Here is a 48,477-nt window from a genome sequence, read left to right on the forward strand (position 1 = left end):
GCCGAGCACTGGAACAGCTGACCACAGACCTTCCTCACAGGGGGAAATGAAAGCCGCTGGCCGGCACCCGAACCCGGGTGCCGGCCAGCGGCGTCCCCACCCACCCTTACGGGAGGTGGCAGCACAGTGGAGAGGCCCGCCCCTGCCGATCCGGCAGGGGCGGGCCTCTCGTTGTAGGTGGCTCAGCCTTGGATGCGCTTGAGCGCGTTCTGGAGGTTGGTCAGCTCGGTCTGCTGGGTGTTCTTCATGGTCTGGGCGGCCTGGACCACGTCCGGCTCGTCGCTGGCGTCGAGCAGGGCGTCGACCATGTGGATGCCGCCGATGTGGTGCTTGATCATCAGGTCCAGGAAGAGCACGTCCAGGTCCTTGCCCTGGGCGTCGCGCAGCTGCGCCATCTGCTCCGGGGTGGCCATGCCGGGCATCAGCCCGTCGCGGACCATCTCCGTGCCGCCGGGCATCCACGCCATCCGGGGCTGCGAGCCGGTCGGGTCGAGCTCCCAGGAACGCAGCCACGTCTGCATCGCGCCGATGTCACCCTGCTGAGCGAGGGCGATGTCGCCGCCGATGGTGCGGACCTCCTGGTCCGTGCCGCGCTGGAAGGCGATCAGCCCCATCTCCACGGCCTGGGCGTGGTGGGTGGTCATGTCCCGGGCGAAGCCCGCCTCGACCGACGCGTCTCCCGGCCGGGTGAGCTGGGGGGTGAGCAGGCCCCCCGCGTACCCGAGCAGGAGCCCGACCACGACGGCGAGCGCCATCGCGAGGGTGCCGAACCGGCGGGCGGTCCCGCGGTCGCCGTCGCCGGCCACCGGGGTCCCGTCCGTCGTGCCCTCGATCGTCGTGGCGGTCATGGCGGCTGCTCCTTACTGCTGCTGCTGCAACTGTCGCGGAGTGGTGCCGGTGGCGGTGACGCCCTGGTTGCAGAGGGCGGTCGGGCCCTCGACGGAGGCGTTCACCTTGAGCGTCTTGATGAACTCGTCGATCCGGCCGTCGTCGGCGTTGTCGACCTTGAGCTGGTAGCCCCAGGCCTGCAGCGAGATCGGCTTGTCCAGGCCCTCGAACGGGCTCAGGAACAGCTTCTCGTTGCCGCGGACCCGCTCGGCCAGCTTCTCGACCTGGTCGGCGGGCAGGTCGGGCCGGTACGTGACCCAGACCGCACCGTGCTCCAGGCTGTGCACCGCGTGCTCGCTGGCGATCGGGGCGTCGTAGACGTCGCCCATGCAGTTCTGCCAGGCGTCGTTGTGCGGGCCGGCGACCGGGGGCAGCACCGAGTACTGGATCGAGCCCTGCTGGTGGTTGCCGCCCTTGACCAGCTCCGGGTCCTTCTCGCGGAAGTTGACGATCCCGTCGATCGCGTTCGCCCGCTCGTCCCACGGCTTGGAGCCCTGGAAGGTCGCCCAGGCGCCGTACCCGATGATCGCCACGGCGAGCAGGCCGACGGCGGTGAACAGCGCGATCGGGCCCCAACTGCGGCCCTGGCTCACCTTCACTGGGGCGATCGGCTTGCGCGGGCCCTTGCCGCCGCCGCGCGGCGCGCTCGCCGGCTTGCCGGACCCGGGCTTGCCGGACCCCGCCTTGCCGGCGCCCGGCCGACCGGCGGCGGGCTTCTTGCCGGTGCTGACCACGGTCGGGCGGCGCTCCGGGCCGCCCGGGGTGCTGATGCTCATCGTGCCTCGTCAGGTCGGTCGGTCAGGGGATCTGGCGGGCCGGGTTCACATGCTGGGTCGCCGCCGCGGGGACCGAGTCTACCCCCGATAACATGGATCGGTGACTCCCGCAGAACTCGCCGAGGTCGTCCTCGCCGCAGCCCACGCCGTCTTCACCGAGCGGGGCCTGGACCGGTCCGCGCTACCGGTGCAAACGTCGGTGGAGCGGCCCCGTAATCCCGAGCACGGCGACTACGCCTCGACGCTGGCGCTCCAGCTCAGCAAGAAGGTGGGCGTCCCGCCGCGGGAGCTGGCCGCCGCGCTGGCCGAGCAGCTCGGCCGCGCTCCGGGGGTCAAGTCGGTGGAGATCGCCGGTCCCGGCTTCCTCAACATCCGCCTCGACGCCGCCGCCGCCGGCCAGCTCGCCCGCGCGATCGTCGAGGCCGGCGGGGAGTACGGCCGCAGCGACCGGCTGGCCGGGCAGTCGATCAACCTCGAGTTCGTCTCCGCCAACCCGACCGGTCCGGTGCACATCGGCGGGGTCCGCTGGGCGGCCGTCGGCGACGCGCTGAGCCGCCTGCTGCGCGCCACCGGCGCCGAGGTCGGCACGGAGTACTACTTCAACGACGCCGGCGCGCAGATCGACCGGTTCGCCCGCTCGCTGCTGGCCGCCGCGAAGGGGGAGCCCGCTCCCGAGGACGGGTACGCGGGCGCGTACATCTCGGAGATCGCCGAGCAGGTCCGGGCCCGCCGGCCGGACGTGCTGACGCTCGACGACGCCGCCGCCCAGGAGGTGTTCCGGGTCGAGGGCGTCGAGTTGATGTTCGCCGAGATCAAGTCGTCGCTGCGCGACTTCGGCGTGGAGTTCGACACGTACTTCAACGAGAAGGACCTGCACGACCGGGGTGAACTGGACCACGCGCTGGACCGGCTGCGGCAGCAGGGCCACACGTTCGAGGCCGAGGGCGCCACCTGGCTGCGCACCACCGACTTCGGCGACGACAAGGACCGGGTGCTGCGCAAGTCCAACGGCGAGTGGACGTACTTCGCCGCCGACTGCGCCTACTACCTGGACAAGCGGGAACGCGGCTTCGGGCGGGTCGTCATCATGCTCGGCGCCGACCACCACGGCTACGTCGGCCGGATGCGGGCGATGGCCGCCTGCTTCGGCGACGACCCGGACCGCAACCTGGAGATCCTCATCGGCCAGCTGGTCAACCTGGTCCGGGACGGCGCCCCGGTGCGGATGAGCAAGCGCGCCGGCACGGTGCTCACGCTGGAGGACCTGGTCGAGGCGATCGGTGTGGACGCCGCCCGGTACGCGCTGGCCCGCTACTCCACCGACTCGCCCATCGACATCGACGTGGAGCTGTGGACGCGGGCGACCCGCGACAACCCGGTCTACTACGTGCAGTACGTGGCGGCCCGGACGGCAAGCGTCGGCCGTAACGCCGCCGAGGTCGGCCTGACCCGGGGCGACGCCGAGGGCTTCCGCCCCGAGCTGCTCGACCACGACAAGGAGAACGAGCTGCTCAAGGCGCTCGCCGAGTTCCCCGCCGTGGTGGCCACCGCCGCCGAGCTGCGCGAGCCGCACCGCGTGGCGCGCTACCTGGAGGAGCTGGCCGGGGCGTACCACCGGTTCTTCGACAACTGCCGGGTCCTGCCGCGCGGCGACGAGGAGATCACCGACCTGAACCGGGCCCGGCTCTGGCTGAACGACGCCACCCGGGTGGTCGTCGCCAACGGCCTGCGCCTGCTCGGCGTCTCCGCCCCGGAGCGGATGTGAGCGCGGCGCGGCCGGCGCTCCGGCCGGGACACGGAGGTCACTGATGCGGGCGCACGAGGCCGGTGCCCTGCACGGGGACATCGGCAGCCGCGGGCCGGCCTGGCTGCGTACGCCGGTCGACGTCAACGCCCTGGTGCCGGAGCTGTGGCCACGCAACGTGGCCCGCGCGGCCGACGGCGCGCTCACCGTCGCGGGCCGCTCGGTCCGCGACCTGGCGGCGGAGTTCGGCACCCCGGTGTACGTGCTCGACGAGGACGACCTGCGGTCGCGCTGCCGGGACTTCCGCGCCGCGTTCCCCACCGAGGACGTCTACTACGCCGGCAAGGCGTTCCTCTGCCGGGCGGTGGTCCGCATGATCGCCGAGGAGGGCCTGCACCTGGACGTGTGCAGCGGCGGCGAGCTGGCCACGGCGCTGGCGGCCGGGATGCCCCCGGAGCGGATCGGCTTCCACGGCAACAACAAGTCGGTCGCGGAGCTGAGCCGGGCGCTGGACGCCGGGGTGGGCCGGATCATCGTCGACTCGTTCCAGGAGATCGACCGGCTCACCGCTCTGGCCCGGGAGCGGGGCGTGCGCCCGCGGGTGCTGGTCCGGGTCACCGTCGGCGTGGAGGCGCACACCCACGAGTTCATCGCCACCGCACACGAGGACCAGAAGTTCGGGTTCTCGCTGGCCGGTGGCGCGGCGATCGCGGCGGCGCTGCGCATCCTCGACGAGGACGTGCTGGAGCTGCGCGGCCTGCACTCGCACATCGGGTCGCAGATCTTCGACGCGAGCGGCTTCGAGGTGTCGGCCCGCCGGGTGCTGGCCCTGCAGGCGCAGATCCGCGACGCGCGGGGCGTGGAGCTGCCCGAGCTGGACCTGGGCGGCGGCTTCGGCATCGCGTACACGACGCAGGACGACCCGGCCACGCCGGCCGACCTGGCGAAGCGGCTGCGGAAGATCGTCGACGGGGAGTGCGCCGCGGAGCGGCTGGCCGTGCCGCACCTGTCCATCGAGCCGGGCCGGGCGATCGTCGGGCCGGCCGTGTTCACCCTGTACGAGGTGGGCACGGTCAAGGACGTCGATGGCATCCGCACGTACGTGAGCGTCGACGGCGGGATGAGCGACAACATCCGGACGGCGCTGTACGACGCGTCGTACTCGGCGACGGTGGCCTCCCGGGCGAGCGTCGCCGAGCCGATGCTCGCCCGCGTGGTGGGAAAGCATTGTGAGTCCGGGGACATCGTGGTGAAGGATGAATTCCTGCCCGCCGACGTGCAGCCCGGAGATCTTGTCGCGGTGCCCGGCACGGGTGCGTACTGCCGGAGCATGGCCAGCAACTACAACCACGTGCCGCGCCCCCCGGTGGTCGCGGTGCGGGACGGCCAGGCCCGCCTGATCGTCCGGCGGGAGACCGAAGAGGACCTGCTCGCTTTGGATGTGGGATGACGTCACCTGTGCGCTTGGCGCTGCTCGGCTGCGGCACGGTCGGCAGCGAGGTGGTCCGGCTGCTGCACGAGCAGTCCGCCGACCTCGCCGCCCGGATCGGCGCTCCGCTGGAGATCGCGGGCATCGCCGTCCGCCGGATCGGCCGGGACCGGGGCGACCTGCCGGTCGACCCGGCGCTGTTCACCACCGACGCGCTCGGCCTGATCAAACGCGACGACGTCGACGTGGTGGTCGAGGTCGTCGGCGGCATCGAGCCGGCCCGCGGCTGGCTGGTGGAGGCGTTGCGCGCCGGCAAGAGCGTGGTCACGGCGAACAAGGCGCTCCTCGCCGAGGACGGCGGCGCGCTGCACGACGCCGCGGCCGAGGGCGGCGGCGACCTCTACTACGAGGCGGCCGTGGCCGGCGCGATCCCGCTGCTGCGGCCACTGCGCGAGTCGCTGCACGGTGACCGGATCACCCGGGTGACCGGCATCGTCAACGGCACCACCAACTTCATCCTCTCCGCGATGGACGCCACCGGCGCCGGCTTCGCCGAGGCGCTCGAGGAGGCGACCGAGCTGGGGTACGCCGAGGCGGACCCGACCGCCGACGTGGAGGGCTTCGACGCGGCGGCCAAGGCGGCGATCCTCGCCTCGCTGGCGTTCCACAGCCGGGTCGGCGCGGCCGACGTGCACCGGGAGGGCATCACCGAGGTCACCGCGGCCGACGTGGCCAGCGCCAAGGCGATGGGCTGCACGATCAAGCTGCTCTGCATCGCCGCCCGGGGCGCCGACGCGGACGGCCGGGAGACGGTCAGCGTGCGGGTGCACCCCGCGATGATCCCGCGTACCCACCCGCTCGCGAGCGTCGGCGACGCGTTCAACGCGGTCTTCGTCGAGGCGGAGGCAGCCGGCCAGCTCATGTTCTACGGTCGGGGCGCGGGGGGCGCGCCGACCGCCAGCGCCGTGCTCGGCGACGTGGTCGCGGTTTCCCGCAACCGGCTCGCCGGGGTCCGCGCGGCCAGCGAGTCCGCGTACGCCGACCTGCCGGTGCGGCCGATGGGGGAGGCGCTGACCCGCTACCACATCAGCCTGGACGTGGCCGACCGTCCCGGTGTGCTGGCCGCGGTGGCCGGCGTGTTCGCCCGGCACGACGTGTCGATCGCGACCGTCCGGCAGGGGCCCGCCGGCGGCGCGACGGCCGGCCGGGGCGAGGACGCCGACCTGGTCATCGTCACCCACGTCGCGCCGGACGCCGCGCTCGCCGCGACCGTCCAGGAACTGCGCGGGCTGGACATCGTCCGCTCGGTGGCCAGCGTGCTGCGGGTCGAGGGCGGCACCTGACCGTGTCCCGCCTGATGGGTGCCGGCGGGTCCGAGGGTGGCGGTCCGGCCGGGCTGGTGCAGGCTTGACGTGGCCCCGGCGCGGCCGGGGCGTTCCGAGGCGAGGAGTGCGACATGTGGCGGGGTCTCATCGACGCGTACCGGGACCGGCTGCCGGTCACCGAGGCCACTCCCGTCGTCACCCTGCACGAGGGCAACACGCCGCTGCTGCCCGCGCCGGTGCTGTCGGCCCGGATCGGCTGCGACGTCTGGCTCAAGGTCGAGGGTGCCAACCCGACCGGCTCCTTCAAGGACCGGGGGATGACGGTCGCGGTCTCCAAGGCGGTCGAGGCCGGAAACAAGGCGATCATCTGCGCGTCGACCGGCAACACCAGCGCCTCCGCCGCCGCGTACGCGGCGCGGGCGGGCCTGACCTGCGCGGTGCTGGTGCCGCAGGGCAAGATCGCGCTGGGCAAGCTGGCCCAGGCGCTGGTGCACGGGGCGAAGCTGCTCCAGGTCAGCGGCAACTTCGACGACTGCCTGTCGCTGGCCGCGAAGCTCGCCCAGGACTACCCGGTCGCCCTTGTCAACTCGGTGAACGTGGACCGCCTGCACGGCCAGAAGACGGCCGCGTTCGAGATCGTCGAGGCGCTCGGCGACGCGCCGGACATCCACTGCATGCCGGTCGGCAACGCCGGCAACATTTCCGCCTACTGGCTGGGCTACTCCGAGGAGCAGGCGGCCGGCAACGTCACGAAGGCCCCGAAGCTGTACGGCTTCCAGGCCTCCGGAGCGGCGCCGATCGTCACCGGCCAGGTGGTCCGCGAGCCGTCGACGATCGCCACCGCCATCCGGATCGGCAACCCGGCGAGCTGGACGAAGGCGCTCGACGCCCGGGACGCCTCCGGCGGGCTGATCGCCGCGGTCACCGACCGGGAGATCCTGTCCGCGTACCGGCTGCTCGCCCGTGAGGTCGGGATCTTCGTCGAGCTGGGCAGCGCGGCCAGCGTCGCGGGTCTGCTCCAGCAGGCCGCCGCCGGCACCGTGCCGGCGGGCTCGACGGTCGTCTGCACGGTCACCGGGCACGGCCTGAAGGACCCGGAATGGGCGATCTCGACGGCACCCGCCCCGGTGACGATCGCGAACGACCCCCTCGCCGCCGCCCGCTCCCTCGACCTGGTCTGACACCCCGCCGTCGCCGGTCCCGTGGGTGAGACCGGCTCCGGAACCCCGTCGCAGCGACCGGGACCGGGTGCGGGACACTTCTTCCACCCCGCACCGCAGTCCACCCCAGGAGTGAGTTCAGCCGATGTCGCTGCTCGCCAGATTCAGTCTCGCCAACCGGGGGCTCGTCGCCCTCGTCGCGCTCGTCGCCACGGCGTTCGGAGCGTTCGCCGTACCGTCGCTGAAGCAGCAACTCCTCCCGTCGCTGGAGTTCCCGGCCGCGTTCATCGTGGCCGCGTACCCCGGCGCCGGCCCGGAGGTCGTCGAGGCGCAGGTCACCGAGCCGATCGAGAACAGCCTCCAGGGCATCCCCGGGCTGGAGAAGGTCAGCTCGACCTCGCGTGAGGGCTCGGCGACCGTCCAGGTGCAGTACGCGTTCGGCACCGACGTGGACGACGTCGTCAACAAGATGCAGACCGCGCTCAACCGGGCCCGGCTCCCCGAGGAGGTCGAGCCGCAGGTCATCGCCGGCAGCACGGACGACCTGCCGGCGGTGGTGCTCGCCGCGTCCGGCGGGGACGACCAGCGGGCGCTCGGTGACAAGCTCCGCGACACCGTCGTGCCCGAACTGGAGGCGATCGACGGGGTCCGCACGGTCGACCTGACAGGGGTCGAGGACGAGGTCGTCGTCATCACCCCGGACCCGGCGAAGCTCGGTGCGGCCGGGATCCGGCCGACCGCGATCGGCGACGCGCTGCGCGCCAACGGCGTCACGGTACCGGCGGGCGCGGTCGTCGACGGCGAGGAGAGCCTCCCGGTGCAGGTCGGCGCCCCGCTGGCCACCCTCGACGACCTGCGCGGCATCGTGCTCACGGTGGCGCCGGCCGCCCCGGTGCTGCTGGGCAACGTGGCGGCGGTCGAGGAGCGGCCCGTTCCCGCCACCGCGATCACCCGGACCAACGGCAAGGACAGCCTCGGCATCGCCGTGACCGCCGCCCCCGACGGCAACGCCGTGGAGATCTCCCACGAGATCCGCGACCGGCTCGCCGACCTGCGCGCCGCCTCCGGCACCGAGCTGACCGTCGTCTTCGACCAGGCGCCGTTCGTCGAGAAGTCGATCGAGAGCCTCACCACCGAGGGCCTGCTCGGCCTCGTGATGGCGGTCGTGGTGATCCTGGTCTTCCTGCTCTCCGTACGCTCCACCGTCGTCACCGCGGTCTCCATCCCGCTGTCGGTGGTGGTCGCGCTTATCGCCCTCTGGATCGGCGACTACTCGCTCAACCTGCTGACCCTCGGCGCGCTGACGATCGCGGTCGGCCGGGTGGTGGACGATTCGATCGTCGTCCTGGAGAACATCAAACGTCACCTCGAGTACGGCGAGGCCAAGCGGGACGCCATCATCACCGCGGTCCGCGAGGTGGCCGGCGCGGTGACCGCCTCCACGCTGACCACGGTCGCGGTGTTCGCGCCGATCGCGCTTGTCGGCGGGTTCGTCGGCCAGCTGTTCGCGCCGTTCGCGATCACCGTCACGGTGGCGCTGCTCGCGTCGCTGCTGGTGTCGCTGACCGTCATCCCGGTGCTGGCGTACTGGTTCCTGAAGCCGGCCGGCGGGCAGGTGGACGAGGCGGCGGTACGCCGGGTCGCGGAGGAGAAGGAGCTGCGCAACCCGCTGCAGCGCGCGTACCTGCCGGTGATCGGTTTCGCCACCCGGAAGCGGGCGACCCGATGGGTCACCCTCGGGCTCGGCGTGCTGGTCCTCTTCGGCACCTTCGGCCTGTCCCGCCAACTGGAGACGAACTTCCTCGACGACTCCGGCCAGGACACGCTCACCATCACCCAGGAGCTGCCGGCGGGCACCGGCCTGGCCGGCACCGACGCGGCCGCCCGGCGAGTGGAGGCGGTGCTGGCCGGCACCGAGGGCGTCGAGACGTACCAGGTGACCGCCGGCACCGGCGACACGCCGTGGGCCGGGGGCGGCGGCAACAACGTCGCCACCTGGAACCTCGCGCTCGGCGGGGAGACCGACGCCAAGGAGATGCGCGGCGTCCTGCGGGAGAAGTTCGACGCGCTCGGTGACGGCGCCGGCGAGTTCCGGTTCGGGGCGGGCCAGGGCGGCGCGTCGGCCAACCAGCTCGAGGTGGTCGTCCAGGCCGCCGACCCGGCGACGCTTGACCGGGCCGCGAACGAGGTGGCGGCGGCGATGCGTGGGCTCTCCGGTGTCGAGGACGTGACGACCAGCCTGGCCACCCAGGTCGAGCGGGTCGAGGTCAGGGTCGACCGGGCGAAGGCCGCCGCGGCGGGGCTCACCGAGGCGGCGGTGGGGCAGCTGGTGGCGCAGGCGTACCGGGGTGCCCCGCTGGGCCAGGTGACGCTCGACGGCGGGCAGCGGGACGTGGTGCTGCGCTCGGCGGCCGAGCCGCCGCTCACGATGGAGCAGCTGCGGGCCCTGCCGATCGGTGCGGTGACGCTGGGCGCCATCGCCGACATCGACCGGACCGACGGGCCGCAGCAGGTCACCCGGATCGACGGTGAGCGCAGCGTCTCCGTCACCGGCACGGCCACCGGCTCCAACCTGGGCGCGATCAGCCAGGAGCTGCAGCAGAAGTTGGACGCGATCGACGTACCCGGTGCCACGTTCGCCATCGGCGGCGTCAGCGCCGACCAGGAGGAGGCCTTCGCCGACCTGGGGCTGGCGGTGCTCGCCGCCATCGCGATCGTCTTCCTGATCATGGTGGCGACGTTCCGCAGCCTGACCCAGGCGCTGATCCTGCTGGTGTCGGTGCCGTTCGCGGCCACCGGGGCGATCGGGCTGCTGCTGGCCACCGGCACCCCGCTGGGCGTGCCGGCGCTGATCGGTGTGCTCATGCTGGTCGGCATCGTGGTGACCAACGCGATCGTGCTGCTCGACCTGGTCAACCAGTACCGGGCGCAGGGCATGGGGGTACGCGAGGCGGTCGTCGAGGGTGGCCGTCGCCGCCTGCGCCCGATCCTGATGACGGCGGTGGCGACCATCTTCGCGCTGCTGCCGATGGCGCTCGGGCTCACCGGCGAGGGTGGCTTCATCTCGAAGCCGCTGGCGATCGTGGTGATCGGCGGCCTGCTCAGCTCGACGCTGCTCACCCTGGTCCTGGTGCCGACCCTGTACGCCATGGTCGAGCACACCAAGGAGTCGGTCCGGGCTCGCCGTGCCGCCCGGCGCGGCGAGCCGCCGGCCGGAATCCCCGCCGACGACGCCCCGGCCGAGGCGGCCGTCGAGCCGGAGCCCGTACCGGTCGCGGCCGGCGGCGGTCCCGCCGAAGCGACCGGGCCGGCGACCGGAGCCGCCGCGCCGGCCGGTGGATCCGGCGCCCGGCCGGCACCGTCGGCGGCGCTGCTGGACCACACCGACCAGTTCGAGGTCCTGCGGCTGCCGAAGAGCCGCCGATCGCCGCTCCCGCCGACGGAGTAGCCGTCGTTCGCCCGGACGCCCCCGACCCACCGGTCGGGGGCGTCCGCTGTCTGACGATCTTTCTTCGCGTGCTGTCCGCCGAGCGACGGAAGGGGCGGCACCGGCCTGGATAGGGTTCGCTCGTGCCGTCCATCCTCTCGGTCCTGCGCCGCAACCGGAACTTCCGCAACCTCTTCCTGGCCGAGCTGGTGGTGTTCGGTGCCGACTGGTTCGTCATGGTGCCGCTGCTGGTGCTCCTGCCGTCGCTGACCGGTAGCGGCGTGTGGGGTGCGCTGGTCCTCGCCGTCGACACGGGCATCGTGGCGCTGCTGCTGCCGTACACCGGCACGGTGGCCGACCGGTTCGACCGCCGCAAGATCATGATCGGCGCCAACGTCGCCGCCCTGGCCGGTGTGCTGCTCCTGCTCGGTGTGCGCAGCGCCGGCACGGCGTGGCTGGCGATGGTCGGCATCGGCGTGGTGGCGGTGGCCAAGGCCTTCTACTCACCCGCCGCCCAGGCGGCCCTGCCGAACGTGCTCGACCCGGACGAACTGGCCGCCGGTAACGCGGTCGCCGGCTCGGCGTGGGGCACGATGACGATCGTCGGTGCGTCTCTCGGCGGCGTGCTGAGCAGCGCCGCCGGCCCGTACGTCTGCTTCTGGGTGGCCGGCGGCGGCCTGGTCCTGGCCGCGATCGTGGCGGGGCTGATCCGCCGGCCGTTGCAGGCCCCGCGCGACCGGGACCGGCCGGCGCAGCAGACCTGGGCGGCCGTCCGGGAGGCGCTCGGCTACATCGGGCACCGGCCCCGGGTGCTGGCGCTGGTGACGGTGAAGTCGGCGGTCGGGCTCGGCAACGGCGTGCTGACGGTGTTCCCGCTGCTCGCCGGGGTCTACGGTGCGGGCCCGGTCGGTGCCGGCCTGCTCTTCGCGGTGCGGGGGGCGGGAGCGCTGGTCGGCCCGATCCTGATGCGGCGGGTGCTGGGCAACCGGGCGTGGCTGCTGCCGGGCCTGGCGCTGTCCATGTCGCTGTACGGGTTGGCCTACCTCGGCACCTCGCTGGTCGCCTGGTTCCCGCTGGTCCTCGCGCTGGTCTTCGTGGCCCACTTCGCGGGCGGCAGCAACTGGGTGATGTCGAACTTCGCCCTTCAGGGCGAGGTCCCGGACCGGTTGCGGGGGCGCGTGTTCGCCACCGACATGATGCTGGCGACGCTCGCCATCTCGGTGAGCCAGCTGGTGGTGGCCTCCGTGGTGGACGTGGTCGACGAGCGGGTCGTGCTGGCCGGCTGCGGCCTGGTCACCCTCGTGTACGCGGTCGGCTGGCGGATCGCCACGCGCCGGCTCTCGCTGACCGACCCGGTCACCGAGCCCGAGCCGGTCGCGCACTGACCCGCCGACCGGTCCCAGGGTGCGGGCAGAGATCCGGAACGTCGGTGGGCGGCCCTAGCATGAGCGCGTGCCGACGAACTTCACGCCTGACCCGGCCCGGGTGCGGGTCCCCGCGACCAGCGCCAACCTGGGGCCGGGTTTCGACGCCCTGGGGCTCGCCCTGGGCCTGCACGACCACGTCGCCGCCGAGGTCACCGCGCGCGGCGTGACGGTGAGCGTCACCGGCGAGGGGGCGGGTGACCTGCCCGGCGACGAGCGGCACCTGGTGGTGAGCGCGATGCGGGCGGCCTTCGACGAGCTGGGCGCGCAGCCACCGGGTCTGGCGGTGGAGTGCGTCAACCGCATCCCGCAGGCGCGCGGTCTCGGCTCGTCGTCGGCGGCGATCGTCGCGGGCGTGCTGCTGGCCCGGGCCCTCGTCGTGGACGGGGAGCGGCGGCTGGACGACGCGGCCGTGCTCCGGCTCGCCGCCCGCATCGAGGGCCATCCGGACAACGTCGCGCCCTGCCTGCTGGGCGGCTTCACGATCGCCTGGACCGAGCCCGGTGGCGCCCGGGCGGTGTCCCTGCCGGTCGCCGACGGCGTCCGGCCGACCGTCTTCGTGCCGGCCGAGCGGGGCCTCACCGCGGCGGCGCGGGCCGCGCTGCCGGCCGCCGTGCCGCACGGGGACGCGGCGCTGAGCGCGGGTCGGGCGGCTCTGCTGGTCCACGCGCTCACCGCGGCGCCGGCGCTGCTGCTCCCCGCCACGGTCGACCGGCTGCACCAGGACTACCGCGCCGAGGGGATGCCAGCCACGACGGCCCTGGTCACCGCGCTGCGTGAGGCCGGTGTGGCCGCTGTGGTCTCCGGGGCGGGGCCGACCGTGCTGGCGCTCACGGAGCCCCCTGCTGAGCTGGATCCGGGAACAGACTGGCAGGTCTGGTCGTTGCCGGTAGAGGCACACGGTGCCCGGGTCGGGCGGGGTAGACTGGGACACGCGGAGCGGGACCCTGTTGCCGCAGGTCGGAAGAGTTGATTACGCTCTAGACTTAGCACAGCCGCGAAGCATGCGATCTTCCTGCGGGGCGGCGCACCCCCGAAGCTTTCGGCGGTAAGCCCGTCACCCCTGCCTAGGCCCACGCCGCACCGCAGTCTCCACAGGTCGCCGCAGACGGCGAGCCCCGTTCACCACGCCGGTGGGTCGGGATAGCGACCGGCTGCTGTGTTACAGACTCCCGCGGCGCGTCACGCGAGGCGGGTGCACCGAGGCCGCCCGGCCACCTGCAGTTCGACTCCGGGCAGTCCCGGCCTATCGAGGGAAGGAATCCATTGAGCGACACCACCGACGTGACGTCGGATGTTTCCAACGTCGCCAGCGATGCCACGACCGCTGCCCCGACCCGTCGCCGGCGCAGCGGCACCGGCCTGTCGGCGATGCTGCTGCCGGAGCTCCAGAGCCTGGCCGCGTCGCTCGGCATCTCGGGCACGGCTCGCATGCGCAAGGGTGAGCTGATCAGCGCGATCACCGAGCGCCAGGGCGGCGGCGCCGCCGCCGGGACCCCTCGACCGCGGGCCGAGGTCGCTGCTGCGGCCGCCCAGGCCCGGGAGGAGGTCCACGCGGAGGTCCGGGATTCGGGCGAGCGACCGGAGGCCGAGCGGCGTCCTGCCGAGCAGCCTGCTGAGCAGCCGGCTGGTGAGACGACCGGGCGGACCCGCGGCCGGCGGAGCCGGGGCGCCGGTGAGGCCCGTGGCGGCGAGGCCGGCGAGACGCGGGCCGAGACCCGGCCGGAGGAGTCCGAGGCCGGCGAGCGCGCCGAGGGCCGGGGCGGACGCGAGCGCGGCGACCGGGCTGAGCGCGGCGACCGCGCCGAGCGGGCTGAGCGTGGCGACCGCGCCGAGCGGGCTGAGCGTGGCGACCGCGCCGAGCGTGGCGACCGCGCCGAGCGCGGTGACCGCGGCGAGCGCGGTGACCGCAACGAGCGTGGCGAGCGTGGCGAGCGCGGTGACCGCAACGAGCGTGGCGAGCGGGCCGAGCGTGGCGAGCGGGCCGAGCGCGGTGACCGCAACGAGCGCGGCGACCGCAACGACCGCAACGACCGCAACGACCGCAACGATCGCGGTGACCGTAACGGGGACCGTGGCCAGCGCGCCGAGCGCGACAACGACGGCGACGAGGACGGCGAGGGCGGCGGCCGGCGCGGCCGGCGCAGCCGCTTCCGGGACCGCCGCCGCGGCCGCGGTGAGCGGGGCGACAGCGGCGACGGCGGCCGCGAGCCGCAGGTCGGCGAGGACGACGTGCTCGTCCCGGTGGCCGGCATCATCGACGTTCTCGACAACTACGCCTTCGTGCGGACCACCGGCTACCTGGCCGGCCCGAACGACGTCTACGTCTCGATGTCCCAGATCAAGAAGTACGGTCTGCGGCGCGGTGACGCGATCACCGGTGCGGTCCGTGCGGCCCGGGACGGCGAGCAGCGGCGGGACAAGTACAACCCGCTGGTCCGGCTGGACACCATCAACGGGATGGAGCCGGACGAGGCGAAGCGCCGTCCGGAGTTCTACAAGCTGACCCCGCTGTACCCGCAGGAGCGGCTGCGGCTGGAGACCGAGCCGCACATCCTCACCACCCGGGTGATCGACCTGGTCATGCCGATCGGCAAGGGCCAGCGGGCGCTCATCGTGTCACCGCCGAAGGCCGGTAAGACGATGGTGCTGCAGGCGATCGCGAACGCGATCACCCACAACAACCCGGAGTGCCACCTGATGGTGGTGCTGGTGGACGAGCGTCCCGAAGAGGTCACCGACATGCAGCGGTCGGTGAAGGGTGAGGTCATCGCGGCGACGTTCGACCGGCCGCCGCAGGACCACACCACGGTCGCGGAGCTGGCGATCGAGCGGGCCAAGCGCCTCGTCGAGCTGGGCCACGACGTGGTCGTGCTGCTCGACTCGGTGACCCGGCTCGGCCGGTCCTACAACCTCGCGGCGCCGGCCAGCGGCCGGATCATGTCGGGTGGTATCGACTCGACCGCGCTGTACCCGCCGAAGCGGTTCCTGGGTGCGGCCCGCAACATCGAGAACGGCGGCTCGCTGACCATCCTCGCCACCGCGCTGGTGGAGACCGGGTCGATGGCGGACACGGTCATCTTCGAGGAGTTCAAGGGCACCGGCAACGCGGAGCTGAAGCTGGACCGGAAGATCGCCGACAAGCGGACCTTCCCGGCCATCGACATCCACCCGTCCGGCACGCGCAAGGAGGAGATCCTGCTCGCGCCGGAGGAGTTGGCCATCGTCCACAAGCTCCGGAAGGTGCTGCACTCCCTGGACTCGCAGGCCGCGCTGGACCTCCTGCTGGACCGGCTCAAGCAGTCGCGTACCAACATCGAGTTCCTGATGCAGATCGCGAAGTCGACGCCGGGGGAGTGACCCGGTAGATCGGGACGAGGGGGCGCGGCCGTCGGGCCGCGCCCCCTCGTCGTTCCTCCTCCCAGTAGCCCAAGCGGACCAGGCGACAACCCTCGCCCCACGCCCTTTGCTCTGCGTCAACCGACGCAACAGATCTGGCGCGGGAATGCGGCGGCGATGGACCGCCGGTCACGAAGTTTTCCTTCGGTTCAGACGTCAGCTATTGAAACTTCTATTCGTGACCGGTTGACTGTCGTCCATGCGTACCCGCAGTCGACCCGCCCGTCTCGCCGGCGTCCTGCTGTTGACGCCGCTGCTCGCCGCCGGGGCCGTTCCGGTCACCGCCGGCGCCGCGCCGGCCGTACCCGCTCCCCTCACCGCCGCCGAGGACGCCCCGCGCGCGTCCTCGTACCCGGCCGCCTCCGTCACGCTGGCTGGCGACCCGGCCGCGGCGACGTCCGCGGCGCGTGCCGCGACCGGCGTCGAGCCGGCCGGTGGTTTGGAGACCACGAAGACGACCCGTCCCGTCGCGCCGGGCCTCCGGCTCACCTCCTTCGACCGGTACGACGCCGACGGCTGGCTGCGTGCCGACGCGCTCACCGCCGACCTCTCCGGCGGCGTGACCGTCGACTACGTCAACTCGGGGGCGGTCAGCCGGGCCGAACCGCTGCGCGTCGCCGCCGACCGCACCCGCGCCGTCGCCGCCGTCAACGGCGACTTCTTCGACATCAACAACTCCGGTGCCGCCCAGGGCGTCGGCATCCGGGACGGCGAACTCGTCCAGTCCCCGGTCAGCGGGCACCACAACGCGGTCGCCGTCACCACCGAGGGGATCGGCCGGGTCGTCGAGGTCCACTTCGACGGCACCGCCACCCTGCCCTCCGGTCCGGTGCCGCTGACCCAGTTCAACAACATGGTCCAGCCCGGCGGCATCGGCGTGTTCACCGCGCTCTGGGGGTCGTACACCCGGGAACGTCCGGTGACCGGCGCCACCCGCGTCACCGAGGTGGCGGTGGTCGACGGCCGCGTCGCCAGCGTCGAAGCCGCGGCCGGCAGCGGGCCGATCCCCGCCGGCACCACGATCCTGCTCGGCCGCGACGCCGGCGCCGACGCCCTCGCCGGGTTGCGCCCCGGCGACCCGGTGACGGTCGCCTACCGGCCGCGGGCCGCCGACGGCGGCAACCTCGAGGCGGCGGTCGGCGGCGGCAACGTGCTGGTCCGCGACGGTGTGGTGCAGAGCATCGCCGACGCCTCGCTGGCCCCGCGGACGGCGGTGGGCTTCACCGCCGACGGCCAGCGGATGATCATGCTCACCGTCGACGGCCGGCAGGTGGACAGCCGGGGCGTCACCCAGACCGAGATGGGCCGGATGATGGCCGAACTCGGCGCGCACAACGCGCTCAACCTCGACGGTGGCGGCTCGTCGACGCTGCTGGCCCGCGAACCCGGAGCGGCCGCGGTGCAGGTGGAGAACAGCCCGTCCGACGGCACGGAACGGGCCGTCCCCAACGGTCTGGCCCTGTACGCGCCGGAGGGCAGCGGCCGGCTCACCGGGTACTGGCTGGAGACCGCGAGCGACCCCACCCGCGCGCCCGGCGTCTCGCCGGTGCGGGGCGGCCGGCCCGACCGCGTCTTCCCCGGCCTGACCCGCCGGCTCACCGCCGCCGGGTACGACGAGACGTACGGGCCGGCCGCCGGGGACCCGAAGTGGCGGGCCAACCCGGCCGTGCGCGGTGTCGTGTCCGGCGCGGGCCTGTTCCGGGCCGGCCTGCCGGGCCAGGTCACCGTCACCGCCTCGCGGGGCGGTGCGCACGGCACGCTCGACCTCACCGTGCTCGGCCCGCTGCGCCGGATCGACTCCACGGTGGACCGGGTCGGCCTCGACGGCACCGGGGGCAGCGGCGTCTTCGGCGTGGTCGGCTACGACGCCGAGGGCAACACCGCACCGATCGAGCCCGCCGACCTCACGCTCGACTACGACCGGGACCTGCTGCGGATCACCCCGACCGACGACGGCAACCTGTCGGTGACCGCCCTGCGCGACACCGGGTCCGCACTCGTCACCGTCCGGGTCGGCGGAAGCAGCACGGTCCTCCCGGTGACCGTCGGGCTCACCGACGTACCGGTGGCCACCTTCGACGACGCGGCCGCCTGGCGGTTCAGCCAGGCCCGGGCCAGCGGCTCCGTCGCGGCGGCACCGGGCCGCACCGGCACCGGCCTGCGGATGTCGTACGACTTCAGCCAGTCAACCGGCACCCGGGCCGCGTACGCCGACCCGCCCGCCTGGATCGAGGTGCCCGGCCAGCCGCAGGCGTTCGGCATGTGGATCCACGGCAACGGCACCGGCGAATGGCCCAGCCTGCACCTGCACGACGCGCAGGACACCCAGCACGTGCTGCGCGGCCCGTACGTGACCTGGACCGGCTGGAAGTACGTCGAGTTCAACGTGCCCGCCGGCGTGCAGTACCCGGTGCGGATCCGCCGCTTCTACGTCGCGGAGACCAACGCCGCCGCGCAGTACCGCAGCGAGGTGGTCATCGACGATCTGGTGGCCAAGGTGCCGCCCGCCGTCGACGTACCGGCCGAACGGCCGCGCACCGACCGGGTGGTCCTGCGCGACGGCACGGTGGACGTTGAACCATGGCGGTTCGCGGTGCTCTCCGACGCGCAGTTCGTGGCGGCGAACCCGGACAGCGACCTGGTCGCCCAGGCCCGCCGTACGCTCCGCGAGGTCAAGGCCGCCCGGCCGGACTTCGTGGTGGTGAACGGGGACTTCGTGGACACCGCGTACCCGGCGGACTTCGCGCTCGCCAAGCGGCTGTTCGACGAGGAACTGGGCGGAGAGGTGCCCTTCTACTACGTGCCGGGCAACCACGAGATCATGGGCGCCCCGATCGACAACTTCCGGGCCGTCTTCGGTGACACGGAACGGGTCTTCGACCACCGGGGCACCCGCTTCGTCACCTTGAACTCGTCCACCGGGACGCTGCGCGGCGGCGGGTTCGACCAGGTCCGGATGCTCCGCGAGGCGCTCGACTCGGCGGCCGGCGACCCGGCGGTCGGCTCGGTGGTCGTCCTGCACCACCACCCGCCCCGCGACCCCAGCCCCGCCGAGGCCAGCCAGCTCGGCGACCGGAAGGAGGCGGCGCTGCTGGAGCAGTGGCTTGCCGACTTCCAGCACCGCACCGGCAAGGGCGCGCTGTTCGTCGGCGGGCACGTCGGCACGTTCCACGCCGACCGGGTCGACGGGGTGCCGTACGTGATCAACGGCAACGCCGGCAAAGGCCCGTCCAGCCCGGCCGACCAGGGCGGCTTCACCGGCTGGACGGAGTTCGGCGTGGATCCGGTCACGGCGGCCGAGGCCGACCGGGCGCGCCGCGACCCGCTCGCCGAGGGGCCCGGCTGGGTGTCCGCCGAGTTCCACGCGCACGTCGACGACCTGACACTGGACGTCCCCGACACGGTCACGGTCGGCGCACCGGCGACGGTCAGCGCGACGCTGACCCAGCCCGGCGGGCGGACGGTGCCGGTGGCGGCGCCGGTCAGCGCCGACTGGACCGGCTCGACCAACCTGCACGTCGGCCCGATCCTCGGGGTCCGGCCCTGGCACGCGGCCTGGTTCGACCCGGCCACCGGCCGGCTGACGGCGCTGCGGCCCGGCGCGACGGTCACCCTGACCGTCGACGTCAACACCGCCCGCACCAGCGAAACGATCACCCTGAGGTGAAAGGAAAGGCCCCCTCTTAACGCCTGGGGTAGGTGAAGGGCCCCCTGTTAACACCTCACGCGGAGACCCGCGCCGGACCGGTGCGGGTCTCCGCGTACCTCAGAAGTCGCCCTCGGCGACCTGGAACACCGTGAGACCCAGGTCCCGCCACATCCGTACGACCTGCATCCGGTCGTCGAAGACGCCGACCACCCGGTACCGGTCCTTGACCTCGCGCTCGTAGATCTCCCGCTTGACGATCGAGTCCTTGCGCGAGTCGCCCAGCGCCCGCAGGTGCAGCGCCAGATAGGGGACCTTGACGTGCCGGGCCAGCCACGCCTCCGTGGCGGCCCGGGCGGAGGCGTCCCGCCCGGAGCAGAAGATCACCCCGTACCCGGCGGCGTGCATCGCCCGGACCGCCGCGATCACCGCCGGGTTCGGTGCGTCCGCACCGACCCGGCTCATGTCGTACGGGCTGCGCGAGACGTTCAACGCCACCGTGCCGTCGATGTCCACCAGGACGATCTCCGGCGGCTCGGCCGACGGCGGGTGGACGGTGGCCGCCCGGCCGGTCCGGGCCTGCGGCACGGGAAGCGGCAGCGTGCGCCCCGCCAGGTACCGCTCGTGCAGCCGCCGGATCGCCGCCTCGCCCACCCGGTCGGACTCCGGGCGGGCGGCGTCGCGGCGCAGGCACTCCTCGAGCGGTACGTCGGTGAAGTCGTGCACCTCGAACTCGGCCCCGTGCCGGGCGGCCAGGTCGGCCCAGTCCCGCAGCGTCCGGGAACGCAGGTTGGTGTCGTCGACGCAGACGTCCGCCCGAGCCTTCAACAACGCCTCGACCTGGGCCCGCTGCACGGCGGTCACCTGCGCCTCCGCCCACTGGGTGAAGAGCCGCTCGCCGTGCAGCATCCGGCGCAGGTCGTCCCGGTTGACCCGGACCACGGACGGTTGCAGGGTCCGGGCGAACGTGGTCTTGCCGGAGGCGGGCAGTCCCCGGGTGGCGATCAGGCGGGCCATCAGTCACTCCGTGTCGTACGTCGGATCGGCCATGGGTGAATGCCCGGCGGCGGGCCGGGAATGCGGAAGCACGGGCGTACGTTGTCGATGCCGGACCCTCTGTGCGGCCCGACTGCCGGGTCGGCGTACGCCCATGGCACACTGGTCAATCGGCCACCGGTTCCGGTTCACGCCCGCATCGTCGCGCACGGTGACGAGGGCGACCCGGCGACCATCCACGAGAGGACCGAGGCGACATGAAGCCCAACATCCACCCGGAGTACGTGACCACCGACGTCACCTGCTCCTGCGGCAACACCTTCACCACCCGCAGCACCGCCAAGGGCGGTTCCATCCACGTCGAGACGTGCAGCGCCTGCCACCCGTTCTACACGGGCAAGCAGCGCGTCCTGGACACCGCCGGCCGGGTGGCGAAGTTCCAGCAGAAGTACGCCAAGGTTCAGGCCAAGAAGGGCAAGTAACGTCCCGTTCGGCGCCCGCGTCCGGTTCTCCACCGGGCGCGGGCGCCGTCCGTATTGCGACCCCGGGGAAGACCCGATCCAGCGCCGTCGTCGAAGGAGCACCGTCCATGAGCAGTGAGCGTCTGGCCGCCCTCCTCGACGAGTACGCCGAGCTGGAGAAGCGGCTGGCCGATCCGGCCATCCACGCCGACCAGAACACGGCCCGCCGGGTCGGCCGCCGGTACGCGGAGCTGGTGCCGCTGCACAAGGCCGCCGCCGAGCTGGAGCAGGCCCGGGCGGACCTGGCGGCGGCGAAGGAGCTGGCAGCCGAGGACCCGGCCTTCGCCGCCGAGGCGGAGGCGATCGCGGGCACCCTGCCGGCCCTGGAGGAGCGCCTCGCCGAGCTGCTCATCCCGCGCGACCCGCACGACGCCAAGGACGTCATCGTGGAGATCAAGGCGGGGGAGGGCGGCGAGGAGTCCGCGCTCTTCGCCGGTGACCTGCTGCGCATGTACACCCGGTACGCCGAGCGGCGCGGCTGGCTCGTCGAGGTCATCGACGCGCAGGACTCCGACCTGGGCGGGGTGAAGGACGTCTCGCTGGCGATCAAGACCAAGGGCGTGCCGGAGGGCGGCAACGGCGTGTGGTCCCGGCTCAAGTGGGAGGGCGGCGTGCACCGGGTGCAGCGCGTCCCGGTGACCGAGTCGCAGGGCCGCATCCACACCAGCGCGGCCGGCGTGCTGGTGCTGCCGGAGGCCGAGGAGGTCGACGTGACGATCGACCCGAACGACCTGCGCATCGACGTCTTTCGCTCGTCCGGACCGGGCGGCCAGTCGGTGAACACCACCGACTCGGCGGTCCGGATCACCCACCTGCCGACCGGCATCGTGGTCTCCTGCCAGAACGAGAAGTCCCAGTTGCAGAACCGCGAGCAGGCGATGCGCATCCTGCGGGCCCGGCTCCTGGCGGCGGCGCAGGAGCAGGCCGACGCGGCCGCCTCGGACGCCCGCAAGGCGCAGGTGCGGACGGTGGACCGCTCGGAGCGGATCCGCACGTACAACTTCCCGCAGAACCGGATCACCGACCACCGGATCGGCTACACGGCGTACAACCTCGACCTGGCGCTCGCCGGTGACCTGGACGGTGTGCTGGACGCGCTCGCCGAGGCCGACCGGGCCGCGCGCCTGGCGGGCGACCCGGAGCTGGCCCGGCGCTGACCGACCAAGCGTTGCACGGCGAGTGTTAACAAGGGGCCCTTCCTCTACCGGAGGCGTTAACAGGGGGCCCTTCCTTGCACCTCAGGAGGCGCGGGGGTGGCTCTTCGCGCGCAGCATCTCCCGGTCGGCGGCCTCGAAGGCGGCACTCAGCGCGTCCCGCACGCCCGGGCCGCCGGCGGGCACCTCGGCGAAGCCGATGCTGACCCCGACCGGGGTGCCGGGTACGAGGGACTCCCAGTCCTCGGTGCGGACGGCGGACTCGATCCGTCGGGCCACCTCGGCCGCCTCGGTCATCCCCGCGCCGGGCAGGACCACCACGAACTCGTCCCCGCCGTAGCGGGCCACGAAGTCGCCCCGCCGCATCACCCGGTTGACCACCCCGGCGACGCGTTGCAGGACCAGGTCGCCGGAGTGGTGGCCGTGGCGGGTGTTCACCGCCTTGAACCCGTCCAGGTCGCAGACGCCGATCACCACCCGCTCGCCCCGGGCCAGCACGGTGCCGATGTAGCGCTCCAGGCGGCGCCGGTTGGGCAGGCCGGTGAGCGGGTCGGTCAGCGCCTCGCCCTCGTAGCGGGCCGCCTCGCGGCGCATCTCCTCGTGGTCGATGCGGGCGGCGATGCCGTCGATGTAGACGTCGCGCAGCCGGTCGTTGCGCTGCGCGGCGAGCCGGAACGCCAGCCGGTCGGCGCGGTGCGCCGCGGCGTGGTCGCCGGCCCGGCTCAGGGCGACGCTGCGCAGCCGGGCCGGCTCGGCCCCGCCCAGCGTCTCGCTGGAGACCTGCACCGCGTCCAGCCGGGTGACCGCCTCGATGGGGCGGCCCTCCGCGATGGCCAGGCACACCTCGCCGAGCTGCCGCATGTCCCGGGCCCGGGAGCTGTCCCCGCCGTGGCCGAGCAACCGGGCCGGGGCGGCGTCCGTGCCGACCTCGAGCCGGTCGCCCAGCGCCGCCCGCCGGGCGGCGGCGTAGCCGTACGCCGCGAGGCTGCTCGGGCGCAGCCGCCCGGCCCGCCCGGTGCGCAGGAACCGTTCCAGGTCGCCGGCCACGTCGCGGAGCACCCGCAGGCAGCCGTCGCTGTCGCCGTTGTGGTCCAGCGCCACGGCGTTGCGCAGCCGGATGCCGGGGGCGGCGAACGTCTCCTCCGGGATACCGGCGGTCGTCGCGAGCTGCCGGGCCCGCTCGATGGCGCCCAGGGCGTACCCGTGGAAGCTGAGGTACGAGTAGGCCATCGCCAGGTCGTGCCAGCCCCAGGCGGTGTCCCGGTCGGGGTCCTCGACGGCTCCGAGCGCGCGGGCGGCCCGCACCAGGTGGGTGACGCAGCGGTCCAGGGCGCCCTGATGGTGGGCGGCTAGCGCGGCGAGCGCGTTGAGGTGCCCGTGCAGGTACGGCTCGGCGAGGTCGCGGACGGCGTTGGTGGCCTCCTCGATGGCCCGCGTGTACTCGGCCGTGCGGCCCAGGTTGAGCACGGCGGAGAGGCGCTGCACCAGCGCGTCGGCGCGGGCGTACCGGTCGGTGGTGGTGGCGAGCACCTGCTCGAGGATCGCCCACGCCTCGGCGGAGCGGCTCGACTCCTGCAGGGCCCGTGCCCGTGTCAGGGCGTCGACCTGGTCGCCGACCCGGTCGAGCCAACCCACCCGCGACCTCCCGTCGGTGTGCGCCTGGCCGCACCGGCTCGTGCCGGACCGCCGCGACGCTTCATGATTATGTCGTGAGCACCCTGCCGCGACACCCGTCCGAAGGGACGAACCGGGAGCGGTCCGCCCCGGCGATCGCCCGCGCGGCCCGGCTGCTTGCCGACGCCGGTGTCGAGGGTGCGCGGGGGGAGGCGGAGCTGCTGGCCGCGTACGTGCTGGGGGTGCCGCGGGGGCGGCTGGCGCTGGCGGACGGTTTCACGTCGGCGCAGCGCGACCGGTTCGACGCCCTGGTGACGCGGCGGGCCGACCGCGAGCCGTTGCAGCACATCACGGGGGTCGCGGCCTTCCGCCACCTGGAACTGGCGGTCGGTCCGGGCGTCTTCGTTCCCCGTCCGGAGACCGAGCTGCTCGCCGGCTGGGGCGTCGAGCAGGCGCGTCGCGGCACGGCGCCGCTGGTGGTCGACCTGTGCAGCGGCTCCGGGGCGATCGCGCTGGCGGTGGCCCAGGAGGTCCCGGCGGCCCGCGTGGTGGCGGTGGAGGGCGCCCCGGAGGCGCTGTCCTGGTTGCGGCGCAACGCCGCTGACCGGGCCGGCGCGGGGGACCGGCCGGTGGAGGTGGTGGCCGCCGACGTCACCGGGGCGGACCTGCTCGCCGACCTGGCGGGCCGGGTGGACGTGCTGCTGTGCAACCCGCCGTACGTTCCGGCGGAGGTGGTCGTCCCTCCGGAGGTCGGCCGGCACGATCCGGCCGGCGCCGTCTTCGGCGGCGCCGACGGGCTGGCCGTGATCCGGCCGGTGGTGGCCCGGGCGGCGGTGCTGCTGCGCCCGGGCGGCGTGCTGGGCGTGGAGCACGACGACACGCACGGCGAGGTGGTGCCCCGGCTGCTCACCGACGACGGCCGGTACGTCTCGATCGCCGACCACGCCGACCTCACCGGCCGGCCCCGGTTCGTCACCGCGACGCGGCGACCGGCGGACGGCTAGCCCGCGCGGGGCGGTCCGGCCGCCGGCGCGCCCGGCCCGGACGGGCGGCCCGCACGCCGGTCGTGCCCGGGCGTGGCAGACTGCTTCCTCGTGATGCTCTACGACTGCCGGTCGCCCGCCGACCGGGACCGCGGCATCGCGGCGGCCATCGAGGCGGTCCGCAACGGTGAGCTGGTCGTGCTGCCGACCGACACGGTCTACGGTGTCGGCGCGGACGCGTTCACCCCGTACGCGGTCAAGGCCCTGCTCGACGCGAAGGGCGGCCGGCCGGCGCCGCCGCCGGTGCTCATCGGTTCCCGGCACACCCTCGACGGCCTGGTCTTCTCGCTGCCCCGGGCGGCCCGCGACCTCGTGGAGGCGTTCTGGCCGGGCGCGCTGACCATCGTGGTCGAGCACTCGCCGAGCCTCCGCTGGGACCTGGGGGAGGCGTCGGGGACGGTGGCGGTGCGGATGCCGCTGCACCCGGTGGCGCTGGAGGTCCTTCGGGAGACCGGCCCGATGGCGGTGGCCTCGGCCAACAAGACCGGCCAGCCCGCCGCGACCACCGCGGAGGCGGCGCGCGACCAGCTCGCGTACTCGGTGCGCGCCTACCTGGAGGCCGGTCCCGCCGTGGATCCGGTGCCGAGCACCATCGTGGACCTGACGGGTGAGGTGCCCCAGCTGGTCCGCGCGGGTGCCATCGGGCTGGACCGGCTGCGTGAGGTGGTACCGGACATCGCCGAGAGCCGGGTGGCCTGAGTGCCTCCGTTCACCGTTCTGCACGTGTGCATGGGCAACATCTGCCGTTCCCCGATGGCGGAGCGGCTGCTGGTCCTGGCTGTCCGGGAGCGGCTCCAGCGGCGCGGGTCGGATCCGGCCGGCGCGGACGACCTCCTGCACAGCCACAGCGCCGGCACCGGCGGTTGGCACGCCGGCGAGGAGATGAACCCACCGGCGGCCCGGCAGGTCGCCGCGCGGGGCGGCAGCGCCGAGGGCTTCGCCGCCCGCAAGTTGCGCTCGGACCACATCGACGCCGCCGATCTCGTGCTCACCGCGACGGCCGACCAGCAGGAGTACGTGGTCGCGCTGCGTCCGGACGCGGCGTCCCGCACGTTCGTGCTGGGCGAGTTCGGCCGGCTGCTCGCCGCGGTGGACGCGGCCGACCTGCCGCCGGCCGAGCCGACACCCGAGGCCGTGTACGAGCGGGGCGTGGCCCTGGTGCGGGCGGCCCACGCCGCCCGGGCGGGTGCCGGCCCGCTGCCGACCGACGATCTCGACGACCCGTGGGGCCGGGGCGACCAGTGCTTCAGCCGGGTCGCGGACGAGATCGAGGAGACGGTCCACCCGTTGGCGGGGGCGTTGCTGCCGTAGGCGGGGCGTAACCCACCCGGGTTACCCGGCGGGCGAACGAGGCGGACAAGAGGCACATTCAGGTCATTCTTGGTGGGTCCTGACGGCTCCTGCGGGGAGAGCGCATGACCCGGGCACACCTTGACAAGATCATGACCGTCCTGCTCGCCGGCGTCCTGGCCGGCCTCGTGCTCGCCGCGGCGGCCCTGCCGGCCGCGCTGGTGTTCGGGGTCGGCTTCTCGGCGCTCGCCGCGCCCTACTCGGAGCTGCCGAACACGCTGAGGACGCCGCCGACCGCCCAGCGGTCCAACCTGTACGCCAGCGACGGCACCACGCTCATCACGTCCTTCTACCAGGAGGACCGGGTGGACGTGCCGCTGCACGAGGTGGCCCCGGTGATGCGCCAGGCGATCATCGCCGCCGAGGACGCCCGGTTCCACGAGCACAGCGGTGTGGACCTGCGTGGGGTGATCCGGGCGCTCACCGCCAACAGCAGCGGCGGAAGCCGCCAGGGCGCGTCCACCCTGACCATGCAGTACGTCCGCAACGTGCTGTCCAGCGACCCGCGGCTGACCGAGCGCCAGCGCCGCGCGGCCACCGAGATCAGCGCGACGCGCAAGGTCCAGGAGATGCGGTACGCCCTCGCGCTGGAACGCGAGCTGGGCAAGGACGAGATCCTCACCCGGTACCTCAACATCGCCTACTTCGGCGCCGGGGCGTACGGGGTGGCCGCCGCGAGCAAGCGCTACTTCTCCAAGTCGCCGGCCGACCTGACCCTGGCCGAGGCGGCGCTGCTCGCCGGCCTGGTCCGCTCGCCGGACACCGACGACCCGATCAACGGCGACGCCGACGCCGCCGTGCAGCGCCGGGCGTACGTGCTGGGCCAACTCGTCGAGACCGGCCAGATCCAGGCCGCCGAGGCGGCCGGGGCCAACGCGGAGCCGCTCGCGCTGCGGCCCAGCGAGACCCCGAACGACTGCACGGCGGTGCCGGCTGCGCACAACGACTGGGGTTTCTTCTGCGACTGGTTCACCCGCTGGTGGAACGCCCAGGACGCGTTCGGCAAGACCGTCGACGAGCGGCAGCTCGCGCTGCGCCGGGGCGGCTACTCGATCGTGGCGTCGCTGGACCCGGCGGTGCAGCGGGCCGCCACCGAGCAGGTCCGGCGGATCTATCCGGCGGAATCCCCGTACGCGCTGCCGACCGCGGTGGTCCAGCCCGGCACCGGCCGGGTGCTGGCCATGGCGGTGAACCGGAACTACAGCGTGGACGCCAACCCGAACGGGTCGAAGAACCGCCCGAACACGGTGAACCAGCTGGTGGCCGGCGGCGGTGCGATCCAGGGCTACCAGGCCGGCAGCACGTTCAAGCTGTTCACCGTGCTGGCCGCGCTGGAGTCGGGCCTGCCGCTGAGCACCGAATTCGACGCACCCGACCGGATCCTGACCGGCTACCCGGTGACCGGCCCGACGAGCTGCGACGGGTACTGGTGCCCGCGCAACGCCAACTCGTCGATGGACGGCGAGCACACGATGTGGAGCGCGTTCGGCCTGTCGGTCAACACGTACTTCGTCTGGTTGACCGAACGGGTCGGCGCGGACCGGGTGGTGGAGATGGCCGAGCGGCTGGGCATCGTGTTCCGGGCCCCGGACGACGAGCGGCTGGCCCGCCACGGCGCCCGCGAGTGGGGGCCGTTCACGCTGGGCGTGTCGGCGACCACCCCGCTCGACGTGGCGAACGCGTACGCCACGGTGGCGGCCGAGGGGACCTGGTGCGCGCCGCTGCCGGTCGTGAAGATCATCGACGCGGCGGGGCGGCCGGTCGCCGCCGGGCAGCCGGACTGTCGGCAGGTGGTGGACCGGGAGGTGGCCCGGGCGGCGGCGGACGCGGCGCGCTGCCCGGTCGGCGACCGGTCGATGTACCGGGGGTGCGACGGCGGCACCGCGGAGAGCCTGCGCCGGCAGCTCGGCCGTCCGGTGGCCGGCAAGACCGGTAGCTCCGAGGGGTACGGCACGGAGACCGTGGTCGCCTTCACGCCCCAGCTCGCGGTCGCGGCGATCGCCGCCAACCCGGACGACCCCCGGGACCCGGTCGGCCGGACGGTGCAGAGCCGGATGGTGGGTGCCGTGTCCGAGCTGATGTCGTTCGTCCTGCGCGATCAGCCGGTGCTGGACTTCGTGCCGCCCAGCGAGGTGACCGCCTTCGAGGTCACCGGTGGGCGGAGGGGCGACTAGCGACGGCGAGCTCCGCCGCCTCCGCGCTCCGGGCGATGTTGCGCGCCATCCCGCCGAAGACCACCGCGTGGAACGGCGCCACCGCGCCCCAGTAGGCGTGGCCGGACAAGCCGCGCGGCAGGAAGACGGCGCGCTGCTGGTACCGGCTGCCGCCGCCGTCGCCCGGCAGCACCCGCATCTCCAGCCAGGCCCGGCCGGGCAGGCGCATCTCGGCGCGCAGCCGCAGCATCTCGCCGGGGACGATCTCCTCCACCCGCCAGAAGTCCAGCGCCTCACCGACCTGGAGGCGGTGCGGGTCGCGCCGGCCCCGGCGCAGCCCCACCCCGCCGATCAGCCGGTCCAGCCAGCCGCGCACCGACCAGGCCAGCGGGAACGAGTACCACCCGTGCTCGCCGCCGACGCTCTCGATCACCCGCCAGAGCGCGTCCGGCGGGGCGGCCACGGCCCGCTCCCGCACGTCCGTGTAGGACGTGCCGCCCGACCACTGGGGATCACTGGGCAGCGGCTCGGCCGGCGCGCCCGAGCCGACCGCCGTGGACCAGCGGGTCTCCACCTGCCCGTCGCGGACCTTGGCCAGGGCCATCCCGACCGCCTGGTCGAAGCCGGTCAACCCGCCCGGCGGGTCGGGCACGTACGCGGCGATGTCGTGCTCGTGCGCCACCGCCTCGTGGACCAGGCTCTCCACCAGCGGCCGGGCGATCGCGTTCGGCACCGGCGTGATCAGCCCGACCCAGTAGGAGGAGAGCGCCGGGCTCAGCACGCGGACCGGCAGGATGACCCGCCGCCGCAGGCCGGCCACCCGCGCGTACCGCTGCATCATGTCGTGGAACGTGAGCACGTCCGGCCCGGCGACGTCGAAGCCGCGGTTGACCTCCGGCGGCAGGCCGGCGGCGCCGACCAGGTAGCGCAGCACGTCCCGGACCGCGATCGGCTGGATCCGGTTGCGGACCCAGCGCGGGGTCACCATGCCCGGCAACCGCTCGGTCAGGTAGCGCAGCATCTCGAAGGAGGCCGAGCCCGAGCCGATGATGACCGCCGCGCGCAGCACCGCCGTCGGCACGCCGCTCGCCAGCAGGATCCGCCCCACCTCCGCCCGGGAGCGCAGGTGCGGCGAGTGGACCTCGACGCCGGCCGGCGGCTCCGGCCCGCCCAGGTAGACGATCCGGCGTACGCCGGCGGCGCGCGCCGCCGCGGCGAAGTTGGTGGCCGCCTCCCGGTCGGCGGCCTCGAACCCCGCCTGGCCGAGCGAGTGCACCAGGTAGTACGCGACGTCGATCCCCGCCAGGGCGGGCCCCAGCGTCTCCGGCTTTCGCAGGTCGGCCTCGACGACCTCGGCCCGCGACGCCCACGGCACGTCCCGCAGCCGGCCGGCCCTGCGGACCAGGCAGCGTACGTCGTGCCCCTCGGTCAGCAGGCGGGGCGCGAGGCGCCCGCCGATGTAACCCGTCGCTCCGGTGACCAGGCATCGCACAACCTCCAGTGTGCCGCCCCATAGACTCTGGCGTCGTGGACATCGACACGGCGCCGACCTACTGGGGACCGGACTTCGACCAGTTACGGGCGACCGACCCGGAGATCGCCGACGTGGTCCTCGGCGAGCTGGCCCGGCTGCGTGGCGGTCTGCAGCTCATCGCCAGCGAGAACCTGACCTCGCCGGCCGTCCTCGCCGCGCTCGGCTCGACGCTCACGAACAAGTACGCCGAGGGCTACCCGGGCCGGCGCTACTACGGCGGTTGCGCCGAGGTGGACCGGGCCGAGGAGATCGCGATCGCCCGGGCGAGGGAGCTGTTCGACGCCGAGCACGCCAACGTGCAGCCGCACTCCGGCGCGAGCGCCAACCTGGCCGCGTACGCCGCCCTGGTCCAGCCCGGCGACACCGTGCTCGCCATGGACCTGCCGCACGGCGGGCACCTCACCCACGGCAGCCGGGTGAACTTCTCCGGCAAGTGGTTCGCCACCGTCGGCTACACCGTCCGGCGGGACACCGAGCTGATCGACTACGACGAGGTACGCGACCTGGCCCTCGCCCACCGGCCAAAGATGATCATCTGTGGCGCGACGGCCTACCCCCGGCTGATCGACTTCGCGCGCTTCCGTGAGATCGCCGACGAGGTCGACGCGTACCTCATGGTCGACGCCGCGCACTTCATCGGGCTGGTCGCCGGCGGGGCGATCCCGTCGCCGGTGCCGCACGCCGACGTCGTCTGCTTCACCACCCACAAGGTCCTGCGCGGCCCGCGCGGAGGCATGATCCTCTGCCGGGAGTCGCTGGCCCAGCGCGTCGACAAGGCGGTCTTCCCGTTCACCCAGGGCGGCCCGCTGATGCACGCCGTCGCGGCCAAGGCGGTCGCGCTGCGCGAGGCCGCGCAGCCCGCCTTCCGGGGGTACGCCGCCCAGGTGGTCCGCAACGCCCAGGCGCTCGCCGCCGGCCTCGCCGACGAGGGGATGCGCCCGGTCTCCGGGGGCACCGACACCCACCTCGCCCTGCTCGACCTGCGGGAACTCGGCGTGACCGGGGCCGAGGCCGAGGCGCGCTGCGACGCCGCCGGCATCACGCTGAACAAGAACGCCATCCCGTACGACCCGGAGAAGCCGATGACCGCCTCCGGCATCCGGGTCGGCACGCCGAGCGTCACCACCCAGGGCATGGGCGAGCCGGAGATGCGCCGGATCGCCGGCCTGATCGCCCGGGCGGTCCGCACCGACCCCGCCGCCGCGGGTGGGGCCGACGGGCTGGCCCGGGTGTCCACCGAGGTGGCCGAGCTGGTCGCCGACTTCCCGGCGTACCCCCGTGGCTGAGCCGGAGGTGCGCGGGCCGGCGGCGCCGACGGCCGACGACCGGCGGTGGCGGCTGCGGCACCTGCCGGTGCTGCTGGCCGCCAGCGGCCTGCTCGCGGCGGCGGCCGCGGTGGCCGGCGCGCTCGCCGGCGGCACCGACGCGGCCCTGGGCGCGGCGCTCGGCGTCGCCGTGACCGCCGCCAGCTACACCCTCACCACCGTCGTGCTGGCCTGGGCGGACAGCGTCAACCCGCAGCTCGTGCTCCCGTTCGGCCTCGGCCTGTACGCGGCGAAGTTCACCCTGCTCGGCGTGGTGATGGTCGGCGTGGCCTCGACCGGCTGGGCCGGGTTGATCCCGCTCTGCCTCGGCATCGCCGCCGGGGTGGTGGTGTGGACCGGCGTGCACATCTGGTGGCTGACCACCGTCCACGCACGCCGGTCGGTCTAGAGGTCCGTCCCACACCTCGGACGCCGGCAAAATGTGTCCGGCATGGGTCATTCTCTAGGTGGCCGAACGGGAGTAGCGTGCCTCCAGACGACGCTGGTTGCCAGACGCCCACACAACGACGGTTGTGCGGGGGGTGAGGCACAGCCTCGTCTTCCCGGCTGATATCGTTCGCCCCGTCATGGCTGGTGACCAAACCCCCCGACCCAGCGGCGGCCCGGACGATGTTCCGTCCGGTGCCGGCCAGGGTTGGACCGCGCTCTCCTACCTGATCGCGGGCATGCTCGTGTGGGGTTTCATCGGCTGGCTGGTCGACAGGTGGCTCGGCACCGGTGGCGTCGCCACCGGGATCGGCGTCGTGCTCGGCATGGCCGGGGGAATCATCCTGGTCGTCCGCAAGCTCGGCACGCCTACTTAGGAAGGGACGCGGTGTTCGGACAGGCGAACGTCCTGGCACAGGGCGAGGCAGCTTTCCCTCCCAGCGTGGAGGATTTCTACCTGCCCAGCATCGTGCCGTGGGGTGCGGAGAACTCCTACTGGTTCACCAAGATCACGGCGATGGTGTGGCTCGCCGTCGGCATCCTTATCATCTTCTTCCTGGCCAGCTACCGGAAGCCGCAGCTGGTGCCGACGAAGAAGCAGTGGCTCGCCGAGTCCGTCTACGGCTTCGTGCGGAACAACATCGCGGTCGACATGATCGGGCACGCGGGGGTGCGGTTCGCGCCGTACTTCACCACGCTCTTCTGCTTCATCCTGCTGACCAACTTCTTCGCGATCGTTCCGTTCCTGCAGATCTCGCCGAACTCGCATATCGCCTTCCCGGCGTTCCTCGCCGTGATCAGCTACGTGCTCTTCATCTACGCCGGCATCCGTCACCACGGCGCCGGCAAGTTCTTCAAGAACTCGCTGATCCCGCCGGCGCCCTGGTACATCCTGCCGCTGCTGATCCCGATCGAGTTCTTCTCGACCTTCCTCGTGCGGCCGTTCTCGCTGGCCGTCCGTCTCTTCGCGAACATGTTCGCCGGCCACATGCTCCTGCTGGTCTTCACGCTCGGCGGCTTCGCGATGCTGAACGCCAACGTCTGGCTGGCACCGGTGTCGGTGCTGTCCTGGGCGATGACCGTCGCGCTCACCTTCCTCGAGTTCCTGGTGATCGTCCTGCAGGCGTACGTCTTCACGGTCCTGACCGCGAGCTACGTGCAGGGCGCGCTCGCCGACGAACACTGATCCAACCCGCACCAACCGTTGTCGTCCCGCGTGACCGTCACGCGTGATAACCAGGAGGAACCACTAATGGACATCGTCGCCGCGGTAGAGGGCAGCACCGCCGCCATCGGCTACGGCCTCGCCGCCATCGGCCCGGGCATCGGCGTCGGCCTGGTCTTCGCCGCCTACATCCAGTCGACCGCCCGCCAGCCGGAGTCGTCCCGGATGACCCTGCCGTACGTCTGGATCGGCTTCGCCGTCATCGAGGCGCTCGCGCTGCTGGGTATCGCGTTCGGCTTCATCTGGCAGGGCAACCTCTAATTCGGCCCGAAGACCGGGAGGTCATCCATGTTCTTCCTCGCCGCAGAGGGTGGTGAGTCCGCCCACAACCCGATCGTGCCGATCTGGCAGGAGATCGTGGTCGGGCTCGTCGCCTTCGGTCTGCTCGCCTTCGTGCTGATGAAGTTCGTCTTCCCGCGGATGGAGCAGACGTTCCAGGCGCGGGTCGACGCCATCGAGGGGGGCATCAAGCGTGCCGAGGCCGCGCAGGCCGAGGCGAACCAGCTCCTCGAGCAGTACCGGGCGCAGCTCGCCGAGGCGCGTACCGACGCCGCCAAGATCCGGGACGACGCCCGGGCCGACGCCGAGGGCATCCGCCAGGACGTCCTCGCCAAGGCGCGGGAGGAGTCCGACCGGATCATCGCGGCCGGCCGGGAGCAGCTCGCCGCCGAGCGGGCCACCATCGTGCGCGAGCTGCGCACCGAGGTCGGCGCGCTGGCGGTCGACCTGGCCAGCAAGATCGTCGGTGAGTCGCTCGCCGACGAGGCGCGCCGCAAGGGCACCGTCGACCGGTTCCTGAGCGGTCTCGAGAGCGCGGGGGCCCGCTGATGCAGGCCGCCAGCCGGGAGTCGTACAAGGTCGCGGCCGACCGCCTCGACGCGTACGTCCGTGGCGCGGAGCCGTCGGCGGTGGCCGCCACCGCCGACGAGCTCCTGTCCGTCGCCACGCTGCTGCGGCGCGAGCCGCGGCTGCGCCGGGCGCTCTCCGACCCGGCCCGCTCGGGCGAGGACCGGGTCGGCCTGCTCACCGGAATCCTCGGCGGCAAGGTCGGCGCGGACACGCTCGACCTGCTGACCGCCCTGGTCTCCGGTCGCTGGTCGGCTCCGTCGGAGCTTCTCGACGGCGCCGAGCGGCTGGGCATCGAGGCGCTCCTGGCCAGCGCCGACAAGGCCGGCGAGCTGGGTGAGGTCGAGGACGAGCTGTTCCGCTTCGGGCAGGTCGTCGCCGGCTCTCCGGAGCTGTCCAACGCGCTTTCCGACCCGATGGCCCCCGTCGAGCAGCGGGCCATGCTTGTCGACGGGCTGCTCGCCGGCAAGGCCCGTCCGGTCACCGGACGCCTCGTCGGGATCGCGCTCGCCGGGTTCGGGGGACGCAACTTCCACGGCGCGCTCACCCGGCTGGTCGAGCTCGCCGCCGACCGGCGTGACCGGCAGGTGGCGTACGTGACCGTCGCGGCCCCGTTGAGCGAGGAGGAGGAGCGCCGGCTGGGCGCGAGCCTCTCCGCCATATACGGTCGGGAGGTCTCCGTCAAGCAGACGGTGGACCCCGAGGTGCTCGGTGGCGTGAGCGTCCAGGTCGGCTCCGACCTGTACGACGGCACCGTCCTGCGCCGCCTCAACGAGACCCGCAACGCGCTCGCGAAGCGCTGAGCCGGCGCCGCCGCGCCAGCGCCCTGACTAGACGCCATTCGGACCGGTCGGTACTAGGTATCCCGGGCCCCTGATACTTAAGGAAGCAGAGGATGGCCGAGCTGACCATCTCGACGGAGGAGATCCGCGGCGCCCTGGAGCGCTACGTCTCCTCCATCTCGTCCGACGTCTCCCGCGAGGAGGTCGGCACCGTCGCCGACGCCGGCGACGGCATCGCCCACGTCGAGGGCCTGCCCTCGACCATGACCAACGAGCTCCTGGAGTTCGAGGACGGCACGCTCGGCGTGGCGCTGAACCTCGACGTCCGGGAGATCGGTGTCGTCGTCCTCGGCGACTACGCCGGCATCGAGGAGGGGCAGCGCGTCAAGCGCACCAACCGGGTGCTCTCCGTGCCGGTCGGCGACGCCTTCCTCGGCCGCGTGGTCAACGCGCTCGGCCAGCCGATCGACGGCCTCGGCGAGATCCCGAACGAGGGCTACCGGGAGCTGGAGCTCCAGGCCCCGAACGTGATGTCCCGCCAGTCCGTCTCCGAGCCGATGCAGACCGGCATCAAGGCCGTCGACGCCATGACGCCGATCGGCCGGGGCCAGCGGCAGCTGATCATCGGTGACCGGAAGACCGGCAAGACCACGGTCGCCCTGGACACCATCCTCAACCAGCGCGACAACTGGCGCTCCGGCGACCCGAAGAAGCAGGTCCGCTGCATCTACGTCGCCGTCGGCCAGAAGGCCTCCACGATCGCCTCGATCAAGGGCATCCTGGAGGAGGCGGGCGCGATGGAGTACACGACCATCGTCGCCTCCCCGGCCTCCGACCCGGCCGGCTTCAAGTACCTGGCCCCGTACACCGGCTCGTCCATCGGCCAGCACTGGATGTACGGCGGTAAGCACGTCCTGATCGTCTTCGACGACCTGAGCAAGCAGGCCGAGGCGTACCGGGCCGTGTCGCTGCTGCTGCGCCGCCCGCCGGGCCGCGAGGCGTACCCGGGTGACGTCTTCTACCTGCACTCCCGCCTGCTGGAGCGCTGCGCGAAGCTCTCCGACGAGATGGGTGGCGGCTCGATGACCGGTCTGCCGATCATCGAGACCAAGGCGAACGACATCTCGGCGTTCATCCCGACCAACGTCATCTCCATCACCGACGGCCAGATCTTCCTGGAGACCGACCTGTTCAACCAGGGCGTCCGGCCGGCCATCAACGTCGGCACCTCGGTCTCCCGGGTCGGTGGCGCCGCGCAGGTGAAGCCGATGAAGAAGGTCGCCGGTTCGCTGCGGCTGAACCTGGCCCAGTACCGCGAGCTGGAGGCGTTCGCCGCCTTCGCCTCCGACCTGGACAAGGCCTCCCGGGCCCAGCTGGAGCGCGGCTCCCGCCTGGTCGAGCTGCTCAAGCAGCCGAACTACTCGCCGTACCCGGTGCAGGAGCAGGTCGTCTCGGTCTGGGCCGGCACCGAGGGCAAGCTCGACGACATCCCGGTCGGCGAGGTACGGCGCTTCGAGTCCGAGTTCCTCCAGTACCTGCGCCACAAGCATGAGGGCGTCCTGGCGGGGATCGCGGACAACAAGTGGGACGACGAGATCATCGGCTCGCTCGACTCGGCGATCACCGAGTTCAAGAAGCTCTTCCTCGGCAAGGACGAGGAGCGGCGGATCAACGAGCCCGCGGCGGCCCCGCTGGAGGGCGAGGAGAACCGCGAGACGGTGACCCGGTTCCGCGACGGCACCACCGACCGTCCGGCCGAGAGCTGACCGATGGCCGCCCAGGTACGCGTACTTCGCCAACGGATCCGCGCGGCGAAGTCGATGAAGAAGATCACCAAGGCGATGGAGCTCGTCGCGACGAGCCGCATCGCCAAGGCCCAGGCCCGGGTGGAGGCGTCCCTGCCGTACGCCCGGGCCATCACCGGGGTGCTCACGGCGCTGGCGTCCAACGCGCGGATCGACCACCCGCTGCTCACCCCGCGTGAGCGCGTGCGGCGGGCCGGTGTCCTCCTGGTCACCAGCGACCGGGGCCTGGCCGGTGGCTACAGCACCAACGCCATCAAGACCGCGGAGTCGCTGATCGCCCGGCTGCGCGCCGACGGCAAGGAGCCCGTGCTCTACGTCATCGGCCGCAAGGGCGTCCAGTACTACCGGTTCCGCAACCGGCCGATCGAGGCGAACTGGACGGGGTTCTCCGAGCAGCCGACCTTCGCCGACGCCCGCGAGGTGGGCCAGACGCTGATCAAGGCGTTCTCGGCCGGCGCGGACGACGCCGACGGTGGCCCCGGGCCCGACGGGATTCTCGGCATCGACGAGCTGCACATCGTCTTCACCGAGTTCAAGTCCCTGATGACCCAGACCCCGGTCGCGAAGATCATCGGGCCGATGGAGGTCGAGGACCGGCCGCGGTCCGAGGGCCTGCTCCCGGCGTACGAGTTCGAGCCGGAGGCGGAGGCGCTGCTCGACGCGCTGCTGCCGAAGTACATCAACACGCGGATCTACGCGGCGTTGATCGAGTCGGCGGCGAGCGAGTCGGCGGCCCGGCGGCGGGCGATGAAGAGCGCCACGGACAACGCCGAAGAGATGATCGAGAAGTACACGCGCGAGATGAACTCGGCCCGCCAGGCCGGGATCACCCAGGAGATCAGTGAGATCGTCGGCGGCGCGAACGCGCTGGCCGCGTCGGGAAGTGAAGTGTGATGACTGCCCCAGTAGAGACCAAGACGGCCACCGGTCGCGTGGTCCGGGTCATCGGCCCGGTCGTCGACGCCGAGTTCCCGCGTGACGCCATGCCGGAACTGTTCAACGCCCTGCACGTGGACGTGACCCTCTCCGGCGGTGAGAAGACGCTGACCCTCGAGGTCGCCCAGCACCTGGGTGACAACGTGGTCCGCGCCATCTCGATGCAGCCGACCGACGGTCTGGTCCGTGGCGCCGTGGTGCGCGACACCGGCTCGGGGATCAAGGTGCCGGTGGGCGACACGGTCAAGGGCCACGTGTTCAACGCGATCGGCGAGTGCCTCAACCTCACCGAGGGCGAGACGCTCAACCCGGACGACCACTGGCAGATCCACCGCAAGGCCCCGGCCTTCGCGGACCTAGAGCCGAAGACCGAGATGCTGGAGACCGGCATCAAGGTCATCGACCTGCTCGCCCCGTACGTCAAGGGCGGCAAGATCGGCCTGTTCGGCGGCGCCGGCGTGGGCAAGACGGTGCTCATCCAGGAGATGATCACCCGGGTCGCCCGCAACTTCGGTGGTACCTCGGTCTTCGCCGGCGTGGGTGAGCGCACCCGCGAGGGCAACGACCTCATCGCCGAGATGACCGAGTCCGGCGTCATCGACAAGACCGCGCTGGTCTACGGCCAGATGGACGAGCCGCCGGGCACCCGGCTGCGCGTCGCCCTCTCCGCGCTGACCATGGCGGAGTACTTCCGCGACGTGCAGAAGCAGGAGGTGCTGCTCTTCATCGACAACATCTTCCGCTTCACCCAGGCCGGTTCCGAGGTGTCCACGCTGCTCGGCCGGATGCCGAGCGCCGTGGGTTACCAGCCGACCCTGGCGGACGAGATGGGCGAGCTCCAGGAGCGGATCACCTCCGTCCGGGGCCAGGCCATCACCTCGATGCAGGCGATCTACGTGCCCGCCGACGACTACACCGACCCGGCGCCGGCCACCACGTTCGCCCACCTGGACGCGACCACCAACCTGGAGCGGTCGATCTCCGACAAGGGCATCTACCCGGCCGTGGACCCGCTGGCGTCCTCGTCCCGGATCCTCGCCCCGGAGTTCGTCGGCGAGGAGCACTTCGCGGTGGCCACCGAGGTCAAGCGGATCCTGCAGCGCTACAAGGACCTGCAGGACATCATCGCCATCCTCGGTATCGAGGAGCTCTCCGAGGAGGACAAGCTCACCGTCGGCCGGGCCCGCCGGATCGAGCGCTTCCTGTCGCAGAACACCTACGCCGCCGAGCAGTTCACCGGCGTGCCGGGCTCGACGGTCCCGATCCAGGAGACCATCGAGGCTTTCAAGAAGATCAGCGAGGGCGAGTACGACCACTTCCCCGAGCAGGCCTTCTTCATGTGCGGCGGTCTGGAGGACCTGGAGCGCAAGGCCAAGGAGCTGATGGCGCAGGGCTGAGCCCCGCCGCTGGCGACCGCCGCCGGGCACCACCCGCGGCGACCGGGAGGCCGTCCCCCTCGGGACGGCCTCCCGTTCATCTTCCGGTCCCACCACGATCACTGTCCGTTTCCGGCGGTCGGCGATCATGCCGGGTGCGAGGTACCGTTCATGCGCGCGCTTTCGTGACTGCGCGCGGAACCGTGCAACCAATCGGCTGCGTGCGCCCGTCTCCTGATCGTGGGCGTGACGAACGGAGATGATCGTGGGTAAGGCCGGCAACGGCGGCAGGGCGAAGAAGCCGTCCGTGTGGGCGGGCGTGCCGCGTTGGGCCCGGGTCTGCACCGTGTTCGGCGCCGTCCTGATGCTCCTGAGCGGTGTCGCGCTGGCGGGCACCGAGGTGCTGATGGCCCGCTACGAGGGCGCCGTGGGCAAGGCGGACCTCTTCGGCGACCAGGCGGCCGGCGCAAAGGAACGCAAGAGCGACATCAAGGGCCCGCTCAACATCCTGCTGGTCGGCATCGACCCCCGTAGGCCGGAGCAGCCGCCGCTGGCCGACTCGATCATGGTGCTGCACGTGCCGGAGGGGCTCGACCGGGGGTACCTGTTCTCCCTGCCGCGTGACCTCTACGTCGACATCCCGCGCTTCGAGAAGGCCGGCTACAACGGCGGCCAGGACAAGCTGAACGCCGCCATGTCCTACGGCAGCCGCAAGCAGGGTGAGAACCCGAGCGCGGCGCAGGGCTTCGAGCTGCTCGCGAAGACGGTCCAGCAGGTGACCGGGATCGAGCGGTTCGACGCCGGTGCGATCATCAACTTCAGCGGCTTCATCAAGATCGTCGACGCGATGGGCGGCGTCACCATGAACATCGAGCGCGAGGTGCGCTCGGAACACCGCCGCCCCGACGGCACGCACCGCGAGCTCCGGCCCGGCGGCGGGGGCTACCTGGGCCCGCAGGCCGTCTACGAGAAGGGCAAGCAGCACCTGGAGGGCTGGCAGGCGCTGGACTACGTCCGGCAGCGCTACCCGAAGAACGGCGTTCCGGACGGCGACTACGGCCGCCAGCGCCACCAGCAGCAGTTCGTCAAGGCGATGGCGAGCCAGGCCTTCAGCGCCGACGTGGTGACCAACCCGATCAAGCTGGACCGGGTGCTCCGGGCCGCCGGCCAGTCGCTTGTCTTCAACGGCCGGGGGCACAGCGTCGTCGACTTCGGTCTGGCGCTGAAGAACCTCCGCCCGAACAGCATCCAGATGATCAAGCTGCCGGGCGGCGGCATCATCGAGAACGGGAAGTACCGGGGCGAGCGCTTCGAACCAGCCGTGCAGGACTTCTTCGACGCCCTGGAGAACGAGCAGCTCGACGCGTTCCTACTGGAGCACCCGAAGTTCCAGAACAAGGCGAGCTGACCACCGTACGCGTTCCCGGCACGGGCCCGAGTGGCGTAGGTCTCGCCACCCGCGTTACGGGCCCGCAGGTGGCGAGACTAGACTTTCGGCAACCCGCCGCCGCAGCAAGGAGACAGCGTGGCACAGCAGCTTCACGTCGAGCTCGTAGCCGTCGAGGAGAAGGTCTGGTCCGGCGAGGCCGAGATGGTCGTCGCCCGGACGACCGAGGGTGAGCTGGGTGTGCTGCCGGGGCACGCGCCCCTGCTCGGCCAGCTCGCCGAGCCCGGTCAGGTGCGCATCAAGCTGGCCGGCGGCGAGCAGATCGCCTACGAGGTGGCCGGCGGTTTCCTGTCGGTGAGCGACGAGGGCGTGACCGTCCTGGCCGAGAGCGCCACCCCGGCCTCCGCCGCGCAGGGCCGCTGAGCATCCGCCGCAGATGGAGATCGTCGAAGGGATCGGAATCGGCGTCGCCGTCATCCTCGGTGCGCTTCTGATCCTCTTCGTCCGGCGGGCTCTGGTCGCCCGCAGCGGAGGCATCATCCGGCTCAGCGTCCGGACCTCCACCATGCTCGACGGCCGGGGCTGGGCGCCCGGCTTCGGCCGCTTCGTCGGTGACGAACTCCGCTGGTACCGCATGTTCAGCTTCGCCCTCCGTCCCAAGCGGGTCCTGTCCCGCAAGGGCCTGGCGGTGGAGCGCCGCCGGCTGCCCGAGGGGCAGGAGCGGTTCGCGATGCCCGCCGACTGGGTGATCCTGCGTTGTACCAGTCACCACGCCCCGGTCGAGATCGCCATGGCGCGCTCCACCGTAACCGGGTTCCTCTCCTGGCTCGAGGCCGCCCCTCCGGGGGCGGTCTCGCCGCGTCTGGCCGCTCAGGACTGGCCCGCCGCCTGACGTCGCCCGCGCCCGCCGCACCGGTCCGGTCCAGGCGGCCGGCTGCCTAGTTCGGTGGCGAGGCGACGAGTTCGACTTCGTACCCCTGGTCGTCGGCGAGGTAGGCGGCGTACGTTCCCGGGCCGCCGGCGCGCGGATGGCGGTCCGGGAAGAGCAGTGACCAGCCGTGCGCCGGCGCCGCCGCGACCAGGCGGTCGACGGCGGCCGGCGGGCCGGCGTGGAAGGCCAGGTGGTTGAGGCCGGGGGCGAGGCGGTCGTGGGCCGGTCCGGACAGCGCGGGGGAGCACTCCAGCACCAGGTACGTCGGGCCGAGCCGCCAGGAGCGGCCCGCGGGCCACTCCTGGAACGGCGTCCACCCCAACTCGCCGAGGAGCCAGCCCCAGCTACGGATGGCGGCCGGCAGGTCGGGTACCCAGACCTCGACGTGGTGCAGCGCGCCGGTGCGGGGAGCCGACGGCTGCGCGGTCAGCGCTCACCGCCCGGCACCCATAGCACATCTCCGGCCGGATTTGCCGTTCTTGACAGGATAAAGAGCAGATCGGAGAGCCGGTTGAGATACTTTGCCGGGAGAGAGCTGGTCCGATCGGGGTCGTGCGCCACCAGGGCCCACGCCGCACGCTCGGCGCGCCGGGCGATCGTCCGCGCCACGTGCAGCAGCGCCGCGCCCGCGGTGCCGCCGGGGAGGATGAAGGAGTCGAGCTTGCTCAGGCGTGCGTTGTACCCGTCGCACCAGCCCTCGAGGCGCTCGACGTACTCCTCGGTGACCCGCAGCGGCGGATACTTCGGGTCCGGCTCGACCGGGGTGGCCAGGTCGGCGCCCACGTCGAACAGGTCGTTCTGGATCGACCCGAGGACCGTCCGCAGCTCATCGTCGAGCTGGCCGAGAGCGAGCGCGACGCCGATCGCCGCGTTGCACTCGTCGACGTCCGCGTACGCGGCGATCCGCGGGTCGGTCTTCGGAACCTCTTCGTTGTTGTTCAGCCTGGTCGTGCCGGCGTCGCCGGCCTTGGTGTAGATGCGCGTGAGGTGGACGGCCATGACGCACAGCCTACGGATACCGGACCTGACCATCCCGGCACGGCCGGGGTCCGGCTGGCCGGCCGGCGTGGGGCCCGGGGACGCGGGCGATCCGGCGGTCGGCGACGTCGATGTCATCCGGGTCCGCGGTGGCGCCCGGCTGACCGGGACCGTGCACGTGGTGGGCGCCAAGAACTCGGCGCTGAAGCTCATGGCCGCGGCCCTGCTCGCGCCCGGCCGTAGCGTCATCACCAACGTGCCGCGGATCACCGACATCGCGATCATGGGCGAGGTGCTCCGCCGGCTCGGCTGCGGGGTCCGGTTCGACGCGGACGACCCGGTGGACCCGATGGTGGCGCACGGCGGGGTCGCCCGGTCCCGGTCGGTGACCATCGACGTGCCGGACCTGCCCGGCGTCGAGGCGGACTACGACCTGGTCCGCCGGCTGCGCGCGTCGATCTGCGTGCTCGGCCCGCTGCTGGCCCGCCGCGGCTGCGTCCGGGTGGCGCACCCCGGCGGCGACGCGATCGGCTCACGCGGGCTGGACATGCACGTGTCCGGGCTGACCCGGATGGGCGCCGAGATCTCCGGCGAGCACGGCTTCGTGATCGCCTCGGCCCCGGACGGGCTGCGCGGCGCCGAGATCGTGCTGGACTTCCCGAGCGTCGGCGCCACCGAGAACCTGGTGATGGCGGCGGTGCTCGCCGAGGGCACCACGGTCATCGACAACGCCGCCCGGGAGCCGGAGATCGTCGACATCTGCACGATGCTCAACCAGATGGGTGCCCTGATCGACGGAGCCGGCACCTCGACCCTGACCATCGTCGGCGTACCCGGACTGCGCGCGGTGCGGCACGCCACGGTGGGGGACCGGATCGTCGCCGGGACCTGGGCCTTCGGCGCGGCGATGACCCGCGGGGACGTGACCGTGACCGGCGTGCCGCCGGCCTTCCTCGAGGTGGCCCTGGACAAACTGGTGGCCGCGGGCGGGCTGGTCGAGACCCGGCAGGACGCCTTCCGCATCCGGATGGCGGACCGGCCGCGCGCCGTGGACGTGGTGACGCTGCCGTACCCCGGGTTCGCCACCGATCTGCTGCCGATGGCGATCGGGCTCGCCGCGGTCAGCGACGGCGCGTCCCTGATCACCGAGAACATCTTCGACGGGCGGTTCATGTTCGCCAACGAGATGATGCGGCTGGGCGCGGACATCAAGACCGACGGGCACCACGCCGTGGTCCGCGGCCGCGACCGGCTCTCCGGCGCGCCGGTCCGGGCGACCGACATCCGGGCGGGCGCGGGCCTGATCATCGCCGGCCTCTGCGCCGACGGGGTCACCGAGGTGTCGCACGTGCACCACGTCGACCGGGGTTACCCGGACTTCGTGGCGGACCTGCGGGCCCTGGGCGTGGCGGTCGACCGCGGCACCGCGCCCGAGGAGCCGGACCTGGTGATCTGACCGCCCTTAGCAGTCGTTCAGGCTCGCCGACTAGGGTCTGTCGGGTAGGCACCCAATCAGGCGAGGGAGTGAGCAGATGGCGGGTCGACTGGCGGTCGTCGGGGCCGGGCTGATGGGCTCGGGCATCGCCCAGGTGGCGGCGCAGGCGGGCTGGCAGGTGACGTTGCGGGACCTGGACGACTCGGCCACCAAGCGCGGCGTGGACGGCATCCGGAAGTCGCTGGAGAAGTTCGCGGCGAAGGGCGTCATCGAGGCGTCCGAGGTCGAGGCGGCGCTCGGCCGGATCACCCCCACGACCGACCTGGAGGCGGCCGCGGACGCGGACATCGTGGTCGAGGCGGTCTTCGAGAAGATCGAGATCAAGCACGAGGTCTTCCGCGCGCTGGACAAGATCTGCAAGGCCGACGCGGTGCTCGCCACCAACACCTCGGCCATCCCGGTCACCCAGATCGCCACCGCGACCCAGCGGCCGGAGTCGGTCGTCGGCACCCACTTCTTCTCGCCGGTGCCGATGATGAAGCTCTGCGAGCTGGTCCGGGGCTACAAGACAAGCGACGAGGCGCTCGCCACGGCGAAGGCGTTCGCCGAGGGCATCGGCAAGACCGTGGTGGTGGTCAACCGGGACATCGCCGGCTTCGTGACCACCCGGCTGATCTGCGCCCTGGCGATGGAGGCGATCAAGCTCGTCGAGTCCGGCGTGATCTCCGCTGAGGACCTGGACACCGCCTGCAAGCTCGGCTTCGGCCACGCCATGGGCCCGCTGGCCACGGTCGACCTGACCGGCGTGGACGTGCTGCTCAACGCCACGAAGAACATCTACACCGACACCGCCGACGAGAAGTTCTTCCCGCCGGAGCTGCTCCAGCGGATGGCCACCGCCGGTGACCTGGGCCGCAAGACCGGCCAGGGCTTCTACCCGTACTGAGGTGAAAGGAGGGGTCCCTTGTTAACACCCGGTGTTAACAAGGGACCCCTCCTCTACCGCAGGCGTTAAGAAGGGGCCCTTCCTTACACCTCAGCCGTCGCGGCGGGTGGTCCAGCGGAACGTGCCGAGGCAGAGCAGCAGGCCGATCACGCACCAGGCGGCCAGGACCAGGGCGACCCGGCCCAGCTCGAACGACCCGCCCGGCTCCTGGCCGCCGAACGTGTCCGGCAGGAACACCGAGCGCAGCCCCTGGCACATCCACTTGAGCGGGAAGAGCGCCGCCACCTGCTGCATCCAGCTGGGCAGCTGGGTGAAGACGAAGAACACCCCGGAGATGAACTGCAGGACCAGCGCGACCGGGGTGACCACGGCGGAGCCGCTGCGCGCGGTCCGTGCCAGCGACGAGATCGCGATGCCGCACAGTGTGCAGGCGGTGATCCCGAGGGCGGAGACCCAGCCGAACGTCAGCCACTTCGCGGCGGTGCCGGGCAGCTCCAGGTCGAACAGGGCGACCGACACGGCGAGCAGCAGCGCGGTCTCCGCGACGCCGATGACCACGACCATGATCACCTTGCCGGCGAAGTACACCCACTTCGGCATCGGCGTGCCGCGGTAGCGCTTCAGCACTCCCCGGTCCCGCTCGATCGGGATCCAGATGCCGAGGTTCTGGAAGCTCACCGTCATCAGGCCGGCGGCGATCATGCCGGTGATGAAGTACTGCGGGTAGCTCACCCCCGGGGCGATCTCACCGTCGAAGATCGCGGCGAAGATCAGGATCATGATGACCGGGAAGCCCATCGTGAAGACGACGGACTCCCGGCTGCGTAGGAACTGGGTGATCTCCATCCGGCCCTGCCGCAGCGCGAGGGCGAGCGGTCCGGGCCGGCGCGACGGTGTCCCGGTGGCCGGCGTGGCGGGCTTCAACGTCGTGGTCATCGCTGTCCGATCATCTTCAGGTAGACGTCCTCGAGGGTCGGCCGGGTCACCGTCAGGCCGGGCACCTCGCCGCCGAAGCGCGCGGCCAGTTCCGCCACCAGCGCCGTCGGCGTCGCGCTCGCCGCGCTCTCCACGACCCCCTCCGGCGTACGCCAGGAGACCGTCGCGAGGGCCTCCTGCCGGTTGCCCAGCCGTTCGGGTACGGCCACCTCGACCAGCCGCCCGCCGGCGATCACGCCGACCCGGTCGGCGAGGGCCTCGGCCTCGTCCAGGTAGTGCGTGGTCAGCACGATCGTCGTGCCGGCGGCCGCCAGATCGCGGATCAGCTCCCAGAACTCGCGGCGCGCCTCCGGGTCGAAGCCGGTGGTCGGCTCGTCGAGGAAGAGCAGTTCGGGGCGGCCGACGATGCCGAGCGCCACGTCGAGCCGGCGTTTCTGGCCGCCGGAGAGGGTGTGCGTACGGGCGCGCGCCTTGCCGGCCAGCCCGACGCGGGCGATCACCTTCTCCGGGTCGTCCGCCTCGGGGTAGAAGCCGGCGAAGTGGTGGACCACCTCGGCGACGGTCAGCTCGTCGAACTCGCCGGTGCCCTGGAGCACGATCCCGACCCGGGAGCGCCAGTCGCTCGCCGGGCTCGCCGGGTCGCTGCCCAGCACCGAGACCTCACCGGCGTCGCGCCGCCGGTAGCCCTCCAGGATCTCCACGGTGGTGGTCTTGCCGGCGCCGTTCGGGCCCAGCAGGGCGAACACCTCGCCCCGGCGGACGTCCAGGTCCACCCCGGCCACGGCCACGTTCGGGCCGTACGCCTTGCGCAGTCCCCGTACGGAGATCGCGAGCTCGTCTTCCATGGCGTCAAGTGTGCTGCCTGGTCACGGGCGGCCGGCGCCCGGGGTGTGGCGGTTGCGGACACACCGGGCGCTTGTGCCCATGGTGTCCGCGACATGGACCTGTGTGGTTTTCCACAACCCGTTTTACTGAACGGTAACTTAAACTCCGGCCATGGACGAGAAGGCTCTCCCAGGTCGGCTGCCCGAGCGGGACCGCCCGTGGGTGATGCGCACCTACGCCGGGCACAGTTCGGCCGCCGCGACGAACGCGCTCTTCCGCCGCAACCTGGCGAAGGGGCAGACCGGGCTCTCGGTCGCCTTCGACCTGCCGACCCAGACCGGGTACGACCCCGACCACGAGCTGGCCGCCGGCGAGGTCGGGCGGGTGGGCGTGCCGGTGGCGCACCTCGGCGACATGCGGGCCCTCTTCGCGGGCATCCCGCTGGCCGAGATGAACACCTCGATGACCATCAACGCCCCGGCGATGTGGCTGCTCGGCCTGTACGGCACCGTCGCCGCGGAGCAGGGCGCGGAACTCCACCGCTGCGCCGGCACCACGCAGAACGACATCATCAAGGAGTACCTGTCCCGCGGGACGTACATCTTCCCGCCGGCGGCGTCACTGCGGCTGACCGCCGACGTCATCGCGTACACGCTGCGCGAGATGCCGAAGTGGAACCCGGTCAACATCTGCTCGTACCACCTTCAGGAGGCCGGCGCGACCCCGGTGCAGGAGGTGGGCTTCGCGCTCGCCACTGCCGTCGCGGTGCTCGACGCGGTCCGTGACTCCGGCCAGGTGCCCGCCGACCGGATGGGCGACGTGGTCCAGCGGATCAGCTTCTTCGTCAACGCCGGGGTGCGCTTCGTCGAGGAGATCGCCAAGATGCGCGCGTTCGGCGCGCTCTGGGACGAGATCACCCGGGACCGGTACGGCGTCTCCGAGCCCCGCCAGCGTCGCTTCCGGTACGGCGTCCAGGTCAACTCGCTCGGCCTGACCGAGGCGCAGCCGGAGAACAACATCCAGCGCATCGTGCTGGAGATGCTCGGCGTCACCTTCTCCCGCGACGCCCGGGCCCGCGCCGTGCAGCTGCCCGCCTGGAACGAGGCGCTCGGCCTGCCCCGCCCCTGGGACCAGCAGTGGTCGCTGCGCATGCAGCAGGTGCTCGCATACGAGTCGGACCTGCTGGAGTACCCGGACCTGTTCGAGGGCTCGCACGTGATGACCGCGCTTGTCGACGACATCGTCACCGGGGCGCGCGTCGAGCTGGAGAAGGTGCTGGAGATGGGCGGTGTCGTCGCGGCCGTCGAGACCGGCTACCTCAAGAGCGCCCTGGTCGCGTCGCTGGCGGACCGGCGCCGCCGGATGGAGGCCGGCACCGACGTCGTGGTGGGTGTGAACAAGTTCGTCGAGACCGAGCCGTCGCCGTTGACGGCCGCCGGCGCGGAGGCGATCGAACAGGTCGACCCGGCGGTCGAGGCGACCGCCGCCGCGGGCGTACGCGAGTGGCGGGCCGGCCGGGACGCGGCGGCCGTGGACGCGGCGCTCGCCCGGCTCCGCGCGGACGCCGCGACCACCACGAACCTCATGGCGGCGACGCTGGAGTGCGTGCGCGCCGGGGTCACCACCGGGGAGTGGGCGGGCGCGCTGCGGCAGGTGTTCGGCGAGTACCGGGCACCCACCGGGCTGGCCGGCGCGGCCGGCGCCGGCGGGGACGGGACGCTGGCCGCCGTCCGGGAGCGGGTCGCGGCCACCGCCCGCGAGATGGGCAGCGGGCGGCTGCGGCTGCTCGTCGGCAAGCCCGGTCTGGACGGGCACTCCAACGGTGCCGAGCAGATCGCGGTACGCGCCCGCGACGCCGGCTTCGAGGTCGTCTACCAGGGCATCCGGCTGACTCCCGGGCAGATCGTGGCCGCCGCGGTCGAGGAGGACGTCGACCTGGTCGGCCTGTCCGTGCTCTCCGGCTCGCACCTCGCGGCCGTGCCGGCGGTGCTGGACGGCCTGCGGTCCGCCGGTCGTGGTGACCTGCCCGTGGTGGTCGGCGGCATCATCCCGGCCGTGGACGCCGACGCGCTCCGCGAGGCCGGCGTGGCCCGGGTCTTCACCCCGAAGGACTTCGCGCTGACCGGCATCATCGACGAACTGGTGACCGTGGTCCGCGAAGCCAACGGCTTGAAGTGAAAGGAAGGGCCCCCTGTTAACGCCTGGCGTTGTACAGGGGACCCTTCTTAACGCTCGCGTCAGCGGCTCGCGTACGTCATGCAGTCGGCCATGTCGTTGTCCGGACCCACCTTGATCCCCGGCGCGTGGCACTCCAGTTGGTCGTTGTGCCGGCAGTCCGCCCGCTGGCACGCGCCCACCTGGGCGATCAGGCCGTCCACCCCGGCCCGGACCGCGGGCATCTCGATGAACGTGTGGCAGTGGGCATGATCCTGGCTGCCGATCGTGATGGCGAAGGCGTGGCAGTCGCCGGTGTGGTTGTACGCGCACGCCGCGACCACACACTCCTGGACGCGGGGCATCTCCATCGCTGCGGTCATGCCAACCTCCTTGTGTGTCCTGGTCTCATATTAGGCTTTTGTCGGCCTTGGTGGCTTTGAAACGGGCCTTGCGGGTCGCCCACGGTCAAGATCGCGCTGCGACGCAGATGTCAACGCCGTTGCGTTAGGGCTGTGATCGGCGGGTCAACCCCTGCTGGATAGTGGGAACGGGACTCCTGGTAGATCAACTTGTGTCGA

Annotated in this window: 40 protein-coding genes and 1 pseudogene; 31 read left to right on the top strand and 10 right to left on the bottom strand. The window is 72.5% G+C overall.

Annotated elements, in window-relative coordinates; all coding sequences use genetic code 11:
* Nucleotides 1-182: 182 nt before the first annotated feature.
* Both ABTW87_RS28130 and ABTW87_RS28135 read right to left on the bottom strand, forming a co-directional pair.
* Nucleotides 183-848 (bottom strand): DUF305 domain-containing protein, encoded by a 666-nt coding sequence (locus ABTW87_RS28130; RefSeq protein ID WP_350654219.1) that lies wholly within the window; start codon nt 846-848, stop codon nt 183-185.
* A 12-nt stretch (nt 849-860) separates the two neighbouring features.
* Nucleotides 861-1,664, bottom strand: a complete 804-nt coding sequence (locus tag ABTW87_RS28135) for a thioredoxin-like domain-containing protein (RefSeq protein WP_350654220.1) — start codon at nt 1,662-1,664, stop codon at nt 861-863.
* A gap of 100 nt (nt 1,665-1,764) precedes the next feature.
* Here ABTW87_RS28135 and argS point away from each other — a divergent pair, with 100 nt between their 5' ends.
* The 9 genes from argS (at nt 1,765) to ABTW87_RS28180 (ending at nt 19,239) form a co-directional block, all read left to right on the top strand.
* Nucleotides 1,765-3,429: an arginine--tRNA ligase gene (gene argS / locus ABTW87_RS28140; protein WP_350654222.1), complete on the top strand. Its 1,665-nt coding sequence runs from the start codon at nt 1,765-1,767 to the stop codon at nt 3,427-3,429.
* Between the two features lie 43 nt (nt 3,430-3,472).
* A complete protein-coding gene (gene lysA, locus ABTW87_RS28145) occupies nt 3,473-4,858 on the top strand; it encodes a diaminopimelate decarboxylase (RefSeq protein WP_350654224.1) in 1,386 nt (461 codons plus the stop codon).
* Nucleotides 4,859-4,866: 8 nt separating this feature from the next.
* Nucleotides 4,867-6,180 (top strand): homoserine dehydrogenase, encoded by a 1,314-nt coding sequence (locus tag ABTW87_RS28150; protein WP_350654280.1) that lies wholly within the window; start codon nt 4,867-4,869, stop codon nt 6,178-6,180.
* A 113-nt stretch (nt 6,181-6,293) separates the two neighbouring features.
* The gene (gene thrC / locus ABTW87_RS28155; protein ID WP_350654225.1) at nt 6,294-7,343 is read left to right on the top strand and encodes a threonine synthase; all 1,050 of its coding nucleotides are present in this window, start codon (nt 6,294-6,296) and stop codon (nt 7,341-7,343) included.
* A gap of 124 nt (nt 7,344-7,467) precedes the next feature.
* The gene (locus ABTW87_RS28160) at nt 7,468-10,770 is read left to right on the top strand and encodes an efflux RND transporter permease subunit (protein ID WP_350654227.1); all 3,303 of its coding nucleotides are present in this window, start codon (nt 7,468-7,470) and stop codon (nt 10,768-10,770) included.
* Nucleotides 10,771-10,892: 122 nt separating this feature from the next.
* A complete protein-coding gene (locus ABTW87_RS28165; RefSeq protein WP_350654229.1) occupies nt 10,893-12,134 on the top strand; it encodes an MFS transporter in 1,242 nt (413 codons plus the stop codon).
* A gap of 67 nt (nt 12,135-12,201) precedes the next feature.
* A complete protein-coding gene (thrB, locus tag ABTW87_RS28170) occupies nt 12,202-13,146 on the top strand; it encodes a homoserine kinase (protein ID WP_350654231.1) in 945 nt (314 codons plus the stop codon).
* Nucleotides 13,147-13,439: 293 nt separating this feature from the next.
* Nucleotides 13,440-15,533 carry a transcription termination factor Rho gene (gene rho / locus ABTW87_RS28175; RefSeq protein WP_350654233.1) on the top strand — a complete coding sequence of 698 codons (2,094 nt, stop codon included), beginning with the start codon at nt 13,440-13,442 and terminating at the stop codon, nt 15,531-15,533.
* Nucleotides 15,534-15,771: 238 nt separating this feature from the next.
* Nucleotides 15,772-19,239, top strand: coding sequence for a phosphodiester glycosidase family protein (locus ABTW87_RS28180; RefSeq protein ID WP_350654235.1), 3,468 nt, complete (start codon nt 15,772-15,774; stop codon nt 19,237-19,239).
* A 99-nt stretch (nt 19,240-19,338) separates the two neighbouring features.
* Here ABTW87_RS28180 and ABTW87_RS28185 read toward each other — a convergent pair whose 3' ends face one another.
* The gene (locus ABTW87_RS28185; protein ID WP_350654237.1) at nt 19,339-20,235 is read right to left on the bottom strand and encodes a phosphatase domain-containing protein; all 897 of its coding nucleotides are present in this window, start codon (nt 20,233-20,235) and stop codon (nt 19,339-19,341) included.
* Nucleotides 20,236-20,471: 236 nt separating this feature from the next.
* Here ABTW87_RS28185 and rpmE point away from each other — a divergent pair, with 236 nt between their 5' ends.
* Both rpmE and prfA read left to right on the top strand, forming a co-directional pair.
* Nucleotides 20,472-20,696 carry a 50S ribosomal protein L31 gene (gene rpmE, locus ABTW87_RS28190; protein WP_109900196.1) on the top strand — a complete coding sequence of 75 codons (225 nt, stop codon included), beginning with the start codon at nt 20,472-20,474 and terminating at the stop codon, nt 20,694-20,696.
* A gap of 107 nt (nt 20,697-20,803) precedes the next feature.
* The gene (prfA, locus tag ABTW87_RS28195) at nt 20,804-21,892 is read left to right on the top strand and encodes a peptide chain release factor 1 (protein ID WP_350654239.1); all 1,089 of its coding nucleotides are present in this window, start codon (nt 20,804-20,806) and stop codon (nt 21,890-21,892) included.
* A gap of 81 nt (nt 21,893-21,973) precedes the next feature.
* Here prfA and ABTW87_RS28200 read toward each other — a convergent pair whose 3' ends face one another.
* The gene (locus ABTW87_RS28200) at nt 21,974-23,524 is read right to left on the bottom strand and encodes a GGDEF domain-containing protein (RefSeq protein WP_350654241.1); all 1,551 of its coding nucleotides are present in this window, start codon (nt 23,522-23,524) and stop codon (nt 21,974-21,976) included.
* 74 nt (nt 23,525-23,598) lie between these two features.
* On the opposite strand from ABTW87_RS28200, the gene prmC reads away from it, so the two are divergent.
* From prmC to ABTW87_RS28220, 4 genes and pseudogenes are all read left to right on the top strand, one after another.
* Nucleotides 23,599-24,507, top strand: a complete 909-nt coding sequence (gene prmC, locus ABTW87_RS28205) for a peptide chain release factor N(5)-glutamine methyltransferase (RefSeq protein WP_350654243.1) — start codon at nt 23,599-23,601, stop codon at nt 24,505-24,507.
* Between the two features lie 62 nt (nt 24,508-24,569).
* Nucleotides 24,570-25,245 (top strand): annotated as a pseudogene (locus ABTW87_RS28210) (L-threonylcarbamoyladenylate synthase).
* The gene (locus ABTW87_RS28215) at nt 25,246-25,857 is read left to right on the top strand and encodes an arsenate reductase/protein-tyrosine-phosphatase family protein (protein ID WP_350654245.1); all 612 of its coding nucleotides are present in this window, start codon (nt 25,246-25,248) and stop codon (nt 25,855-25,857) included.
* Nucleotides 25,858-25,961: 104 nt separating this feature from the next.
* Entirely contained in the window at nt 25,962-28,070 is a 2,109-nt protein-coding gene (locus ABTW87_RS28220; RefSeq protein WP_350654247.1) for a transglycosylase domain-containing protein, read from the top strand.
* Here ABTW87_RS28220 and ABTW87_RS28225 read toward each other — a convergent pair.
* Entirely contained in the window at nt 28,045-29,541 is a 1,497-nt protein-coding gene (locus ABTW87_RS28225) for an SDR family oxidoreductase (RefSeq protein ID WP_350654249.1), read from the bottom strand. The genes ABTW87_RS28220 and ABTW87_RS28225 overlap by 26 nt on opposite strands.
* 41 nt (nt 29,542-29,582) lie before the next feature.
* Between ABTW87_RS28225 and glyA the strand changes: the two genes are divergently transcribed.
* The 13 genes from glyA to ABTW87_RS28290 all read left to right on the top strand — a co-directional run bounded on the left by glyA (nt 29,583) and on the right by ABTW87_RS28290 (nt 40,583).
* The gene (gene glyA / locus ABTW87_RS28230) at nt 29,583-30,869 is read left to right on the top strand and encodes a serine hydroxymethyltransferase (RefSeq protein ID WP_350654282.1); all 1,287 of its coding nucleotides are present in this window, start codon (nt 29,583-29,585) and stop codon (nt 30,867-30,869) included.
* A complete protein-coding gene (locus tag ABTW87_RS28235) occupies nt 30,862-31,296 on the top strand; it encodes a hypothetical protein (RefSeq protein WP_350654251.1) in 435 nt (144 codons plus the stop codon). The genes glyA and ABTW87_RS28235 overlap by 8 nt, the downstream gene beginning before the upstream one ends.
* Before the next feature lie 178 nt (nt 31,297-31,474).
* Nucleotides 31,475-31,711: an AtpZ/AtpI family protein gene (locus ABTW87_RS28240; RefSeq protein ID WP_350654253.1), complete on the top strand. Its 237-nt coding sequence runs from the start codon at nt 31,475-31,477 to the stop codon at nt 31,709-31,711.
* 11 nt (nt 31,712-31,722) lie between these two features.
* Nucleotides 31,723-32,520, top strand: a complete 798-nt coding sequence (gene atpB, locus ABTW87_RS28245) for a F0F1 ATP synthase subunit A (RefSeq protein WP_350654255.1) — start codon at nt 31,723-31,725, stop codon at nt 32,518-32,520.
* Nucleotides 32,521-32,586: 66 nt separating this feature from the next.
* On the top strand, nt 32,587-32,820 hold the full coding sequence (locus ABTW87_RS28250) for an ATP synthase F0 subunit C (protein ID WP_012184046.1): 234 nt from the start codon (nt 32,587-32,589) through the stop codon (nt 32,818-32,820).
* 27 nt (nt 32,821-32,847) lie between these two features.
* The gene (locus ABTW87_RS28255; RefSeq protein ID WP_350654256.1) at nt 32,848-33,387 is read left to right on the top strand and encodes a F0F1 ATP synthase subunit B; all 540 of its coding nucleotides are present in this window, start codon (nt 32,848-32,850) and stop codon (nt 33,385-33,387) included.
* Entirely contained in the window at nt 33,387-34,208 is an 822-nt protein-coding gene (locus ABTW87_RS28260) for a F0F1 ATP synthase subunit delta (RefSeq protein ID WP_350654257.1), read from the top strand. Before ABTW87_RS28255 ends, ABTW87_RS28260 begins: the two co-directional genes overlap by 1 nt.
* Nucleotides 34,209-34,300: 92 nt before the next feature.
* A complete protein-coding gene (atpA, locus tag ABTW87_RS28265) occupies nt 34,301-35,953 on the top strand; it encodes a F0F1 ATP synthase subunit alpha (protein WP_350654259.1) in 1,653 nt (550 codons plus the stop codon).
* Nucleotides 35,954-35,956: 3 nt separating this feature from the next.
* A complete protein-coding gene (locus ABTW87_RS28270; RefSeq protein WP_350654261.1) occupies nt 35,957-36,886 on the top strand; it encodes a F0F1 ATP synthase subunit gamma in 930 nt (309 codons plus the stop codon).
* Nucleotides 36,886-38,325 (top strand): F0F1 ATP synthase subunit beta, encoded by a 1,440-nt coding sequence (gene atpD / locus ABTW87_RS28275; RefSeq protein WP_350654262.1) that lies wholly within the window; start codon nt 36,886-36,888, stop codon nt 38,323-38,325. The genes ABTW87_RS28270 and atpD overlap by 1 nt, the downstream gene beginning before the upstream one ends.
* 238 nt (nt 38,326-38,563) lie before the next feature.
* On the top strand, nt 38,564-39,712 hold the full coding sequence (locus tag ABTW87_RS28280) for an LCP family protein (RefSeq protein WP_350654263.1): 1,149 nt from the start codon (nt 38,564-38,566) through the stop codon (nt 39,710-39,712).
* Nucleotides 39,713-39,829: 117 nt separating this feature from the next.
* The gene (locus ABTW87_RS28285; RefSeq protein ID WP_350654264.1) at nt 39,830-40,114 is read left to right on the top strand and encodes a F0F1 ATP synthase subunit epsilon; all 285 of its coding nucleotides are present in this window, start codon (nt 39,830-39,832) and stop codon (nt 40,112-40,114) included.
* Between the two features lie 13 nt (nt 40,115-40,127).
* Nucleotides 40,128-40,583, top strand: a complete 456-nt coding sequence (locus ABTW87_RS28290; protein WP_350654266.1) for a DUF2550 domain-containing protein — start codon at nt 40,128-40,130, stop codon at nt 40,581-40,583.
* Nucleotides 40,584-40,629: 46 nt separating this feature from the next.
* Here ABTW87_RS28290 and ABTW87_RS28295 read toward each other — a convergent pair whose 3' ends face one another.
* Nucleotides 40,630-41,052 carry a VOC family protein gene (locus ABTW87_RS28295; protein WP_350654284.1) on the bottom strand — a complete coding sequence of 141 codons (423 nt, stop codon included), beginning with the start codon at nt 41,050-41,052 and terminating at the stop codon, nt 40,630-40,632.
* Nucleotides 41,049-41,621 carry a cob(I)yrinic acid a,c-diamide adenosyltransferase gene (locus tag ABTW87_RS28300; protein ID WP_350654268.1) on the bottom strand — a complete coding sequence of 191 codons (573 nt, stop codon included), beginning with the start codon at nt 41,619-41,621 and terminating at the stop codon, nt 41,049-41,051. Before ABTW87_RS28300 ends, ABTW87_RS28295 begins: the two co-directional genes overlap by 4 nt.
* Here ABTW87_RS28300 and murA point away from each other — a divergent pair.
* Together murA and ABTW87_RS28310 are read left to right on the top strand one after the other, a co-directional pair.
* Entirely contained in the window at nt 41,620-43,056 is a 1,437-nt protein-coding gene (gene murA / locus ABTW87_RS28305; protein ID WP_350654270.1) for a UDP-N-acetylglucosamine 1-carboxyvinyltransferase, read from the top strand. The genes ABTW87_RS28300 and murA overlap by 2 nt on opposite strands.
* A gap of 76 nt (nt 43,057-43,132) precedes the next feature.
* Entirely contained in the window at nt 43,133-43,981 is an 849-nt protein-coding gene (locus ABTW87_RS28310) for a 3-hydroxyacyl-CoA dehydrogenase family protein (protein ID WP_350654271.1), read from the top strand.
* 90 nt (nt 43,982-44,071) lie between these two features.
* Here the strand turns inward: ABTW87_RS28310 and ABTW87_RS28315 are convergent, their stop codons facing one another.
* Together ABTW87_RS28315 and ABTW87_RS28320 are read right to left on the bottom strand one after the other, a co-directional pair.
* The gene (locus tag ABTW87_RS28315; RefSeq protein WP_350654272.1) at nt 44,072-44,917 is read right to left on the bottom strand and encodes an ABC transporter permease; all 846 of its coding nucleotides are present in this window, start codon (nt 44,915-44,917) and stop codon (nt 44,072-44,074) included.
* Complete coding sequence (locus ABTW87_RS28320) at nt 44,914-45,762, bottom strand: ABC transporter ATP-binding protein (protein ID WP_350654274.1); 849 nt, start codon at nt 45,760-45,762, stop codon at nt 44,914-44,916. Before ABTW87_RS28320 ends, ABTW87_RS28315 begins: the two co-directional genes overlap by 4 nt.
* A gap of 151 nt (nt 45,763-45,913) precedes the next feature.
* Here ABTW87_RS28320 and ABTW87_RS28325 point away from each other — a divergent pair, with 151 nt between their 5' ends.
* Complete coding sequence (locus ABTW87_RS28325) at nt 45,914-47,920, top strand: ethylmalonyl-CoA mutase (protein ID WP_350654276.1); 2,007 nt, start codon at nt 45,914-45,916, stop codon at nt 47,918-47,920.
* A 59-nt stretch (nt 47,921-47,979) separates the two neighbouring features.
* On the opposite strand, the gene ABTW87_RS28330 is transcribed toward ABTW87_RS28325, so the two are convergent.
* Entirely contained in the window at nt 47,980-48,279 is a 300-nt protein-coding gene (locus ABTW87_RS28330; protein WP_350654278.1) for a DUF1540 domain-containing protein, read from the bottom strand.
* Nucleotides 48,280-48,477: the final 198 nt, after the last annotated feature.

The organism is Micromonospora sp. NPDC126480 (assembly GCF_040302465.1).
Taxonomy (GTDB): domain Bacteria; phylum Actinomycetota; class Actinomycetes; order Mycobacteriales; family Micromonosporaceae; genus Micromonospora.

What these genes read in the sequence shown, in the direction of transcription:
- ABTW87_RS28130 (WP_350654219.1), bottom strand. Translation starts at nt 848, where the DNA reads ATGACCGCCACGACGATCGAGGGCACGACGGACGGGACCCCGGTGGCC.
- ABTW87_RS28135 (WP_350654220.1), bottom strand. Translation starts at nt 1,664, where the DNA reads ATGAGCATCAGCACCCCGGGCGGCCCGGAGCGCCGCCCGACCGTGGTC.
- lysA (WP_350654224.1), top strand. Translation starts at nt 3,473, where the DNA reads ATGCGGGCGCACGAGGCCGGTGCCCTGCACGGGGACATCGGCAGCCGC.
- thrC (WP_350654225.1), top strand. Translation starts at nt 6,294, where the DNA reads ATGTGGCGGGGTCTCATCGACGCGTACCGGGACCGGCTGCCGGTCACC.
- ABTW87_RS28160 (WP_350654227.1), top strand. Translation starts at nt 7,468, where the DNA reads ATGTCGCTGCTCGCCAGATTCAGTCTCGCCAACCGGGGGCTCGTCGCC.
- ABTW87_RS28180 (WP_350654235.1), top strand. Translation starts at nt 15,772, where the DNA reads ATGCGTACCCGCAGTCGACCCGCCCGTCTCGCCGGCGTCCTGCTGTTG.
- ABTW87_RS28185 (WP_350654237.1), bottom strand. Translation starts at nt 20,235, where the DNA reads ATGGCCCGCCTGATCGCCACCCGGGGACTGCCCGCCTCCGGCAAGACC.
- rpmE (WP_109900196.1), top strand. Translation starts at nt 20,472, where the DNA reads ATGAAGCCCAACATCCACCCGGAGTACGTGACCACCGACGTCACCTGC.
- prfA (WP_350654239.1), top strand. Translation starts at nt 20,804, where the DNA reads ATGAGCAGTGAGCGTCTGGCCGCCCTCCTCGACGAGTACGCCGAGCTG.
- ABTW87_RS28220 (WP_350654247.1), top strand. Translation starts at nt 25,962, where the DNA reads ATGACCCGGGCACACCTTGACAAGATCATGACCGTCCTGCTCGCCGGC.
- ABTW87_RS28240 (WP_350654253.1), top strand. Translation starts at nt 31,475, where the DNA reads ATGGCTGGTGACCAAACCCCCCGACCCAGCGGCGGCCCGGACGATGTT.
- ABTW87_RS28250 (WP_012184046.1), top strand. Translation starts at nt 32,587, where the DNA reads ATGGACATCGTCGCCGCGGTAGAGGGCAGCACCGCCGCCATCGGCTAC.
- ABTW87_RS28255 (WP_350654256.1), top strand. Translation starts at nt 32,848, where the DNA reads ATGTTCTTCCTCGCCGCAGAGGGTGGTGAGTCCGCCCACAACCCGATC.
- ABTW87_RS28260 (WP_350654257.1), top strand. Translation starts at nt 33,387, where the DNA reads ATGCAGGCCGCCAGCCGGGAGTCGTACAAGGTCGCGGCCGACCGCCTC.
- atpA (WP_350654259.1), top strand. Translation starts at nt 34,301, where the DNA reads ATGGCCGAGCTGACCATCTCGACGGAGGAGATCCGCGGCGCCCTGGAG.
- ABTW87_RS28270 (WP_350654261.1), top strand. Translation starts at nt 35,957, where the DNA reads ATGGCCGCCCAGGTACGCGTACTTCGCCAACGGATCCGCGCGGCGAAG.
- atpD (WP_350654262.1), top strand. Translation starts at nt 36,886, where the DNA reads ATGACTGCCCCAGTAGAGACCAAGACGGCCACCGGTCGCGTGGTCCGG.
- ABTW87_RS28280 (WP_350654263.1), top strand. Translation starts at nt 38,564, where the DNA reads ATGATCGTGGGTAAGGCCGGCAACGGCGGCAGGGCGAAGAAGCCGTCC.
- ABTW87_RS28290 (WP_350654266.1), top strand. Translation starts at nt 40,128, where the DNA reads ATGGAGATCGTCGAAGGGATCGGAATCGGCGTCGCCGTCATCCTCGGT.
- murA (WP_350654270.1), top strand. Translation starts at nt 41,620, where the DNA reads ATGACGCACAGCCTACGGATACCGGACCTGACCATCCCGGCACGGCCG.
- ABTW87_RS28300 (WP_350654268.1), bottom strand. Translation starts at nt 41,621, where the DNA reads ATGGCCGTCCACCTCACGCGCATCTACACCAAGGCCGGCGACGCCGGC.
- ABTW87_RS28310 (WP_350654271.1), top strand. Translation starts at nt 43,133, where the DNA reads ATGGCGGGTCGACTGGCGGTCGTCGGGGCCGGGCTGATGGGCTCGGGC.
- ABTW87_RS28315 (WP_350654272.1), bottom strand. Translation starts at nt 44,917, where the DNA reads ATGACCACGACGTTGAAGCCCGCCACGCCGGCCACCGGGACACCGTCG.
- ABTW87_RS28320 (WP_350654274.1), bottom strand. Translation starts at nt 45,762, where the DNA reads ATGGAAGACGAGCTCGCGATCTCCGTACGGGGACTGCGCAAGGCGTAC.
- ABTW87_RS28325 (WP_350654276.1), top strand. Translation starts at nt 45,914, where the DNA reads ATGGACGAGAAGGCTCTCCCAGGTCGGCTGCCCGAGCGGGACCGCCCG.
- ABTW87_RS28330 (WP_350654278.1), bottom strand. Translation starts at nt 48,279, where the DNA reads ATGACCGCAGCGATGGAGATGCCCCGCGTCCAGGAGTGTGTGGTCGCG.